At 55.9% G+C, this 57,671-nt stretch carries 44 protein-coding genes and 1 tRNA gene (2 of these 45 running past the window's edge); 16 read left to right on the top strand and 29 right to left on the bottom strand.

The window, feature by feature from the left end; translation table 11 throughout:
• The 4 genes from FO268_RS14015 to FO268_RS14030 all read left to right on the top strand — a co-directional run.
• Positions 1-1,303 carry the 3' portion of an MFS transporter gene (locus FO268_RS14015; RefSeq protein ID WP_150993953.1) on the top strand. It extends 575 nt beyond the left edge of the window, so the window shows 1,303 of its 1,878 coding nt (coding positions 576-1,878); the start codon falls outside the window, past its left edge; the stop codon is at positions 1,301-1,303.
• Positions 1,304-1,392: 89 nt separating this feature from the next.
• On the top strand, positions 1,393-2,238 hold the full coding sequence (locus FO268_RS14020) for a substrate-binding periplasmic protein (RefSeq protein WP_150993954.1): 846 nt from the start codon (positions 1,393-1,395) through the stop codon (positions 2,236-2,238).
• On the top strand, positions 2,226-2,861 hold the full coding sequence (locus tag FO268_RS14025) for an alpha/beta hydrolase (protein WP_150993955.1): 636 nt from the start codon (positions 2,226-2,228) through the stop codon (positions 2,859-2,861). Before FO268_RS14020 ends, FO268_RS14025 begins: the two co-directional genes overlap by 13 nt.
• A gap of 287 nt (positions 2,862-3,148) precedes the next feature.
• Positions 3,149-3,721 (top strand): RNA 2'-phosphotransferase, encoded by a 573-nt coding sequence (locus FO268_RS14030; protein ID WP_225316713.1) that lies wholly within the window; start codon positions 3,149-3,151, stop codon positions 3,719-3,721.
• A gap of 12 nt (positions 3,722-3,733) precedes the next feature.
• On the opposite strand, the gene FO268_RS14035 is transcribed toward FO268_RS14030, so the two are convergent.
• From FO268_RS14035 to FO268_RS14055, 5 genes are read right to left on the bottom strand one after another with little or no spacing between them, the layout of a single operon-like run.
• A complete protein-coding gene (locus FO268_RS14035) occupies positions 3,734-4,102 on the bottom strand; it encodes a hypothetical protein (protein WP_150993956.1) in 369 nt (122 codons plus the stop codon).
• Positions 4,103-4,125: 23 nt separating this feature from the next.
• A complete protein-coding gene (locus tag FO268_RS14040; RefSeq protein ID WP_150993957.1) occupies positions 4,126-4,482 on the bottom strand; it encodes an SMI1/KNR4 family protein in 357 nt (118 codons plus the stop codon).
• Between the two features lie 17 nt (positions 4,483-4,499).
• Positions 4,500-9,347, bottom strand: a complete 4,848-nt coding sequence (locus FO268_RS14045) for an RHS repeat-associated core domain-containing protein (protein ID WP_225316715.1) — start codon at positions 9,345-9,347, stop codon at positions 4,500-4,502.
• A 14-nt stretch (positions 9,348-9,361) separates the two neighbouring features.
• Positions 9,362-10,144 carry a DUF4123 domain-containing protein gene (locus FO268_RS14050; RefSeq protein WP_150993958.1) on the bottom strand — a complete coding sequence of 261 codons (783 nt, stop codon included), beginning with the start codon at positions 10,142-10,144 and terminating at the stop codon, positions 9,362-9,364.
• Complete coding sequence (locus FO268_RS14055) at positions 10,137-12,203, bottom strand: type VI secretion system Vgr family protein (protein ID WP_150993959.1); 2,067 nt, start codon at positions 12,201-12,203, stop codon at positions 10,137-10,139. Before FO268_RS14055 ends, FO268_RS14050 begins: the two co-directional genes overlap by 8 nt.
• 181 nt (positions 12,204-12,384) lie before the next feature.
• Here FO268_RS14055 and FO268_RS14060 point away from each other — a divergent pair, with 181 nt between their 5' ends.
• Positions 12,385-13,410, top strand: coding sequence for an NADP-dependent oxidoreductase (locus tag FO268_RS14060; protein WP_150993960.1), 1,026 nt, complete (start codon positions 12,385-12,387; stop codon positions 13,408-13,410).
• A gap of 31 nt (positions 13,411-13,441) precedes the next feature.
• On the opposite strand, the gene FO268_RS14065 is transcribed toward FO268_RS14060, so the two are convergent.
• The 6 genes from FO268_RS14065 to FO268_RS14090 are packed head-to-tail and all read right to left on the bottom strand — an operon-like array spanning position 13,442 to position 20,333.
• Positions 13,442-14,407 carry an NAD(P)H-quinone oxidoreductase gene (locus FO268_RS14065; RefSeq protein WP_404802927.1) on the bottom strand — a complete coding sequence of 322 codons (966 nt, stop codon included), beginning with the start codon at positions 14,405-14,407 and terminating at the stop codon, positions 13,442-13,444.
• A gap of 32 nt (positions 14,408-14,439) precedes the next feature.
• Positions 14,440-15,561: a tRNA-queuosine alpha-mannosyltransferase domain-containing protein gene (locus FO268_RS14070; protein WP_150993962.1), complete on the bottom strand. Its 1,122-nt coding sequence runs from the start codon at positions 15,559-15,561 to the stop codon at positions 14,440-14,442.
• Positions 15,562-15,576: 15 nt separating this feature from the next.
• Positions 15,577-17,274 (bottom strand): sugar phosphorylase, encoded by a 1,698-nt coding sequence (locus FO268_RS14075; RefSeq protein WP_150994061.1) that lies wholly within the window; start codon positions 17,272-17,274, stop codon positions 15,577-15,579.
• 32 nt (positions 17,275-17,306) lie between these two features.
• Positions 17,307-18,527 carry a glycosyltransferase family protein gene (locus tag FO268_RS14080; RefSeq protein WP_150993963.1) on the bottom strand — a complete coding sequence of 407 codons (1,221 nt, stop codon included), beginning with the start codon at positions 18,525-18,527 and terminating at the stop codon, positions 17,307-17,309.
• Between the two features lie 31 nt (positions 18,528-18,558).
• A complete protein-coding gene (locus tag FO268_RS14085; protein ID WP_150993964.1) occupies positions 18,559-19,374 on the bottom strand; it encodes an HAD-IIB family hydrolase in 816 nt (271 codons plus the stop codon).
• An 11-nt stretch (positions 19,375-19,385) separates the two neighbouring features.
• Positions 19,386-20,333, bottom strand: coding sequence for a hypothetical protein (locus FO268_RS14090; protein WP_225316717.1), 948 nt, complete (start codon positions 20,331-20,333; stop codon positions 19,386-19,388).
• A gap of 148 nt (positions 20,334-20,481) precedes the next feature.
• Between FO268_RS14090 and FO268_RS14095 the strand changes: the two genes are divergently transcribed.
• Positions 20,482-21,936, top strand: a complete 1,455-nt coding sequence (locus tag FO268_RS14095; protein WP_150993965.1) for a protein adenylyltransferase SelO — start codon at positions 20,482-20,484, stop codon at positions 21,934-21,936.
• Positions 21,937-21,951: 15 nt separating this feature from the next.
• On the opposite strand, the gene FO268_RS14100 is transcribed toward FO268_RS14095, so the two are convergent.
• Positions 21,952-23,466: a fumarate hydratase gene (locus FO268_RS14100; protein ID WP_150993966.1), complete on the bottom strand. Its 1,515-nt coding sequence runs from the start codon at positions 23,464-23,466 to the stop codon at positions 21,952-21,954.
• 184 nt (positions 23,467-23,650) lie between these two features.
• Between FO268_RS14100 and FO268_RS14105 the strand changes: the two genes are divergently transcribed.
• Positions 23,651-24,424, top strand: coding sequence for an enoyl-CoA hydratase (locus tag FO268_RS14105; RefSeq protein ID WP_150993967.1), 774 nt, complete (start codon positions 23,651-23,653; stop codon positions 24,422-24,424).
• A 297-nt stretch (positions 24,425-24,721) separates the two neighbouring features.
• Positions 24,722-27,586 carry an MECDP-synthase gene (locus tag FO268_RS14110; RefSeq protein WP_150993968.1) on the top strand — a complete coding sequence of 955 codons (2,865 nt, stop codon included), beginning with the start codon at positions 24,722-24,724 and terminating at the stop codon, positions 27,584-27,586.
• A 188-nt stretch (positions 27,587-27,774) separates the two neighbouring features.
• Here FO268_RS14110 and FO268_RS14115 read toward each other — a convergent pair whose 3' ends face one another.
• Positions 27,775-30,450, bottom strand: coding sequence for a penicillin acylase family protein (locus FO268_RS14115; protein WP_150993969.1), 2,676 nt, complete (start codon positions 30,448-30,450; stop codon positions 27,775-27,777).
• 213 nt (positions 30,451-30,663) lie between these two features.
• On the opposite strand from FO268_RS14115, the gene FO268_RS14120 reads away from it, so the two are divergent.
• Positions 30,664-31,854, top strand: a complete 1,191-nt coding sequence (locus FO268_RS14120; RefSeq protein ID WP_150993970.1) for a GGDEF domain-containing protein — start codon at positions 30,664-30,666, stop codon at positions 31,852-31,854.
• Here FO268_RS14120 and FO268_RS14125 read toward each other — a convergent pair.
• Positions 31,812-32,930, bottom strand: a complete 1,119-nt coding sequence (locus FO268_RS14125) for a CaiB/BaiF CoA transferase family protein (RefSeq protein WP_150993971.1) — start codon at positions 32,928-32,930, stop codon at positions 31,812-31,814. The genes FO268_RS14120 and FO268_RS14125 overlap by 43 nt on opposite strands.
• Positions 32,931-33,110: 180 nt before the next feature.
• Here FO268_RS14125 and FO268_RS14130 point away from each other — a divergent pair, with 180 nt between their 5' ends.
• On the top strand, positions 33,111-34,130 hold the full coding sequence (locus FO268_RS14130) for an AraC family transcriptional regulator (protein WP_150993972.1): 1,020 nt from the start codon (positions 33,111-33,113) through the stop codon (positions 34,128-34,130).
• Here FO268_RS14130 and FO268_RS14135 read toward each other — a convergent pair.
• Both FO268_RS14135 and rmuC read right to left on the bottom strand, forming a co-directional pair.
• Positions 34,115-34,981 (bottom strand): hypothetical protein, encoded by an 867-nt coding sequence (locus FO268_RS14135; protein ID WP_150993973.1) that lies wholly within the window; start codon positions 34,979-34,981, stop codon positions 34,115-34,117. The genes FO268_RS14130 and FO268_RS14135 overlap by 16 nt on opposite strands.
• Before the next feature lie 5 nt (positions 34,982-34,986).
• Positions 34,987-36,402: a DNA recombination protein RmuC gene (gene rmuC, locus FO268_RS14140; protein WP_404802926.1), complete on the bottom strand. Its 1,416-nt coding sequence runs from the start codon at positions 36,400-36,402 to the stop codon at positions 34,987-34,989.
• A gap of 234 nt (positions 36,403-36,636) precedes the next feature.
• Between rmuC and FO268_RS14145 the strand changes: the two genes are divergently transcribed.
• The 4 genes from FO268_RS14145 (at position 36,637) to FO268_RS14160 (ending at position 40,419) form a co-directional block, all read left to right on the top strand.
• Positions 36,637-37,002: a hypothetical protein gene (locus FO268_RS14145; protein ID WP_150993974.1), complete on the top strand. Its 366-nt coding sequence runs from the start codon at positions 36,637-36,639 to the stop codon at positions 37,000-37,002.
• Positions 37,003-37,172: 170 nt separating this feature from the next.
• Positions 37,173-37,955, top strand: a complete 783-nt coding sequence (locus FO268_RS14150) for an ATP-dependent zinc protease family protein (protein ID WP_225316718.1) — start codon at positions 37,173-37,175, stop codon at positions 37,953-37,955.
• Positions 37,952-39,469 (top strand): inactive transglutaminase family protein, encoded by a 1,518-nt coding sequence (locus FO268_RS14155; protein WP_150993975.1) that lies wholly within the window; start codon positions 37,952-37,954, stop codon positions 39,467-39,469. The genes FO268_RS14150 and FO268_RS14155 overlap by 4 nt, the downstream gene beginning before the upstream one ends.
• Positions 39,469-40,419 carry an alpha-L-glutamate ligase-like protein gene (locus tag FO268_RS14160; protein ID WP_150993976.1) on the top strand — a complete coding sequence of 317 codons (951 nt, stop codon included), beginning with the start codon at positions 39,469-39,471 and terminating at the stop codon, positions 40,417-40,419. The genes FO268_RS14155 and FO268_RS14160 overlap by 1 nt, the downstream gene beginning before the upstream one ends.
• A 60-nt stretch (positions 40,420-40,479) precedes the next feature.
• Here FO268_RS14160 and FO268_RS14165 read toward each other — a convergent pair whose 3' ends face one another.
• Positions 40,480-42,069 carry a BCCT family transporter gene (locus FO268_RS14165; RefSeq protein WP_150993977.1) on the bottom strand — a complete coding sequence of 530 codons (1,590 nt, stop codon included), beginning with the start codon at positions 42,067-42,069 and terminating at the stop codon, positions 40,480-40,482.
• Between the two features lie 245 nt (positions 42,070-42,314).
• On the opposite strand from FO268_RS14165, the gene FO268_RS14170 reads away from it, so the two are divergent.
• Both FO268_RS14170 and FO268_RS14175 read left to right on the top strand, forming a co-directional pair.
• Positions 42,315-43,961 carry an FMN-binding glutamate synthase family protein gene (locus FO268_RS14170; protein WP_150993978.1) on the top strand — a complete coding sequence of 549 codons (1,647 nt, stop codon included), beginning with the start codon at positions 42,315-42,317 and terminating at the stop codon, positions 43,959-43,961.
• Positions 43,962-44,074: 113 nt separating this feature from the next.
• Positions 44,075-44,151: transfer RNA gene (locus FO268_RS14175), tRNA-Pro, on the top strand.
• A 7-nt stretch (positions 44,152-44,158) separates the two neighbouring features.
• Here FO268_RS14175 and FO268_RS14180 read toward each other — a convergent pair.
• From FO268_RS14180 to infC, 12 genes are all read right to left on the bottom strand, one after another.
• Positions 44,159-45,355, bottom strand: coding sequence for a sulfotransferase family protein (locus FO268_RS14180; RefSeq protein WP_202336632.1), 1,197 nt, complete (start codon positions 45,353-45,355; stop codon positions 44,159-44,161).
• A complete protein-coding gene (locus tag FO268_RS14185; protein WP_150993979.1) occupies positions 45,352-45,822 on the bottom strand; it encodes a hypothetical protein in 471 nt (156 codons plus the stop codon). Before FO268_RS14185 ends, FO268_RS14180 begins: the two co-directional genes overlap by 4 nt.
• Positions 45,823-45,831: 9 nt before the next feature.
• Positions 45,832-46,173, bottom strand: coding sequence for a hypothetical protein (locus FO268_RS22835; protein ID WP_191966967.1), 342 nt, complete (start codon positions 46,171-46,173; stop codon positions 45,832-45,834).
• A 5-nt stretch (positions 46,174-46,178) separates the two neighbouring features.
• A complete protein-coding gene (locus FO268_RS14195) occupies positions 46,179-47,522 on the bottom strand; it encodes an arylsulfotransferase family protein (RefSeq protein WP_150993980.1) in 1,344 nt (447 codons plus the stop codon).
• Positions 47,523-47,727: 205 nt separating this feature from the next.
• Positions 47,728-52,293: a chemotaxis protein CheB gene (locus FO268_RS14200; RefSeq protein WP_150993981.1), complete on the bottom strand. Its 4,566-nt coding sequence runs from the start codon at positions 52,291-52,293 to the stop codon at positions 47,728-47,730.
• Between the two features lie 240 nt (positions 52,294-52,533).
• Complete coding sequence (locus tag FO268_RS14205; protein ID WP_150993982.1) at positions 52,534-52,899, bottom strand: MerR family transcriptional regulator; 366 nt, start codon at positions 52,897-52,899, stop codon at positions 52,534-52,536.
• The gene (gene ihfA, locus FO268_RS14210) at positions 52,880-53,182 is read right to left on the bottom strand and encodes an integration host factor subunit alpha (protein ID WP_007151838.1); all 303 of its coding nucleotides are present in this window, start codon (positions 53,180-53,182) and stop codon (positions 52,880-52,882) included. Before ihfA ends, FO268_RS14205 begins: the two co-directional genes overlap by 20 nt.
• 3 nt (positions 53,183-53,185) lie before the next feature.
• Complete coding sequence (pheT, locus tag FO268_RS14215; protein WP_150993983.1) at positions 53,186-55,558, bottom strand: phenylalanine--tRNA ligase subunit beta; 2,373 nt, start codon at positions 55,556-55,558, stop codon at positions 53,186-53,188.
• A 59-nt stretch (positions 55,559-55,617) separates the two neighbouring features.
• Positions 55,618-56,616, bottom strand: a complete 999-nt coding sequence (gene pheS, locus FO268_RS14220; protein ID WP_150993984.1) for a phenylalanine--tRNA ligase subunit alpha — start codon at positions 56,614-56,616, stop codon at positions 55,618-55,620.
• Between the two features lie 138 nt (positions 56,617-56,754).
• Positions 56,755-57,108 (bottom strand): 50S ribosomal protein L20, encoded by a 354-nt coding sequence (gene rplT / locus FO268_RS14225; RefSeq protein WP_027831417.1) that lies wholly within the window; start codon positions 57,106-57,108, stop codon positions 56,755-56,757.
• Between the two features lie 50 nt (positions 57,109-57,158).
• A complete protein-coding gene (gene rpmI / locus FO268_RS14230; RefSeq protein ID WP_150993985.1) occupies positions 57,159-57,350 on the bottom strand; it encodes a 50S ribosomal protein L35 in 192 nt (63 codons plus the stop codon).
• A 92-nt stretch (positions 57,351-57,442) separates the two neighbouring features.
• Positions 57,443-57,671, bottom strand: partial view of a translation initiation factor IF-3 gene (gene infC, locus FO268_RS14235; RefSeq protein WP_150993986.1) — the 3' portion only. The gene runs 317 nt beyond the window's last position; only the last 229 of its 546 coding nucleotides appear in the window; its start codon lies off the right edge, out of view; it ends in the stop codon at positions 57,443-57,445.

Consider the following 57,671-nt stretch of genomic DNA (forward strand, 5'->3'; position numbering starts at 1 on the left):
CGCCGCCCGGCAGGTGCCGGTTACCGGCACCACCCGCCCGGAAATGACGGTACGCCTTCGGCCCCTGCAGGAAACCTGGCACCTGATGCGACTGGCAGCGGAGAACCATTCCGTACTGCTGTGCATTATGGCCATTTCCTGGTTCTGGTTCCTGGGTGCCGCCTACCTTACCCAGTTTCCCAGCTTTGCCCAGACCGATCTCATGGGTGACGAAACCGTTGTCACGCTTTTGCTGGCCATTTTCACCATTGGGATTGCACTGGGGTCCGTAGCCTGTGAACGGCTTTCCGGCCACCGGATTGAGCTGGGCATTGTCCCTATTGGCTCGCTGGGAATCAGCGTGTTCGGGCTTGACCTTTACTTCAATATGCCCGCCAACCCCGTACCCACCGACTGGTGGATGATTATCAGCGACAGCCAGCACAGACAGGTAGCCATTGATTTGCTGGGTATCGGCTTCTTCGGCGGCCTGTTCATCGTGCCGCTCTATGCTTTCGTGCAACGGGAAACCCCTGAAGACCGCCGCGCCCGGGTAATCGCCGCACTGAACGTATTCAACGCCCTGTTCATGGTGGTCAGCGCCATTATGGGCATCCTGATGCTGGGCGTCATCGGCCTCACTATTCCCGAATTTTTCCTGGTGCTGTCGATTATGAACCTGGTGGTGGCGGGGTTCGTGTACCAGCAGGTGCCGGAATTCGCCCTCCGGTTTATTGTCTGGGTGCTCTCCCACACCATCTATCGGGTGCGCCACGAGAACCTGCACCGAATACCGGAGGAAGGGCCTGTGCTGCTGGTGTGCAACCATGTCACCTATATGGACGCTCTGGTCATCGCCGGCGCAATCAGGCGCCCCGTGCGATTCGTTATGGACTACCAGATCTTCAAAACACCGGTACTGGGCGCCATATTCCGGCTCGCCAAAACCATTCCCATAGGCTCCCGCAACCGGATGCCGGAGATTTATGAGGCCGCCTTTGAGCGCATTGACGAAGAACTGGCAGCCGGCAATGTGGTGTGCATCTTTCCGGAAGGTCGGCTGACGACCGATGGCGAAGTGGCCACCTTCCGCAGCGGAGTTGAGGTAATCCTGCAGCGCAGGCCCGTGCCCGTGGTTCCCCTGGCGTTGCGAGGGCTGTGGGGCAGCTTTTTCAGCCACTGCGGTGGGCCAGCCCTGAGGCATGTCCCCCGACGGTTCTGGTCGCGGATCGAGTTGCTGGCCGAGCACCCAATGCCTGCGGAAGAGGCAAGTGCCGAAATACTGGAGGAAAAAGTGAAAAAGCTGAGGGGTAACACTCGCTGAAACCCGCGAATGCTTATCAGTGGTAAAGAATGGGGCGCATGCTAATCTTTGAGTAGCAGGATCCTAATTCCCCCGTTCAGGATGGCAAGATGTCTCTCCAAGGGCCGCATGATCACAAACCGTTGCTGAAACAACTCCGCAAGGCGTTACTAGGCATGGTCGTAGCCTGCACTGTCGTCCTGAACGTTGGCGCCGGGGAAAGCGAACCTGTCATACGCCTCACCTCAGGCCACTGGCCTCCGTATATGGAATACAACCCGCCCCACTTCGGGGTCATCTCACACATAGTGACCCTCGCCTTCGCCAAACACGACACTCTTGTCACCTATGGTTTCTTCCCCTGGTCCCGCTCGCTTATGCTGGCCCAGAAGGGCCTCTGGGACGGTTCTGTAGCTTGGACCTGCAGGCCGGAAATGCTCAAACATTTCCATTTCAGTGACCCCATCGTGGCTCACCACTACACCCTGTTCCACCGGGCCAGCATGGACTTCGACTGGGACCAGGTGGAAGACCTGGAAAGCTATCGCGTAGGCCTGACGCAAGACTACAACTACGGGGAAACCTTCGAAGAAGCCGTGGCCGCCGGCACCATCAATGCAGAAAAGACCACCTCCGACATAGCCAACTTCCGCAAGCTGGCCGCAGGCCGCATCGACCTGTTTCCTATGGAGCCAGCGGTTGGTATGAAAATGTTGCAGAAACTGGGTCTCGAAGACACAATCACGTTCCACTCCACCCCGCTGCAATCAGACTATCTTTACCTGATTCTGTCCCGGCGGGTCCCAGACAGCGAGCGGTATTTGAACGAGTTTAATGACGGTTTGAGCAAGCTGCGAAAATCCGGCCGGCTGGAGGAGTTGATTGACTCCTCGCTGCCAGAGTTGCCGGTTCGGTATCTGGTTGTTGATGATGAGGAGTCGCAGTGCCAGGAATAGATAAGGGACCGGACTACCCGGCGCTCCCTCCCGAACATTCAGGCCCGCGCATAGCCGCCATTCATGGCCTGTTCGCCCGGGGGCTGATGGAAAAACATCTGGCGAGGTATCTGCAAGCTTGCGGGTACCACGACACAACGGTTTACGGCCATGTCCATCCTGCCCGCCGGATCGCGAGCGAGCTTGCCAAGGCAGCCAACGCCGGCCGCCCCATTGCGGTAATTGGCTTCAGCCAGGGTGGCTTCCAGGCGGTCAAAGTAGCCAGCGAACTGGCCAGGCAAGGCATCGAGGTTCCACTACTGGTAACAATTGCGGCGGGCGGGCTGGGCCGGCTGGTGCCCACCCGTTGGGGATCGAATCCGCGAAAACTACCTGCCAACGTAAAGCGCTGCCTGAACGTTTATGCCGAGGGAGATCCCCTGGGCTCCGACAGGCAGTCCGACCGCAACAGAGTCTGGTCGAATGACGAAGGGCAATTGATCGAAAACATCGATTTCCTCGCTTCCGAGGCGATCTCTCATATCGAGCTGGTGAGGTGTTACCCCGAGGCAAAAGTGCATCCGGAGGTAAAAGCCCGGTGTCTGGGCCGGTTGTTGTGGCATCTTGATGCTATAACAGCCTGATCCCACTCCCCTTTGCACTTCGGTTTGAATCTCATGGGCCTGTTTTCTGATACCTCTGAGAAACACAAGATCTGAATTTAGGGGTCGGCTCTTGCGCTACCCTGCTATTCATAACCCGCCTCATTTCGGCATCTGGCAACTGATTACAACCTCGCTTCCGGATTTTCCGGCTCGGTAGGTGGTGGTAGATGATGAAGGGAGCAGGGTGCGGTGTGTAGAATGAGAAAATCTACGAGTCAAAGCCGTGTTTCTACCCACGTTTCTTCAACCTGGAGCTGCAGATACATATGAAAAGGGGCACAGAAGAGCCAATGAGGGTTTCCAAGTCCGAGTTAGAAAGAATCAGTAAATTTCTCAGCTATGTTCTTCGCCATTGTCCCGAGGATATCGGAGTTTTCCTAGACCCTGATGGCTGGACATCCATCTCGGAGCTAATTAACAAAGCGAAACCTCAAATTGTCCTTTCCGAGGCACTGATAAAAAAAGTTGTTGAAACTAGTGGCAAACAACGGTTTAAGATTTCAGATGACGGGCAAAAAATAAGAGCTAACCAAGGCCACTCAGTTGAAGTTGATCTAAAGCTGATACAGAGTGAGCCTCCCGCAGAACTGTTTCACGGCACTGCTACACGCTTTTTAAATTCGATCAATCAAGAAGGGTTAAGACCAGGCAAACGGCATCACGTCCATTTGTCTACAGATATCGACACTGCCACATCTGTAGGCCAACGGTATGGCAAGCCTGTTATCTTGAAAATCGATGCTGAAAACATGTTTAAACAAGGCTACAGTTTCTATCTTTCGGATAACCAAGTATGGCTTACTGACCATGTTCCGCCAGAATTTTTTGTGGTTTTATAACAGAGGAGATTTTTAGCTACCTTCGTACTCTATTGTTGCTTCTAAAGCACTCCTTAGCCAATCCCAGAAGCTAGCCAATTCCTGCTTGAGCTCATAACCAGGGCTGGCGAAGTCATGGATAATAACAACACCAGCTGTACCCTTTTCCCAACAAGCGACATCATCGTTGTCCTCGCGACGGGCAAATGGTACCAACTGCCTTTCCGGGTAACGCTCCTTTATACCTCTAAACCGAGTGCGAAGCCTTTCACCTTGTAAAATAATCCAAGGATCAAAGTCCAATAACCCTTGGTCAACTATCCGCAAAAACTCTTCCGGGTAGTGAAACCAACCAGGAGACTCAGACCGAGTAAACAATTGATCAAGACTGCAATTATTCATTAGAGAAATATCTTTAAAACACACTAATTACCAATTGATGACAAAAAATCACTGAAACTATCAATAGAATACCTACTGCCCCAATTAACATGCCGGAGATCACTCTCTCCAGTGTAAAAATAAATCTTTGGATTACCAGTGCTATCATCCCCGTCAAAACAGGCTATATCTCCACTATCATCAGATTTAGCAAAAGGAATTAAAGTTTTTTCACTACTCAAATCTTCATTTAGTATTTTAAAACAACGCATTGTGAAGTTTGGGCGTTTACCAAGCAACCACCACGGACGTTCGAGCTCCCGACATGAGTTAACGAAGCTTACATAGTCATCCGGGTACGAAAAATCCTTACTAACAGCATTTTTTTCAATGAAATACATAACACTAGATCCCATTATCACTTATATGTTAATTCGGGGTCATATAGTGAGCCTCGAGGAAATACTTGCCAGAAACTTCCTCGATAATACTCTCCCTCCTGGCCGTCAATACGATATTGAATCGCCTCTCCCCAAGTTGCTGGCTCAGGACTATTTGTTCTAGTAAACCGCATTACCTCTCCAGGTGTTAGCTCTTCATTAAGTGATCGAACCCTTGCATGTATATCTATACCTGCCCGACGCGCTGCCAAAATTCGTGTATTGTCCATGCTAGTGATACCACCATCGGGCATCCGCACTACATCAACCGGGTCCCCTTGCCAGCCATTTAGCCTCATACTTTCAACCAAATCATCAAAAGTATAAGTTTGACCTGTCTTTCTATCGATTTTATGAAAAGAAACCGTATTCTGCGAGAACGCCACGTCCCTAGGATCAAAAGTTTGTATGGAGTTTCTAATAGATTTATCAGGCCCATTTTTCAGCTCTGACACCAGCCCCAACGGGTCCACCCACCCCGTAGGATTCGGAACATACTGGTAGTTATTCAAACCACCCGCAAGCCCTATCGGGTCGGGGGTCAGGAAGCGCCCGGTATTGGGGTTGTAGTACCGGTGGCGATTGTAATGCAGACCCGTTTCCGGGTCGTGGTACTGGCCCTGAAAGCGGATCGGGTTGTCGATTTCGGTGACCAGGGCGCGGACGACGTTGCCGTAGGCGCGGTAAGTCACTGACCAGACCAGGTCGCCTTGGGCGTTGGTCAGTTCCTGGGGTGTACCCAGGTGGTCCAGGTGGTAATAATAGATGCTTGCCTGCTCTAAACCGTAGCCATCTACCATGGCCAGAGGCTTGAAGGTGTCTGGCTCGTAGATGTAGGTGCGGTAGTGGTCGCCGGTTTCTTCGGCGATCAGGCGGTCGCCCTGCCATAGGAACTCGGTTCTTGTCAGGCCGTTGGTTTTGGCGATGCGGCGGCCGAAGGCGTCGTATTCGTAGTGCCAGGTGCTGCCGTCCGGTTTGGTGACGCTGGTCAGGCGGTGTTCACAGTCGTAGCTGTAGCGGGTGACCAGTTTCTGGTCCTTGCCGCGGCGTTCTTCGGTGAGGTTGCCGAAGTCGTCGTATTCGTAATGGCAATCACCGTGCATGGTGAGGCGGTTGCCCTGCACCTTGGCGTTTTTTCCGCTGGCCGGGCTCTGGCTTTGTTCCAGCAGGTTGCCAGCGGGGTCGTGAATCAGTTGTTCGTAAACATCCCCGCGCACACCAACCACGCGATCCATGGGGTCATAGACGTATTCCCGCAAGCCCTTGCGGCTGTCGCTGATGGCCTTCAGATTGCCATTAGGGTCGTACTGGTAGTCCCGCTGGGCAGCGATGTCCTTGATTCGGCCCTGGTGTATCCGGTGCTGGGTCAGGCGGCCTTCGTCGTCGTAGACATAGGCGCTCAGCAGGTCGCCCTGTTGCCGTTCGATTTCCTCGCCGGTGGCGGCCATACGATGGCGGGTCAGCGGTTCGCCATTGAGATTGATGCCGGAAAGCAGGCCGGTTTTGTCATGCTGGTAGCCCAGTGTCTGCCCGTCGGGCAGAACCATGCCGCTGAGGCGGTCCATATCGTCGTAGCGATATCGCAGGCTGGCCCAGCCCTGGTGTTCGGTTTTCAGTAATCCGAATTCGTCGTATTCGAAAGCCAGCGGCCAGTGCCCGTCGTCCACGGCGGTCAGTTTGCCGTCGGCGTTGTAGCCATACTGGATTTCACGGCCATCCGGCAGGACTTTTTTCAGCAGCCGCCCGAGTTCGTCCCGCTCGTACGCCGTGGTTTGTAGGACCTCGTTGGCAGTTCCGTATTCGGCCTTCTCAATCAGATGACCGTTCAGGTCGTACTGGTAGGCGGTGCGATGGCCGTCGAAGGCGGTTTCCTGCTTGACCAACCCGTTCGGGTAGTAGTCGATGCGGTATTCTTCGCCCCGCTCGTTTTCGATATGGGTGAGCAGGAAGCGGTGATGGTCATAGCGGTAGCGCAGCTCGCTGCCGTCGGGGTTGATGCGCCGGGTCAGCAGGTGGAGGTTGTTGCCGTATTCGTAGCGGGTTTCCCGGCCCTTCTCATCAACAAAGCGCGTCACTTTGTTGTAGTGGTTGTAGTGGTACTGTCGGCGCCGGTTGCCAGAGAGAATTTCGTCCGTCACCCGCCCCAGGCCGTCGTACTGGTACCGGGTAATGGCACCACGGGCATCTTTCTTTGCCAACAGCTGGTCGAACTCGTCGTACCGGTATTGATAGAAAGCGCCGGTCGGCGTGGTTTCCTCGATCAGTTGGCCGTGGCTGTTCCAGCCCCATTTGTGGGTTCGTCCGTCTGGCAGGTGGACCTGGGTGAGTTGGCCCTGGGGGTTGTAGCTGTAGCGGGTTACGCGCCCCTTTGGATCGGTCTCGCGGGAAAGGTCGCCGTGGCGGGTGTAATCGAACGCCCAGGTCTGGCCGTTGCGGTGGATTTCCGCGATGCGTCCCTTGCGGTAGGTGAACAGGATGGGCTGTCCGTCCGGGCCGATTTTACCCTGCAGGCGACCATTCTTGTCGTACTGATATTCCGTGCGCGCACCCATGGGGTCGACGGTGGCTTGCAGGCGGCCTTTCTCGTCGTATTCGCTGATGTGTTTGGCGCCGTCCGGGTCGATTTTTTCCTGCAGTTGGGCGCTACCATCGTAATGCCAGATTTCCTTACTGCCATCCACATAACTGACGGTGCAGGTGTGATTCTCGTCATCCCATTCGAAACGGGTATCAACCTGGGCGCTGTCGCCCCATTGGTGTACACAACGCCCCTTGGGCGATGCTTCGTCCCATTCAAGGTAGAAGCTGTAGCCGCCGGCAAGCTGGCGGCTGGTCAGCATGTGGTTGTCGTAGCCGTAGCGTTCGGTGCCGCCGACCGCATCCTCGGCAGCGATCAGGTCGTCGCTGCTATCGTATTCGTAGCGGCGCTCGGCTCGCAGTGTCTGCCACTGATATCCGGTGTCTGTGAGTTCACGCCGCAAGCGGGCGACGGCCTTGAGATATGGGCCGTCAAATTCGAAGGCCAGGGCATCGCCCGACTCGCTGGTTACTCGTTCGAGCTGGCCGTGGAGATCATAGCCAACCTGCAGTTTGTTGCCATACCGATCTGATATCTGCACCAGCACGCCGCGATCCACTTCACGGCGGAAGTGGTAGCGCGGTGCTTTTTCCCCGGCGCAGGTAACAATCTGCTCACCCTCTTTCCAGGCAGCCATGCCGGTCTGGGAATTCGTGCCGAAGGGGGCACTGTCGAGCTCCGGCAGGCGGGTGTTCTTGCCTTCGTGGTCGTGCCAGGTAACGCCGCTGCCATCAAAACTCAGGCTGTGGTTCAGGCTGTGGCGCCAGCCGTATCCCATATCCAGGCGGCGGTCACTGCTGCCGGAGCGGTACACCCGTTTGAATTCGAAGGGCAACGGGCCACTGAGCCGCGCATCCGTCAGTTCAAGCACCTCTTCACCGGTAACCGTGCTTATCGGGTCTTCCACCTTTGCCGTGGATTCGTTGTCCTGGGTAATCCGGCCCTGGTCGGTTTCAGAGGGCGACGGCTCGTCCCGCACGGGAGCATTGCTGGTCTCGCTGGCTGCGGCATGGTCACGGCCACCAGACTGTAAGTTCACAACCTCATCATCATCAGCAATCTGCTGGTACATTGCGTTGCGGTTGCGAACCTCCGGGCCGCGCTGGGTGCTGGACGGGTTCAGGCGGCTGCCTCCGGCAACCTGTACGGCGCGGTGATTGGTGCCGATCTCCTCCATGAAATCCTGGAATTCTTTGGCGAACTGGCCAAGAAATTCACCGAGGATGTTCTTGCTGGTACGGGCGCTGTCCGCCACGTTCATGGCGCCGGCGGCCGCTTTGCTACCGATGCGCGCGCCATACTTGGCGGCCAAGCCAGCGCCGCCGGTGATGATAAGGCCGACAACCACATCGAACAGGATCTGCCCTACCAGCTCACCGGACACTTCTGCCACCTGGGTTGGTGACAGCAGGCGGAAATACTGGCGAACGGTGTACATCACCAGGAACAGGAAGATCTCGTCGTTGGCGACCAGGCACGCCTTGAGATAGGCGTCGTCGGCCTTTTTCAGAGTCTCCATCTGCTCCTGGAGGTCTTCCGGCAGGTTACTAAAGTCGTAGTCCAGCAAACCACAGATCACGTCATAGATGCGGCGGATATCATCCAGCACCCCTGTAAATCCGTCCGCGATACCTTCCTGGAGGCGCCCGTAGACGGCCAGCGACTGCTCCGTGGAATTCATCGCCAGATAGCTTTCCCATTCCTGGCGGGCGCCGTTATTCCAGGTATTCTCCAGCAGAGCACAACACCGCTCTACAAAGCCTTCGTAGGTATCGTAGAGCGCCTCCATGTCCGCCTGAGAAATATCGGGGGACATCACAACCCGGTATTCCTTGCCCGGTGTCACCGGCACTTCCGCGAGGCCGTTTTCATCAGTGCTACCACTGTGGATGGTGTCCCAGCTATCGAATATCCAGCCGGTATTTTCCTGGATTTGGAAGCGCGTGGAGGGAATCGGGGTCTTTCTTACATTCTCATGGAAGTGGGCAATCTTGATCTTGCGGGTTTCTTCGCAGGGAGCCACTGTCGACGACACCACTTCGTCCTCACTGACATCCTCACGATTGCCCTCGCCGTTTACCTCCAGAACTTGTTCATGGCCCATAAAAACGGAGGAAAACCAGCCGTCACGCCATTCGTCATAGGTTGCCGTAAGGGATTCCCGCAGCTCGCGGGTGATGGCGTTGATATCCGGAAGCGCGTCGGATGTCTGTTCTGAAGCCTGAAGAGCCGTCCGTGACTCGATCATCGATTCATCCTCAATCAGTGTGCGCCCTGGGATGCCTCACGCAACAGGGCATGGTGTATGGTTTGTACGTGCTCCGGAGAGAGTTCGGTAACAACCTCACCGCTGGTCAGGCGGCGCAAATGGCGCTCGACTTTCTGGCGGGCGATGGGCTGCGGATACTGGATCAGGGGGGAGTGCTTCTTCTTGCCGAGGACGGAAATAGTGTTATCCACCAGACGATCCCAACAGAGAACGGCAATCTTCTCGAGAGTTTCAGCAGGCAGCGAAAACCACGGAAACTCAGGCGCTGGTATTGCGTGGTCTGGTGTGCCTGGATGATCTATCACCTCACCGTCCGGCAGAACGATGGATTGCGCTGGTCCCATCAACTTGGCGCGACAGCAATCATCAACACCCGAAAGAATGGCGCCAAGATACTGTGCGTCCCAGTAGCGAAAGAACACCTCCTTCCCGTCCGGCAGCAGAATCTTTGTAAGGCTGCGAACATGCCCAAATACCTCTTCCAGGGAGGCATCGCTGACGAGCCCCCATCCCCAATCCACACTGTCAGTTTCGTCAATCCAGTCGAGGAACCCGCTTGCGTCTGTCACCTGGACGAGGAAAGGCATCACTTCGTGCCAGCCCGCGTATTGGGTGCCCTGGAATAGCGGGACGGCCGTCAGGCCATCGGTTGCGTAGAAGTGTTGTACCGGTTTTGCTGCACTGGTACCGCTCAGGACAAGGTACACAGAACTGCGGTTGCCCGAGGCCTGGCTGGCAACCTGCAACTGTGCCCGGAAATCACACGGCTCAGACATCACAGACCCCGTCACGACACTTCACACACTCTTCGCAGAACGGTGCATCCGACATCAGGTTATTGAACTGTGGCGCGGTGAGTGGTACTTCCGCGAGCCTTGCAGGTTGAATGGCTTCATGTACAAGTCCTTCCAGATCCTGCGGCATTTCCGCCATCACCACACCCTGCCCCGACCCACTGCCAGGCGCCCCACCGGAATTGATCTTGATGCCGGGGCCGGCCAGCGTTACACCGCTGGGGTCCAGTTTCAGCAGGCTGCCGCCAGCGGAAATGGTGAGTTCGGCGCCAGCGTCCAATACCACTTTGGCGCCGGCCTTATGGTGAACTTCGGTGCCCGCTTCGCTCAGGGTGCCCTGGCCAGATTTCTGGTGGAAGGTGCCGCCGATGTTCTGGCTGCAGTCGCCGCCGATGGTTTCCCGCTTTTCTCCGTCTACGGTGCAATGATCGTCGCCCTTGATGTGGCTGAACTCGCTGTTTTCCACCGTTCGATGGCAGTCATTCCGGATGACCTCGGTGCGGTTATTTTCCGTCAGCAGGTCCAGGTCTTTCTGGGCGTGGACATAAATCTGTTCCTTGTCCGCTTCGTCTTCAAACCGCAGTTCGTTACTGCCCTCGCCTTTGTGGGTCTGGGTTTTTAAGATGGTCCGGGTTTTGTGCTCCGGCAGCGCATAGGGCGGTGTGTTGGTGGCGTGGTAGGTTCTGCCGGTGATGATGGGCTGGTCCGGGTCGCCGTCCAGGAAGCTGACGATGACTTCGTGGCCGATTCTGGGCAGGGCCATAAATCCATACTGGCCGCCGGCCCAGCCCTGGCTCACCCTGAGCCAGGCGCTGGAGTGTTCATCATTCTTTGAGTAGCGGTCCCAGGGGAACCTTACTTTTACCCTGCCGTGTTCGTCGCAGTGGATCTCTTCGCCGGCCGGGCCGGTCACGATGGCGATCTGGGGGCCGTCCATCAGGGGGCGGTGTTCCACTTGTGGGCGCCAGCTGCGGTCCGCGGGAATGGCATTGAACGCATTGTGATAGGTGGTGGCACCCCCAGTGCGTTCTTCTTCCAGGGCCTGGGGTTGTTCGCCAGTGTGGGTGATGCTGGTAAACAGCCATTCCCGGTTCAGGCTCTGGTTGTCGTGTTCGGTGAGTTCCACTTTGGCGCCCACGGTGAAATCGGAGCGGTTGCTCTGGCCGTTGGCGGTTGTTGCGTCGTTCCTGAGGGCATCCAGGCGGTGTTCGGTGAAGGGCTGGCCGCTGGCGTCGGCTTTGAAGCGGCCGGGGTAGTCGTAGTGCTGGTAGTCTTCGCGCTGGGCGTCCAGTTTGTCGGCCTGGCTTTCATGCATCAGGGCGTAGGCGGGGTTCTTGAAGGTGTAGTCCTTCATGGCCACGGAGGCGGCCCTGATTCGCTCCCGGTAGCTGAACTGGAAGACCGCACTCTGGCGGCTGCTGCCACCGGCCTTGCCGTTGTATTCCACCGGTTCCAGTCTTGGGGCATCGCCATGGTGGTCGGCGATGATCAGGGCCGGTTGCTCTGGGCCTTCCACATCCCCGTGATGGTAGCGGTAGTGCCAGCCTTCTTCGGCAGACAGCCTCTCCATAAAGGCCAGGTCGCTTTCCCGATGCTGGACGCAGTATTCCCGTTCCTCGGGGGTGCGTTTAAGGTCAAACACGGTGTCGATGATGCCCCGCTCTTCCAGCAGGGTTCGCACGATGGCGTCGGTGCTTTGGGTCTGGAAGATGCGACTGTTGTGCATCAGGCCCAGGCGCCACAGTGGGGGCTGGACGATGACCTCGTAGCGGGTGCGGCGGTGGCCGGAGTCGCCCCGGGCGAATTCGTTGACCACACCGTGGAAACGACGCAGGGGGATGCCGTCCTGCCAGACCACCAGTTCCACGGGCTGTTCCAGGACTTCTTCAGGGGCAATATCCGGCGAAGTACTGGCCAGTTCCAGCTTGCAGTGGCACAGCTTTGAGAGATGTTCGGTCAGTTCAAAGCGGACGACCACGAACAGGTCTTTGGGGAGTTGGCCAAGGGTGGCCGTGAACTGCAGTCCGGTTGCCTGAGGCATGTCTTCGATCCCTGAAGAAGTCTGGAATTTGAGTCAATCAACAAACGGCTCATCCTGAGCTTCGGTGATTATAACGATCGGCCCGGAGAATGTAACCCCGCATTCTTCAGGCCGGGATGTTGACCTCAAAACGATTCTGCTGCACCCTAATCTGGTTTCATTACGCAACCGGAGAAAGTTTGTGAGCAACTATACCAATCGAGCGGTGATTCTTAACAAGCGTCCCCAGGGCGAAATTCAGGACGACGATCTGGTACTGGAAGAACGCCCCGTCCGCGAGCTCAAGGAAGGCGAAGTTCTGGCCAAAATATTGTGGCTGTCTCTGGACCCTTACATGCGCCCACGCATGAACGACGCCAAGGGGTACATGGACCCCATTGGCGTTGGCGAGGTGGTTGTTGGCGAGAGTGTTGCACGGATTGTGGAGTCCCGTTCGGACAACCTGAAAGTGGGCGATCTGGTGACCTGCTATTCCGGTTGGCAGGAATACGTGGTGTTCCCCGGCGACGCGGAGATGGTGTACAAGATTGACCAGAAGGATAACGTCCCCCTGCAGACTTACCTGGGTGTGGCCGGCATGCCGGGCCGTACCGGTTATTGCGGCCTGATGTACGTGGGTAAGCCGAAAGCCGGGGAAACGGTGGTGGTATCCGCAGCGTCCGGCCCTGTAGGGACTGTAGTGGGCCAGACGGCAAAGAAGGAAGGTTGCCGCGCGGTCGGTGTAGCCGGTGGCCCGGAGAAGTGCCGCTATGTGGTGGAGGAACTGGGCTTCGATGCCTGTGTCGACTACAAGGCCGGCAATCTGGAAGCGGACTTGAAAGCAGCCTGCCCCGATGGCATCGACATCTACTTCGAAAACGTTGGCGGCGCCGTCACCAGAGCGGTAGCGCCTCTTCTGAACCCCGGCGCGCGGGTACCCATTTGCGGCTTTGTGTCCGCCTACAACGCGGAAGACATGAACTCGGTGGAAACTCCCTTCCAGGTGCTCAAAGCGCTGGACCCAGTGCCGGAACACCGCTTCTTCCTGGTAACCGAGTGGCAGGACAAGCACCAGGAAATTACCAACATCCTTGCGGACCGCATTGCCTCCGGCGAACTGAAATACCGCGAAACCATCGCAGAAGGCCTGGAGAATGCAACGGAAGCCTTTAAAGGCATGCTGAAAGGCAAGAACTTCGGCAAGCAGTTGGTGCACATCGCCGACTAATCCGGTGCCGGGAACCTCCAGGGAAGGAGGTTTAACCGGCTACCTGCAGCAACACCTTTCCAATATTGCGGTTTTCCGCCACATAGGACATGGCTTCACCGGCCTTTTCGATGGGCCAGGAACTGTCGATCACAGGATCAATCTGTCGGGCGCTGAGCAGCGGCCAGACGTTCTGGTATAAAGCGCTCATAACGTCACCCTTGTCGGCCACTGACCGTGACCGCAGTGTTGAACCGATCAGGCGATGGCGCTTCATCAGCATCAGCCCCAGATCCACTTCGGCCATGCGGCCACCCATCAGGCCAATGAGTATGATCCGGCCATCCATATTCAACACTTTCTGGTCTTCGGCGATGTAGTTGCCGCCTACCGGGTCCAGTACCATGTCGACCCCGCCCCAGGATTTTATAGCATCGACAAACGAGCCGTCCTTGCGATTCCATACGCCACTGGCGCCGAGTCGTTTGCAGATTTCAAGCTTGTCGTTGTCACCGGCGGTGGCAAATACCGGGTTACCCAGTGCAGTTGCCAGCTGAATGACCGCCGTACCCAGGCCACTGGCAGCGGCGTGAACCAACACCTTTTCACCGGGCTTGAGCGCCGCTTCGTGGTACAGGTTCAGCCAGGCGGTGGCAAACACTTCCGGAATCGCCGCAGCCTCTTCCAGGCTGTACCCTTTCGGAATCGGCAATACCTGAACTGCCGGCACCACCACATGAGTGGCGTAACCACCGCCGGTGAGCAGGGCGCAAACCTCATCACCGGGCTTTAGATGACCCACTCCCTCACCTACTTCGGAGATGGTTCCGCTGACTTCCAGGCCCAGGATATCGGAAGCACCGGGTGGTGGCGGATAAACGCCGGCCCGCTGCATCAGGTCCGCACGGTTGATGGCGGTCCACGCAATATCAATAGCCACATGATTCTCAGGCACGTCGGAAGGAATGTCATAGGCCTCCCAGCTTAATGTGTCGCCACTGACCTTGATGGCTCTCATCATCTGTGCTTACTCCATATTTTGAGTCACGCTCAGCATACCGTCAGCTGGCCCAGAGTTGCACTGATCACTTTGTAATATTTCTTGTTCAGCTCACTGAGCCGCCAGGCTTGCGGTACACATGCCTCTGGAGGATGCTGCAACAACTGACGCAGCAAACCGGCGGCGGCATCGGCTTCAACCGCCGGATCATCAGGATAGGTGGGGTAGCGTTGCTGCGCCGGCACATACTCGGGATAAGCCAGCCTGTCCGGCGCCAACGCCACGCAGCCGGACGCCATGGCTTCCAGCACAGACAACCCCTGGAAATCATGAAGGGCGGTAGAGATAACCACATCCGCTTCCGCCAGCAGGCAATCATAGTCCGCCCGACTTTCCAGGAATCCCCAGTGCACAATACGCGCGCGGTATCGCTCATGTATCAGACTCAAAGCTTCAGGCTGACTACGGAATTGTTCACCCACTACGCTTAGCCGAAAATTCTGGCCCGCGGCCGTAAGTGCGTCGAGCAGACGCAGTAGCCGGTCCGGTGCCTTGTCGTACTCCCATCGATGATTCCACAGCAGATGGGGGCACTGTGCATTGAAGGCCATGCTCCTCTTTAAAAACAGCCGGTCCTCAATGGGCACTGGGAGCACACGGGATTTTTCACGGATACCGGGGATCAGCCCGTGAGGAAGCCCATCCGGCATCTTCGCCAGAAAACGATCAGCTCCCTCAAGAAAACTGTCGCGGTTCCAGGCGCTGTTGAACACCACCTGGTCAGCTGCAACCGCACTGTACAGATTGACGATTTTGGGGTCGGCACTGGAATGCTGCTGCCCGGAATCCGGATAGGCAAACTGGTTCTCATGCATGTAGAGAATAGCGGGCGTGCGGGCCAGATGAGGATGAAAGCCTTTTAACGAGGCCAGATCCACCATGGAGGTGACGATCAGCAGGTCATAACTGGCTTTCAGCGCCGGTTCCTGCAGCCAGGTCAGGGCATTCCCGCGAATCCGCCAGCGAAAAAACCGCGGCGGCAACGCCAACACTTCCCAGTGGAATTCAGGCTGGCTGGCCACCAGTTGTTCGCGCCAACGTTTGTGGCTGCCGGCGTCATAGGCGGATAAAAGCAGGATGCGGGGCCGATGGTCTGGAGAGTGCGATGACATCCGCGCATTCTGCCATCATTCCCGGTTGGACAGCCACACACTTTGATAGGGCTTGAGCGTCAGGCTTCCAGCCAGATCATCGATATTCAGGCCAGAGATCAGGTCCTGCCACTGGTCTGTGCCGATTAGATTGATATCCCCCAGTGATACCTGCTGAATCTCGTCAGTGATGTTGTGTATGCAGAAGATGGACTGGTCCCGGAGCATGCTCTGACGCCAGAAACCAAATATTTGCAGCCCGAGGTGCAGCGTGAACTGGGTGGCGTTGGGGTGGAACGCCGGCTGTTTGCGGCGAATGGCTATCAGCCGCTTGAGTTCGCTGAATACCTTGTGGTGATGACTCAAGGGAGCCGCCAGCTCGCTCTCAAGGTGATCCAGGTTCCACTGGCCCCGGTTGATGGAGCGCAAACGACCGGTGTGCTCTACCCGTTCGCGGTCGTTTTCCGTACCCAGCAGGCTGTGGATATAGAACGCGGGGATCCCTTCCAAGGCCAGCATGATGGCGTGGGCGCAGATAAAACGATGCAATTGCCAATGGTCTGCGCCCCGCTGGGCAGTTCCCTTTAACGCATCGAACAGGGCAATATTCATTTCATAGGGTTGATCCTTGCCGTCCGGAGTGCGCCGGTAGGACACCTTGCCCCCAAAGGATTCCATGGTATTGATCAGTCGCTGCTTTTCCTCTTCCGTCAGCAATCCGTCGGTCGGGCGAAGACCTACCCCATCGTGGGAGGCAATAAAGTTGAGGTAGGTGGTGCCCATCTGGGCCGGGGGCATGCTCATCAGCCAGGTTTTCAGGTGGCGGCAGTTGCCGGTGACCAGAGTGTTGATCAGCAGCGGCGGCAGTGAAAAGTTGTAGATAACATGGGCTTCGTTGGCGTTACCGAAGTAGGTCAGGTTCTCCCGGTTGGGGACGTTGGTTTCAGTAATTACCACACCATGAGGGGTGTGATGTTCTATCAGCAGCCGGAGTAGCTTGATCAGTTCGTGGGTTTGCTGCAGATGAATGGAAGGCGTGCCCACTTCTTTCCAGAGGAAGGCCACCGCATCCAGCCGGAAGATAGTGACGCCTCGTTCCAGATAATAACGAATGATGCCCACGAACTCGTTCAGCACCTGGGGATTGGCAAAATTCAGATCGACCTGATCTTCGCTGAAGGTGCACCACACGTAACGCTCGCCGTCGTCAGTCTGAACCGCATTGAGTAGAGGGGAAGTCCGGGGCCGGACCACGGCGCTCAAGTCATCCGTGGGGCGGGCTTCAAAGAAATAATCCTTGCCGGGATCGATCCGTTTTTTGAAATTCTCGAACCAGCGGCTGCGAGCCGACATGTGATTGATCACCAGGTCCGCCATCAGTTTGTATTTGCCGCCTATGCGCTCAATGTCCTCCCAGTCGCCGTGGGATTCGTTGACAGCCAGATAGTCCATCACCGAGAAGCCATCGTCGGAGCTGTAGGGGAAGAACGGCAGGATATGCACCGCGGATACCGTCTCCTTCAGGCAGTCTTCCAGGAACTGGAACAGGGTCTGGAGAGGTTTCTCGTTGCTGCGCTGGACCGTGTCTGCGTAGGTAATCAGCATCACATCGGACTCGTCCCAGTTGTTCTGGTGAGCCGGGGGTGCAGATGTGTCCGGCTCCAGGCCCATGGTCTCCAGCAGTTGATCCGCCAGGGAGCCGGTATCGATAGTGGGATAGACCACATCCAACATGGTGATGAGCTTGTGGTGCAGGGTGTTGCTCACTAGCGATATTCCTCGTTATCCAGTTCCACCGCTTCCAGCAGCTGTTCCTTGATGTCCGGGATGGCACTTGTGACGCGGTTCCAGCTTGGAATAAAGGGGGTATCCATGGGGTTGTCCAGGAAATAGGCCCCTGCCCTCATTACATTCTGGGCAAACAGTTCCACGGCTTTCTCTTCCTTGTGGCGGTCAAAAGTCAGGCCGTTGATCACGGCGTCGCTCTGGTAGGTTTCCACAAAATCCAGGGCGATGCGGAAGTAGGCGGCCTTGATGGTACGGAACTTTTCATTGGAGAAGATTTCGCCGTTGGTGGCCAGTTTTCGGAACAGGGCCTTGCTGATGTCCGTGCTCATCTTGGACAGGCCACGGCTGGCGTCTTCAGGAGACAGCTCCTGGTGCTTGTGGTCGTAGGTGTCGGCAATGTCCACCTGGCACAGGCGGTTGGTGGCGTAGTTACGCTTCATTTCCGAGAGTACGCCCACCTCGAGCCCCCAGTCGCTGGGAATTCGCAGGTCGTTGATCACGTCGGTACGGAAGGAGAATTCCCCGGCCAACGGGTAGCGATAGCTGTCCAGGTAATCCAGGAAATCGCTGGGGCCGCAGACTTTTTTCAGGGCGCGGATTAATGGCGTCACCAGCAGGCGGCTGACCCGGCCATTCATTTTGCTATCCGCCACCCGGGCATAATACCCTTTACAGAACATGTAGTTGAAGTTGGGATTGGCCACCGGATAAATCAGCCGCGCCACCAGATCCCGGGAATACGTCAGTATGTCGCAGTCGTGCAGGGCCACGGATTTACTCATTCCCGAGGCAAGCACATACCCGAAGCAGAACCAGACATTTCGGCCCTTGCCCATTTCCGTGGGCGCCAGGTTCTGTTCCCGGAGTTTGAGGTCCAGCGCCCGGAGCCTGGGGCCATCGTTCCACAGCACCCTCACATGCTGGGGCAACTCGGAGAAGTACTCCAGGGCATGACGGTATTCCTGCTCATTGGCCCGGTCCAGGCCGATGACGATCTGTTCCAGGTAAGGCACCTTCGCCAGTTCCTTCACGATGTTCTTCAGGGCCGGACCTTCCAGCTCTGAATACAGCGATGGCAGGACCAGCGACATGGGGCGGGCCTTGCGAAAGCTCATCAGTTCTCGTTCGAGCTCCTCCACCGGCCTGCGACACAGGTTATGAAGAGTGGTGATGATGCCGTTCTGATAAAAGTCGCCCATGGCGGCTCTCCTGTTATTTCAAGACCCGGTTTCAGTAACCGTACTCAATCAGCAGATTCAGCACGCATTCGTTCCAGCCTGCCGGGCCCCACTTGATGGACCGTATGGCCCGGCTCTGAGACGGCAGGGACACCCTCTCGGACTGCACGCCTCGAATGATGACCGCAATATCTGCCTCTTCCAGCATGTGCTGGTCATTGGGGCTGTCACCCAGCGCGATGGCTATTAGCCTGTCGCCGGTGGGTTGCTCCCTGTATTGCTCTCGATATTTATTTAGCAAGAACCGGACCCCATCGGCCTTATCGAAGGTGCCCATGGCGTGGAGAAAGCGCCCGCCCTGCACCAGGCGGCAGTCATGTTCACCCAGTTTTTGCCGGAATCGCACCAATGATTCCTCATCTCCCTCCCACAAAAGCGGCTCTGTGCCTGCGCGGTCTTTCGCCAGTTTCGCTTCCGATTCTGAAAGGTTGGCATGCCTGGCCAGTTCGTCCGGGCTCATGTCCGAGAAACTGCGAAACTGGAAGCCCTCCTCCCGGCACTCCTTTAACAGCGCCAGTATCTGGTCCCGCGGCGCCCCAAAACTCTGCACCTGTTCCGGGCCCGGTCCAAAACAGTTCGCGGGGAGAATGACTGCAGCACCGTTTTCCACGATAAAAGGGGCGGAATTGCCAAGATGCGCCCTGACAGCCCGGATCTCGCCAGCCGTTTTGCTGGAGTTGAGCACTACCGGGATATCCGCCGCTGCCAGGCGCGCCAGCGCAGGTTTCGCGGGTGCCCAGTCGTAGCTGTGGTGGTCCAGCAGGGTGCCGTCCAGGTCGGAAAACAGAATCAGGCGTGGTTTGGGCATCGCGGTATCCTCTACTGTCGCTGGCGTATCAAGGGTTCACCGAAACTGTGGTCGCCACCCACATTGATCAGACAATCAGCACGGGCCGGCATCTCCGCCAGGCTGGCACGGGTGATGCGCTCGTAATGCATGATGAATCGGACGACCTCTTCGTCACTCATGATGCGCGATGGTTGTGCGGCCTTCCCCGTTACATTGCTCACTTTTGGTGCGCTGCTGGCACGATCACGGAGCTTGTGCTCCTGGAGAGTGCGCCATTGCAGAACGCACTCCATGGAAGGTGCCCGCAGCATGATCAGGCTGTCGACCTGCCTGAAAAATTCCCCGTACTGTCCCTTCAGGCATCGGTTGACGTATTGGCGCCATATGCCTTGTGGGTCCTCGGTCTCTTCCAGTTCATTGAGGGGATCCATCAGTTCTTCCTCACTGTCTGCCGGCACGGCCCCCATACACCAACCCTCGATCAGGATAATGTCCGCCCTGCCCCGGAATGCGGGCCACTGATCCTGCGGATACCGGTCATCGCGGGATTTGTCGAAAGCCGGGATTGGAGTTTCCGTATCCGGGCCCGCGGCTTTCAGTTGGTCGATAACCTGCTGGCCCAGAACCATGTCGTGGGTGCCGGGGACGCCCCGGGTGATGAACAATGGGTGTATGTGCTCTGCCAGCTTTTCCCGTTCGGCGCGGGTGAGGTAGAGGTCGTCCAGAGAGAAGCTCGCAGTGGGTATGCGGTAGTGGGTGGTCAGCAGTTCCCTCAGGAACAGGGTGAGGGTGGATTTTCCGGTGCCCTGGGCGCCGTGGATGCCGATGATGATTGGCTCGCCTCTGGTCTGCCTGAGACTCTGGATATGTTGGGCCAGGGGGAGGATGGTCTTTTTGACGGTGTCGGCATAGGAATCGGGGAGGGATTCCTGGTTGATCAGCGTTTTGATGGTGGTTGTCAGATCGGGTGCGGACACTGTGTTGGTTCCCTGTTGGTTTGTTTTTGGTTTTGCAGGTTTTGTACCAATTGGAGTATAGGTTGTCAGAGTTCGGTTTGTTTGTGGTGGTTGGGAGTTATCTGGGACACTGGTGTTATGGACTTCAGCAAAACAGACATGATCCTTTATGAGCAGCAACGGTTTTAAAGTCGAACATCGCTACCTTGAGCTACCGGACAGTTTCTATACCCGGGTGCAGCCAACGCCCTTAAAGGACGCGCGAATGGTGTGTTTTAACCATGATCTGGCGCGGGAGATGGGTTTCCACTCGGAGAATCCGGAGGAGTGGACCGGCGTCGGGGCCGGGACAGAGCTGCTGGAGGGGATGGATCCGGTGGCGATGAAGTACACGGGGCATCAATTCGGGATGTATAACCCGGAGCTGGGGGATGGCCGTGGGTTGTTGTTGTGGGAGACGGTTGGTCCGGATGGACGGCGCTGGGACTGGCATTTGAAGGGGGCGGGGATGACGCCCTATTCCCGGTTCGGGGATGGCAAGGCGGTGCTTCGGTCGACCATTCGGGAGTATTTGTGCAGTGAGGCGATGGCGGCACTGGGGATTCGTACGACGCGGGCGCTGTTTATGGTGAGTGCGAAGGACCCGGTGCGGCGGGAGTCGATTGAGACGGCGGCGGCGTTGATGCGGGTAGCGGAGACTCACATCCGCTTCGGGCATTTTGAGTTTGCGGCTCACCATGAAGGCGAGGAGGCATTGAAAACCCTGATTGAGCATGTGATTGCCCTGCACTTCCCCCACCTGATTGAACTGCCGGAGGACGAGCGTTACCAGCGCTGGTTTGTGGAGGTGGTTGAGCACACGGCGCGGATGATCGCGGACTGGCAGGCCATCGGGTTCTGCCACGGGGTGATGAACAGCGACAACATGTCGATCATCGGCGATACCTTTGATTACGGCCCCTATGCCTTTCTGGACGATTTTGACGCGGGTTACATCTGTAATCATACCGATCAGGGCGGTCGTTACGCCTACAACCGCCAACCCAACATCGGTTTCGTGAACTGCCAATACCTGGCCAACGCGCTGCTCCCGGTTATGAATGAAGATTATGTACGGCGGGGGCTCCGGCGCTATGAAGTTACCTACAACGAGCGTTTCCTGCAAAACATGCGGGACAAACTGGGCCTGGCTCTTGAGGATGAGGCCGACCTGGCTCTGATCATGGATACCTTCAGCATGCTCCATGAACACCATGTGGACTACACCCTGTTCTTCCGGGGGCTGTCCAACCTGACATCGAAGGGCTCGTCGCCGATCCGTGACCTGTTCGTGGATCGCAGCGTGGCGGATGAGTGGCTGGAGCGCTACGAGCAGCGCCTGCAATCGGAAACCCGTGCCCATGACGAGCGGGAGTTCCAGATGCGAAGTGTGAACCCGAAGTACATCCTGAGAAACTACCTGGCACAGCAGGTGATCCTGGAAGCACAGAACGGCGACTACACGCCGATGAAGGAATTGCTGGAGGTGCTGAAAAAGCCGTTCGATGAACAGCCGGAGTTCGAGGAATACGCGGCGCCTCCCCCGGACTGGGGGAAGCACCTGAACATCAGTTGTTCATCGTAATACCGGCTGAGTGTCTCAGACCGCCTTGGCGGCGATGATCTTCTCATGCCATTCGGCCGGTCCCGTCTGGTGGACGGAGGAGCCTTTGGAATCCACCGCCACGGTAACCGGCATGTCTTCCACTTCAAACTCGTAGATGGCTTCCATACCCAGCTCCGGGAAGGCGACCACTTCCGCGTGCTTGATGGCCTTGGACACCAGGTAGGCTGAACCACCCACAGCCATCAGGTAGACCGCACCGAACTCGCGAATGGCATCGATGGCCACCTGGCCACGCTCGGCCTTGCCGATCATGCCGGTGAGGCCGGTTTTCTCCAGCATGGTACGGGTGAACTTGTCCATGCGGGTGGCAGTGGTGGGGCCGGCTGGGCCAACCACTTCCTCGCGTACCGGGTCCACCGGGCCCACGTAATAGATGAAGCGGCCCTTCAGGTCCACCGGCAGCTCTTCGCCGCGCTCGATCATGTCCACCATTTTCTTGTGGGCAGCGTCGCGGCCGGTCAGCATCTTGCCGGAGAGCAATACGGTTTCACCCGGCTTCCAGTCCTTCACATCTTCAGGCGTCACCGTATCCAGGTTCACACGGCGAACGCTGTCGCCCACTTCCCAGGTAATTTCCGGCCAGTCTTCCAGGCTCGGCGGAGTTTGCAGCGAAGGGCCGGAGCCATCCAGCACAAAGTGTGCGTGGCGAGTGGCGGCACAGTTCGGGATGATTGCCACCGGCTTGTTGGCGGCGTGAGTGGGATAATCCTTCACTTTCACATCCAGAACGGTGGTCAGGCCACCCAGGCCCTGGGCGCCAATGCCCAGGTCGTTCACTTTCTCGAACAGCTCCAGGCGCAGCTCTTCAGCACGATTGGACGCGCCGCGGGCCTGCAGGTCATGGATATCAATCGGGTCCAGAAGGGATTCCTTGGCCAGTTCCATTGCCTTCTCGGCGGTACCACCAATGCCGATGCCCAGCATGCCGGGCGGGCACCAGCCAGCGCCCATCTGCGGAACCATCTTCAGCACCCAGTCCACCACGGAATCGGACGGGTTCAGCATCGCGAACTTGGACTTGGCTTCAGAACCACCGCCCTTGGCAGCCACGTGCACGTCCACGGTGTTGCCCGGCACCACCTTGTAGTGAATCACCGCCGGGGTGTTGTCCTTGGTGTTGGCCCGCTTGCCGTCCGGGTCCGCCAGTACGGAGGCACGCAGCACGTTGTCCGAATGGGTGTAAGCGCGGCGAACGCCTTCATTGATAATATCGTCCAGCGCCATGTCAGCGTCCCACTGCACATCCATGCCTATGGTCACAAAGACGGTCACAATACCGGTGTCCTGACAGATTGGCCGCTTGCCCTGGGCACACATGCGGGAGTTGATCAGGATCTGCGCCATGGCATCCTTCGCCGCCTGGGACTCTTCCTTCTGATAGGCCTCGTACACAGCCTGAATAAAATCCTTCGGGTGGTAGTAGGAAATGAACTGCAGCGCGTCCGCTACGCTCTCAATCAGGTCGTCCTGGCGGATTACGGTGGTCATAGGCGTCTCATCAGGTCTGGTTTATAGATCGGGTTATTAAAATCAGGAGCGCGAAGTTTACCAGAAAATCCGAAAACGAGGGATCAGACAGACGGCGAAGGTATTTCACGTGAACCTTGGCTAAACAGCCACGAAAAAATGTAACATCGTTGCTATCTTCGATTATTTCATCGCAGGAGATCCCGTGACTGACCTCGTCCTCACAGAAAAGAACAATCACATTCTGACAGTCCGTATTAACCGCCTGGACCGCAAGAACGCCCTCACCCATGACATGTACACGGCCCTCGGTGACGCCCTCGAACAGGCCCGGGACGATGACGACATTCGCTGCGTCCTTTATACAGGCAGCGAAGACTGCTTCACTGCCGGCAATGACCTGGGCGATTTTGCCGCCGGCTTGCCGGGTGAATTTCAAGATACGCCGGTAGGCCGCTTCCTGTTGCTGCTGGCCACTACCACCAAACCCATCGTCGCGGCGGTAAATGGCCCGGCCGTGGGCATTGGCACCACCATGTTGCTGCATTGCGACATGGTCTTCGCCGGTGACAACACCCGCTTCCAGATGCCATTCGCCACACTGGGCCTTTGCCCGGAGGGCGGCTCCAGCCTGCTGCTGCCATCCTGGCTTGGCCGGGTCCGCGCCGCAGAGCTACTGATGCTAGGTGACGCCTTCACTGCAGACGACGCCCTGCGCCTGGGCCTGATCAATAGTGTGTGTGAACCTGCAAGAACGGAAGCCGCAGCTCTTGAAGCCTGCGCCCGCCTTGCGGCCCAGCCACCCGCCGCCATACGCGCCACCCGGGAACTGCTGAACAGAGCCTCCGGTGAACAGCTGACAACCACCATGCTGGCCGAGGGCAAGTTATTCGCCGAACGCCTGAAATCCCCCGAGAATGCCGAAGCCATCAAAGCGTTCACGGAAAAAAGAAAGCCGGACTTCTCAAACTTCAACTAGGCTGGTGCCCTGCGCCCCGAAGGACTCGACAAACGTCTCAGGGCCAACTATTTTTCAATGAAGCCGAACTCCGACTGTGCGGGTGGGCTCCCAATGGTCAGAATCACACTTTAGAGCGATCAACTGTCGCCTTACTGTCGCTATAGTCAGAGTTACAGAAATTGGCACAGAGCGCTGGCCAGAAATTCAGACAACAGAATAAGCAGAACAGGCCACTGACAACGGGTTTACCGGACCAGACCGGCCCCGTCAGTTGCCGAAAATAACGACACAACAACAGGAAAAGGTTCCACACCCATGTTCAAGAAAACTCTAATAAGTCTTGCTGTGGCGTCCTCCCTTGGACTGACAGGGTGCTTTGATAGCGCCGGTTCGGGGTCCGGTAATGCGAATCCTGAATATAATATTGAAGATACGACGATCGACAGAAGCCTGGTTCGCCCTCTTTATAACCCGAACCCTCTGGCGGAGGAACCACAGTTCCCGATTAACTCGGACCTGATCCTGTTGCTCGGCGCCACCCAGAGTGCCAACTACGATTTCACTGGCCTCTCAACAGGCGACACACCCGCAGACGACGCTGTTAACAGGCTTTCCGGCTTCTCCACTTCGGGTGCGTTCAGCCTCAAGTTTGATGGGGAGCTAAACCCCGCTTCGGTCATGGCGAATGCCACCGTTTTCCTGGTGCCACTCAAGGTTCCGGCAGCAATCGAGTCCGCGCCTGGAGCGCTGCCAAATACGAATCCGAGCGGAATAGATCCCGCGGACCCGTTCGAAACCGCTCCAGAACTGCAACCTAACTTCCGTGCTGACGTCGTCAGCCTCGACGGTGGCACCAATAACGCGATCCGCGTTGTACCACTTGAACCGCTTCTGGAAGGCCAGAAATATCTGGTCATTGTTAGTGACGACGTCAAAGGCGCAAACGGTAAACCGATCGCCCGAGCAGTGCAGGATGTTGCGTTGGCTGACGGCACCCTGGGTAATCCGGCACTGGGCAATGTAAAAACATTGCTGCAAAGCCTGGATGCTCTGGGCAATGGCTTCCTGAATGTAATGGGAACCGGTTCTGAATCGGCCCTGTCTTATTCGTTTACAACAAACTCCGACATGGATGTGTTGCGGGCCATGATGGCGCCTGCCGCGTTTGGAGAGTCACTGGGCCAGAAGGTGGGCTTTACTGCACAGCTGAAAGCGGTTAGTGATAACTTCCCGACTCTGAATTTTTCGGAGCTAACGACCAAACTCGGTGAGCTGGGCGAAAAAGCAGAGGCTGTTCAGAGTGGAGATTTGGATATCACCACTCTGCCGGCCGCTGAAATTGCTGCTATCACCAGACTCGGCGAACTTCAGGCAATTGCTACTCCAACAAACATTGGAGCGGCTATCACAGCTGAAGTGGGTGACTCATTGCACCTTCCGGTGCCGCGGCCTTCATATTTCACTACGCCAACATCCGCCAGTGATCTGGCTACCATTCAGGGATTGGCTGCCCAAAACCCAAACAATCCTATCGTGCTTGCTGCTAGCCAGGTTCAAGTCTCACAGGGTGCTATCACACTGCCCTATTTCCAATCACTTCCCGGCTCTGACGGCGCTGCTCTCTCAACTGGCAGCTTCGAAGGGAGTACCAGTCTGGAAGATGGCATCAGCGAGTCTCTGGAACCCGGCGTTGAAACCTTCCAGTTTCTTCGGGATATAGATGGCGCGCTCAACGTAAACGGCTACTTTCCGTTTCCAGAACAAAAGGCAACTACTACAGTTCCAGTGGTAGCTTTCCACCCGACTACAGACAATGATAACTGCACCGTGACTGGCGAACCTGACGGTGTGACAATATTCCAACACGGCATTACAGTGGATCGCAGTGTAACAATGCTTCCCGGAATACTTCTCGCCAGTCAATCCTGTCAAGTAGTAATCGCAATTGACCAACCGCTCCACGGTCTTGCAGGCGACACTGCAGGGCGTGTTGCTGGCTTGACGCCACTTTCAGAGTCCAGCGATCTCATCACGGAAGTTAATGCCATTCTTGACAGTGGTGGCACCGGAAACGATGGACTTAACGCTCAGCTCAACGCTCTGGTTAACGCAGACTACATTGGCGAGCGTCACTTCAACTACACGGCCAATGAACAGCAACAGCCTGTCTCTGCTGACCTTACAGACGTCGAATCAGGCAGCCTGTTCATCAACCCTTCCAATATGCTCAACAACCGTGACAACCTTCGTCAAGGTGTTGTCGATCTTCTTAACGTCGCTGCCTCGGTACAAACCATGGGCATCAACGGACTGGGTAGTATTGGCGAACTTGCGCCCCTGGATCTGCACTTTGTGGGCCATTCCCTTGGAGGAATTTCGGGTACCACGTTTGCGTCACTGGCGAACGACCCAACACTGAATGCGACTGTGAACGGAATCTACCAGTCAGCGGGCGCCCCCCTGAGCAGCTATGCATTCCCAGATCTCCATACAGTGGTTCTGCATAATACCGGTGGTCAGGTAACACGGTTGATAGAGAATTCTCCCGCTTTCTCAACCCCAATCATTGGCGGGTTGGCCGCTGCTGGCGTAAACCAGGGCTCTGCAAACTTTGAGAGCTTCATGTATGTGTTCCAGTCAGTTGTAGACGCAACGGATCCGGTTAACTACGCCGAAGCCCTTGGCGGTACCACGAACAACATCCTTATCAGTGAAGTTATTGGCGACTCTACTGTGCCCAATGAAGCAAACGTCAACCCATTGGGGCAAGCGTTCTCTGCTCCTTTAGCATCGACAGAACCGCTGATGGCCCTGATTGATCTTGGCGCTGGCGGAGGCACCCTCGCAGACGGCGCTGGCCTCAGCCTCGTGCAAACAGGCTCAGCAGCAGGCGAAGGTGCATTGCCAGCTGCATCGTTCTTCGCAGGCGCAAACCCATGCGCAGACGCCAACCACGGTACCTTCGTTGGTCCGGCCACACCGGCCGACCCAGATGACCTGCAGTGCCCGGGCGGCTCTAATACTATCCCGGCATTCTCCGAGATGGTGCGTCAGACCATACTGGCCATTGCTGGAGCACCCGTCCTGATGACGACCGGCCCGAACCCGGAAGACGCTGCGAACCTTTCAGTACTGGGTGAGAGCGATACCCTGGAGAGCGCACTGGATCAAGATCAATAACTTGACCTGAAACATGAAAGCCCCGGACTTCCGGGGCTTTTTTTTATGGGCTAACCATTGATTCGCCCCACCCATTCTCGACTTCCCAACGCCTCGCCACCTACAAACAGATACAAAAAGGCCGGCGATTCAGCATCGCCGGCCTTACTGCACCAATAGTTAGCAGATTTTCGATATCAGCCTATCAACTACTGAGATATCACCGTCTCACCCTGAGGAAGCAGGTTAGCTTCGATCTCCTCCTCAGTGAACAGAAGCTTCCGGTGCTTCTTATTGGAATAGTCCTCACTCTGGTCACTGAAGTAGGGCGACATGGTATCGGTCGACTGAGAATAACTGACAAGGCCATAGGCCTCGGGGCCGTTGTCAGTGAATTCCAAGCCAAAGTGCCAGCTCGTACCCCTTGCCATTAACCAACCGTCTATACCGTTACTTCCGTCAGAAAGGCCGGCTGTATTGGGGATAGTAGACGGGGCAATCCGGGGGAAGCGGGTATCCTCCGCAAATTGGTCACTCACGACACCAATCGCGTTAAATGCACCATCAATATTGCCATCGCCCCCATGCCAGGGGATTTCACTGGTCTGGAAGACCGGCGTGCCACCAGAGCCCGGCACCACACCGCCCGATGCGCGATAGAACTGCAGGTCACCCAATGCGTCTGTGGGCGCAATACCCTGTGACACCAGCGCATCAACACCTGCCGACAGTGCCAGAAGCATGGTATCGCTTGGAGTGCCTGCGTTGTCTTCGGACGGAGTGGCGGGAGTGCCAACCGGATCGGTAGGGTTGAACGGTTGTGTCAGATCACTATCCACGTCTTCAAGATAGTTTGCCATGAAAACCCTGAAGATATGGGCACCAACGCTATCGCGGTTGTAGAGACCATCCCAGTTTTCCAGCGACTGACACCAGGATGAAAGATCCTGTCCATTCACAGTAGTAGCGCCGATGGCATCACAACGCTCCCGCAGCTCAGGAAGGAACTGTTCTGCGTACCACGACCTGTTGTTCCAGATGACTTCCAAAAGTTCCTCTGCATTGAACTTGCCATCCTGCCCAGCAGGGTTCGGAGCTGAGGGAACGCCAGGCTCGAGCGGGTTCTGAAGCATCTTGATCCCCAGCCGGGTACGAGCATTGATCGGAGCTCTTTCTTCCCCGAACAGCGGTGAGTAGCCCGTCAGAAACTCATCAGGATTTGTCGCCCAATGACTGCTGTTCGAATTCTGAACCCAGTCGGTACGGACGAGTTTAGGCTTATCCTCATACGGCGTAAGGCCACCACACGAGGTTTCAACCCAGTCTTCAATAGACTTGCTACCGTCAAGAAGTGTTACTCCCTGATCAAATAGCCCGGCGTACGCCGCACTTCCGAATCGTCGGAAATTTACAAGAGCAATAGCCTTGTCTGAGAGATTGGGTACCGAGCTGCTATCAATATAGAAGGCATTGCCCTGATCGTCAGCATAAGTAGTATTCGTCCAAAGCGTAGAGCCGCAGTTTCTGAAAACATCCTTAAATTCGGAAAGGTTTGTCGCCAGACTCATTTGTAGCCAGGTATCCAACAAGCCGCCGGAATTGGCATTGGCATCACGGTAAGTCATTGCCACTGTTCCGCCGGGATTCAATGCCCCACTGCCGCCCCAAGCGGGCAACTCATCGTCAACTGCATTAGCCGCAATCATCGGCCCATATTCGGAAAAATAGAAGTCCCGCTCAAGGACCAGCGGCTCAGACATGCCAGGCATTGCTACCTCTATCTGGTATGTCTCTGTTTCAATCGGTCTCTCTTTACCATCTTTAAGATAGGTAAGGTCTTCCCCGGTTTTCAGGGTTAACTCATACCAGGTAAATCTCCGGCTCGTGGTTACCGTGTGCGACCAAGCGAGGTTTTTGTTGAAGTTTATGAGTGGTATTGCAGTACCCAGTAATCCCGCTCCATGAACATTCAGGTAGCCCGGTACTGTCATCTGCACCTCATATAGGCGTCGGTGACCAGTGTAAGGGAAATGCGGGTTTGCCAAAAGCGCACCTCGTCCCTGTTCGGTCATTGTCTTCCCGAGTCCCCAAGCGTTACTCGCAAGTCCTGTGTCGCTAAAATCCTGAACTGATTTTGCGCCAGACTTTGCCGTTGCAACAACGTCATTACGCAATTGCTCGAACTTTTCAGTATCTGTAATAGTAGATACTGCCTCCGGTGCCGGGCTTTTCCCGGGAGGTACGGCCAGGAACACAGCTCCCGTTGCAAATTGTGCCCCACTGGCAAACTGGCCAACGACCCGGTAGTGGGCCAACAGATCAACGGGCGTTATAGACCTCACCCAATCCTGGTCCCGGCACTCCGCTGGAAGATCGCTGGGGTCTGTTTCAGTCACGTAACGGTTATAACCCTCAGTGAAGCCCTCAATCAGTGCACGACTTTCATCTGTCAGCGCTGGAAACTCGAGTTCGGCACCGCTGTAGATCTTCTGAGCCTTATAGCTAAAGTCATTAACGATATTGAGCCCCACACCAAACGGCGTATCCGGGCCTGGGCCGAAGTACTTGGCCCGCTCGCTTCTAGCCTTAACAATGGCTTCCGCCAGATAACACACATTATCCTGCGCCTGCGCATACCCATGCCCAAAGGCCGCAGAGGCAAGATTGTCCGCCTTGATATGCGGAACTCCGTTTGTCGTTCTCCTTATGGTTGCCTCAAATTTTCCATCCGCCGGGAAAAGCTGTTCGTTCACTGTGCTGCCGGAACCTGAAGAGCTGCTACCGTCGGAACATCCTGTAATCAGAAAGCTGCTGGCCAGCGCTACTCCAGCAGCTTTCAATGCGCCTCTATCAGCGCTCCTGAAAAGTTTGCGAAGCAATGTCATAGTTGGTTTGTCCATTGTGGTTGTTATGAGCGAGCCAAAAGTGACTCACTATCACAAATTAGCAGACAAACTCCGCCACTGCTAAGGTCTGATTTGGGATTCACTTCTTGTTATCATGGCACTATGATTTGTTTCACATATCCTTGTTAAACAGCATGTCACTATTTGATCAGTACTCATTAAGCCGACTACCAATATAAAAACAAGCAGCCTATGAACCAAACGTCCGCCACGAATGCCACCCACTCCCCGGCAGAGGTCGCAGAACGCGACCAAAAACTCCGCATGCGGCGCCTGGGAATGTCTTTCGGGTCCTACATGGTCACTTTCAGTATCGTAGTGTACTGCTGGGTGCAAGGCATGATTTCTTTGGGCGTTGCCGCAGGATTTCTGGTGTTCGCCTCACTGATCAACGCTACCTTCTGGTGGCTGATTCGTACCGGACAAAACCTTAAGTTCCAGGACCCGAGCATGACATCCGCACAGATGATTGTGTCGCTGCTTCCCCCTATCTGGGTGATGGCGTTTCTGGATGCGGGCCAGGCCCGGGCTATTTTCCTGCTGATTGCCGTCGTACCCATGCTGTTTGGCATTCTGGCACTTACTACGCGCCAGTTCATTGTGGTGGGGGTGTGGTTTTTTGCGCTTTACGGCTTGCTCCACCTGGGCTTGTGGGCCTATCGGCCAGAGGTTCTCAATAGCGAACTGGATATTCTGCAGACAGTAGCCTTTGCGCTTGTGATGGCGGAGATCACCATCATTGGCGGTTTTATCAGCGGGCTTCGTGGCAAGCTTCGTCAGCGCAATCTGGAACTGGGGGAGGCCATGGAGCAGATCCAGGAGCTGGTGAATGTAGACGCTCTGACGGGCGTCTATAATCGTCGCCGGCTGTTCGAGGTGATTACTGAGGAGTGTAATCGCTACAGCCGCATACCGGGCTCGTTCTCCTTATGCCTGATGGATATTGATCACTTCAAGGAGGTGAACGATACGTACGGACATCAGGTCGGTGATGCCATCCTGCAGGCCGTTGCTCGTTCGGTTGCTGACGGACTGAGGGCGATCGACTGCTTTGGTCGGTATGGAGGAGAGGAGTTTTTGTTGGTGCTGCCCCAGACACCACTGGAGGGTGCCCGCATCAAGGCTGAACGGGTGCGAGAAGCTATTGAAGCACTGACGTTTCCCGCCATCGCGGAAGATTTCCGGGTAACGGTATCTATTGGTGTCGCAGAATACCATCGCGAAGAAAGCACGGATGACACCCTGCTTCGGGCAGATCAGGCGTTATACGCAGCCAAAGACGATGGCCGCAACAACGTGAAACTGGCCCCTGCACCTGCAGGAGCCAGTGATGAGGACCCTCAGAACTCGTCGTTGTCCGCGCCCAGGGTGCGCCCAATGTAGCGGGAGTTACAGGGCGTCGCACTGAACTTGATGGGGTGGCCGATCTGCTTCTGGGTTCCACCATTCTCTTTTGCCACTTCGATAACCATGTTGCGGGCTTTCATCTGGGGATGATCGGCAGCCTCGGTAATCGTCAGTACCGGCTCTACACAGGCATCCTGGCCAGCAAATACCTCTTCCCACTCTGCCAGGGTTTTCTGGGCGAAGGCAGTTTTCAAAGCCTCACGAATTGTCTGCTGATGCTCCGGGTTCTGGCTAAGCGCAAAGCTTTTCATCTCGGGGATATCCAGAGCATCGCACAGCCGGGCGGAGAACTGGGGTTCCAGGCTGCCAACGGATATCCAGCGGCCATCACTGGTCTGGTAGTAGTCGTAAAAGGTGCCGCCGTTAAGCAATGTGCTCTCCGGGTACTGTTCCTGGCCTCCTGCCAGGGCGGCTGCCCCTGCCATACCATTCATGGCGAACGCGGCGTCGGTCATGCTGATATCAATGTACTGCCCTTCGCCAGTTTGCTGCCGGTGAACCACCGCCGCCAGGATACCCATTACCGCGTGGTGTGAGCCCCCTGCCACATCGGCTATCTGGATGCCCATCGGTGGCGGACCACTCTCCTTGCGGCCGCAGTGGCTGGACACCCCAGCAAGGGACAGGTAATTGATGTCGTGTCCGGCACGGTCTTTATACGGGCCAGTCTGGCCATAGCCGGTGATAGCACAGTAGATAAGGTCAGGGTTGATGGTTTTCAGGGAGTCGTAACCAATGCCGAGCCTGTCCATCACGCCCGGCCGAAACTGTTCGATCACAACGTCGTAATCCTTTACCAGCCGTTTGACGACATCCGCACTGCCCGCTTTTTTGAGATCCAGGCCCAGGGAGCGTTTGCCCCGGTTCAGAAAGGTATGGGCTGTGCTCACGCCGTCCTCCAGCGGAGGCATAACCCGGGTCAGGTCGAGCCTGCCCGGTGCCTCCACGCGCAACACATCAGCACCCATATCCGCCAGCAACATGGTGGCGTAGGGTCCGGGCAGCAGTGTGCTGAAATCCAGTACCTTGAGTTGGCTTAACGGGCCGGGCATGTGCAACTCCTTTATCGGTTATTGAGGCTGTTCTGATGCTGCCCTGTTTTCCCCACCGGGCCAACTGCCGGTTCCGCCATTCCTGTTGACCATTTCTTCCAGTTCCGGCAAGGCGCAATGGTTGCATTGTAACCGGGGGGTTTTATGATGGGCTTCATTCAAATAAGGATAAAGGATGACATGTCGGAACTCACTGTTTCCAGACACTTCGTAGAGGCAGCTCTGATTGGCGCCGAGCAGGCCGGCCTGGACACCCGCACAATCCTCAGAGATGCCGGGATTTCACCAGACTTGCTGAAGATTGAGATGGCACGGGTAAGCAGCACCCAGTACAGCAAGTTGATGCAGGCTACCTGGAATGTCATGGAAGATGAATTCATGGGGCTGGGCCCCAGGCGCTGCCGGACCGGCACCTTTGCCACCATGTGCGCACTGGTTATCGACTGCCCCAACCTGGAAGCGGTTTACCGGCAGGCATTCGATTTCTGCCGCCTGTTCGAACCCATGGTCGCCATGGAACTGGAAACAGATGAAAAATCCGCTCGGCTGGTAACGGTGATTGAAGGCGACATCCACGACCCGATGCACTTCTTCCGGGAAAGCATTCTGGTCATCTGGCATCGGCTTGGCAGTTGGCTGATCGGCCAACCAGTAGATTTGCTCAAAGCGGAGTTCAGCTACCCCCGCCCTCCCCATGGCGACGAGTACCGGCACATTTTTCATTGCCCGCTGGCGTTTGAAGCCGGTGAGACAGCCCTGATGTTCGACAAACGATTTTTGCAGGCACCGGTGATTCGCGACAAATCCGAAATGCGCCAGTTCCTGAAAACGTCACCGGCGGACCTGTTGTCGCGCCCGGATGAAAGCAACACCTTCACCGGTCGAATCCGCGCACTGATCGGAAGGGACTTTACCCGTTCGCTGCCTGATTTCGAGTGGATTGCCGCAGAACTCCACACCAGTCCCCAGACTCTGCGGCGGCGCCTGAAGCAGGAGAATACATCGTTTCAGGAGATCAAGGATCTGCTCAGGCGCGACATGGCTATCTATTACCTGTCGCGACCGGATCTGCCCATCAACGACATTGCCTTCCGGGTAGGGTTTACTGAGCCTTCCACCTTCCACAGGGCCTTCAAGAAATGGACAGGCGTCACCCCCGGAGCGTACCGCGAGGGTGAACGGGGTCAGCTGCGGGGCTGACCGACACCCTGCATGGTCTTTATCAGGCGCCCCAGTGTGCGGGCGATTTCTTCAGCCTTTTCGCGATCCTGGCTCAGCTTCATCAACCGGGAACCATCCCTCGGGTCGTAGATCCAGCAACTGGCCGTGGCGCTCTCGCAATTCCACTCGATCTGCGGATTAACCCCGAAAACACCCAGCGACTCGGTGGTTTTCACCACCCGGCTGTCTTCCTCACGCCGGGATTCCTGGATACTGATGACATCGTTGCGTCTGTCGAGCTTGTAGGTAATGTCAGCGGGTCGATCGAGCCTTACGATTCGCTGGTCTGATCTCCATCCAACCCCTTCGAGCAGGGTGTTGGCGTGAATAACCAGAGCCTCGGCATCCGACTCTGCCAGGTAGAGTTGCTTCAGCTTGGTCAGCGACTCATCGCCCGCCGGTTCGATAATCGCAACGGGCTCGCTCTTGTTCTGACTGTTCTGGCTGGCCCGCGCGCCCTCCTTCTTGCGGGCTTTTTCGACATTGGTGATCAGTTTGAGGGCGTCATTGTAATGCTTGCCTTCGGCACCGGCCTGGCTGACGTATTTTTCCAGCGCCGCCCGCGACTCGTTGAAATGGCCGGCTTCCAGCATCACCCGGCCACGAAAGTAGAAATAATCCGCCGGCTTCTCCCCTTCGAGTTGCTGCAGACGGTTCAGGTATTCGCCAGCTTCGCCCCAGTTTTCTCCGGTAACGGCCTCTTCGGTGGCCAACATCAGGCGGCGAATTTCATGCTCAGGCTCCAGTGCAGCAACCTGACCGGTCATCAGTAGCGATGCCAACACAATGCCACAAACTGAACTGCGCCCGACTCGGGTTCTCTTCACCATTTCATCTACTCCTGCTGGTTATCTCGGGCCGTATCTTCATCGGCATCCACTTCCGCCTGATCCATAATCGCTTTCGGGAGTTCTTTTTTAACACGAACGCCCAGCTCCACAAAGCGATTGGCCTGGGAGATCAGGTTCCCGCGGCCCCGGGTCAGGGTGTTCATTGCCGAATCATAGGTGCCCTGGGCCGTATGCAACTGACTGCCAAGCTTTTCCATGGCTTCAACAAATATCCGTAGCTTGTCGTAAACCGCGCTGGCCCTGTCTGCAATCCGCCGTGCATTCTGGCTCTGACGCTCATATCGCCAGATATTCTCGATAGTGCGTAATGTGGCCAGCAGCGTGGTGGGTGTAACCACAATAATCTTTCGCTCAAAGGCTTCTGCGAATAGGTTCTCGTCCTGCTGAAAAGCAGCCACAAATGCTGGCTCTATGGGCATGAACAGAAACACGAAATCTGGCGAATGTAAGCCGTGCAGCTGGCTATAGTCCTTCTCGCTCAGGGTGCGAATGTGATTGCGTACAGCTTCAACGTGCTGCTTCAGCGCTTCTTCCCTGGCGGCGTCATCTTCTTCCGTTGCCCATTGTTGGTAGGCCAGCAGTGACACCTTGGAGTCCACCACCAGATTACGGCTGTCGGGCAGGTGAACAATCACGTCCGGTCGTAGCAGCTGGTTGTCGTCGCCACGGTAACTGCCCTGGGTTTCATACTCGACGCCCTTACGCAAGCCGGAGCGCTCCAGCACCCGTTCAAGAATGAGTTCGCCCCAGTTGCCCTGGATCTTCTTGTCCCCTTTGAGCGCCCGGGTGAGATTCGAGGCCTCTTCGGTGATCTGGCGATTAAGTTCCTGAAGGGATTTGATCTCGCTTCTCAATGCCTGGCGATCACGGGTCTCGCTGGTGTAGACATCTTCCACCCGCTTGCGGAAATCCTGCAGTTGGTCCCGGAACGGATTCAGCAGAGTATCAATACTGGTGCGGGTCTGCTGGCTGAAGCGCTCACTTTTCTGTTCGAAGATGCGATTGGCAAGGTTCTCAAACTCCTGCTTCAGCGAATCGCGATTGCGCTCCAGCAGTTCCAGCTTTTCCGTGGTGGCACGGCGTTCTTTATCAAGGGTGACTTCCTGCTCTCTCAGGGCAACCTTTGCGTCACTGAGCTCTCTTGACAGCTCATCCGCCCGCTGTTGCTGTGAGGTGCGCTCCGCTTCCAGCTGCTCAATACGCGCCAATCTCGCCCGGCTTTCGGACTCCAGCCCGGCTACCTGACTGTCGAGCAAGGCAGCGCGTTGACGCCAGCTTTCAGCAGCACGATTCCCCCTCACCAACAGGAACACCAACAGAGAAAGGACAAGGCCCAGGATGCCCGCAAATACAACAGTTTCCGGCTGGTTTTCCATAGCAGCAACAACGGCCTCGGGCACCCTGATCTCCTTGACTGATTACTGGAAAATGAAAATGCAGCAACAGTTTACCGTAATCGCGGAACCTTTTGATGCCTCGCCCCGTCGGATACTTGGCGTTACTCAGTCATCCATCGACTGATTGGCAAATATTTCAACCTGATGCATCCGCCTATGGACTCGGTGCGTAATATCATCTAAAACGGAAGTCAGGGCACCGAAATCCCTGGGCAGTATAAAGGACAGGAATTCAACATGCTTAAAGAGCTCTGGAGAAAACTGGGATCGGAATTGGCTCCAGCCAGTTGGCCGGAAGCGCAAAACGGCTGTCGGTCGCAAGGCGGTCGGGATGAGTTCCGCATACTGCCTCACATGACACACACCGGGGAATTTCATCTGGAACGACTGACCGGCATCCTCAAGGGGCGCTACGGCAAGACATTCCAGAACCAAGGGGACGAGTCGATACGCGACCTTATCCACTTCGCCTCGCGCATTCAGGACCAAGACGTTCAGAGAGAACTGCTGCTTTTCTACCTCAACTGCTCCCCGATTGTTCAGGAATATCTGCGCTCGGAGGAAGTGCTCGCTGAGAACCACTTCCTGTCCAGGACACTCTGAAACAGATAATTCCGCCGTTAATGAACTGTAAACCCTCACAACTGTCATGTTGTTGTATACTTCCGTCCTGTGAATAAGACAGCTTGCCCCCAAAAGGGCAACGACTTCCATTGCGGCATTCCGGAATTATAGAATTCACGCCGCGGATTCAGAGGCTTCGGATGTTTCTTATGCGTTCAGATTTCGGAAAACTGGCGGCGGCTGCCGTTTTTCTTTTTTTAGTTTCCGGTTGTACCGCAGATCGCTACTTGATGGTGGAAAGGGAAGATCTCGGCGCGTTGAACTCGTCGATTGTCAACCAGAGTGATCACATCATCAGCCTTGAAGACCGCACCAGCGACCGGTTTCAGGAGCTGACTCGCCTTAACGAAGAATCCACCCAGACCATTCTCAAAACGATCACAGAGCAGGTGGAAAAGCCCGCATGCCCGCCCCAGCCAAAAGCCCCGGTATGCACCACCAATGATGACGATGGCCGCGCCGACAGACTCAAGGGCAAGGTGATCGTTGGCGAAGTGGAGAAGTTTTATCTCGCCGGCCCCGGCCTGGTTTACGATGCGCGCATCGACAGCGGGGCAGAAACCTCTTCAATTGACGCCAGGAACATTACCCGTTTCGAAAGGGATGGCAATAACTGGGTTCGGTTCGACGTGCCAACGCCCGGTACTGACGATGAGTTTGTCACCGTCGAGCGGGAAATTTCCCGCCGAGTCAAAATCATCCAGTCCAGTACAGACGAATCAGAAAGGCGCGTGGTGGTGGAACTGCAGTTCATGATCGGCAATCACCGACAACAGGCGGAATTCACCCTGACAAACCGCGAGCATCTTAGCCATAGCGTGCTGGTCGGGCGCAACATACTGAGAGACGTTATGCTGATTGATGTTGGCAAGGAGTTCGCCACGGAACTGCCCGAATCCGTACCTGCAGAAGATAATGGGGATGAGTCGTGACGTCCCGATCCCGTATACCGTTTTTCTTTGCCATACTCCTGCTGATTGTTGCAGGAATCTCTATCGCCGTCTGGCGCCATGTAGAGCTAGGCATTCCCTGGTTTACCGGCGAGCAGAAGCCGGTGTGGATGGTAGAGGCGAGAATTGATTTTACGGGTACCGGTGAGCCGGTGCTTGCCAGCATGAATATTCCGGATCAGCCCCCCGGCTTTCGGATTATTTCCGAACAGGCCGCCTCCCCAGGCTATGGCTTTTCCATTGTCGAGGATACCGGTGAACGTCGCGCTGAATGGTCCAAGCGCGATATCAACGGCCCTCAGACCCTGTATTTCAAGGTTCAACTGGTGCCTGACGAGCGGATGCAACCAGGCGAGCCCAGGCGCCGCCCCAAACCCGAACCGGTTTTCTGGGAGGAACCCCAGGCAACCGCAGTGGAGGAGTTGCTGCAACAGGCCGCAGCCCGGTCAAGCACCCCGGAGAGCATGACCCGGGAACTGATCAAGCTGCTTCAGCCAGATAGCAACACGCAGAATACAACCCTGCTGGTTGCAGACGACAACTACATTGATCTGCTTAACCGGATGCTCAACCACGCCGGCATTCCCGCTCGCACTGCGGATGGACTGGCCCTTGAAGACGCACGGCGACGGCAACAGCTGCGGCCGTTCCTTCAGATCTACGACGGCGACAGGTGGCTCACCTTTAATCCCCGTACCGCCGAACAGGGGCTTCCGGAAAACGTGTTGCTCTGGCGCCAGGCGGCCACTTCCCTGCTGGATCTGGTAGGCGGGGATGACTCGGAAGTGAGCTTTTCCATGCTGCGGCAAACCATACCGGCCTTGCAACTGGCCCAGTCCCAGTCCGCCGAAAATGGTCTCGGCTTCCTCAGCCTCTACCAGTTGCCGATAGAAGAACAGGGCATGTTCAGAATGCTTCTGTTGCTCCCACTTGGGGCTCTTGTGGTTGCCTTTATGCGCATCGTAGTGGGCATAAAAACTTCAGGCACTTTCATGCCGATCCTGATCGCCGTGGCTTTTGTGCAGACGACACTGATTCCGGGACTTATTGCCTTTGTCTCCGTAGTAGCCATCGGCCTGCTGATGCGTGGCTATCTTTCCAGCCTTAACCTGCTACTGGTGTCCCGAATATCAGCACTCATTATCCTGGTGATCTTCATCACCGCCGGGCTGAGTATTGTCGGTTATCAGATGGGCTTTAATACCGGCATGACGGTGACTTTCTTTCCCATGGTGATCATTGCCTGGACCATCGAACGCATGTCTATTCTCTGGGAGGAAGAAGGCGCCCGTGAGGTCTTTGTGCAAGGTGCAGGAAGTCTGTTTGTGGCAGTGTGCGCGTTCCTCCTGATGAGTGCTCCCCTGGCAGAACATCTGACGTTTAATTTCCCCGAGTTGCACTTTGTTGTGTTGGGACTGATCCTGTTGATGGGGCAATACACGGGCTACAAGTTATCTGAGCTGCGCCGGTTTCACCCCATGAAGGCTTACGACTGATGGACTGGATTTCGCCCTTCAAGCTCAATCAGCTGGGGATGCTGAACATGAATCGGCGCAATGTAGACTACATTGCCCGGTACAACAGTCGCGTGTCCTACCCGCTGGTGGATAACAAGCTCAAAACCAAACTGGTGGTGGCCGAATACGGTGTTCGCACTCCCCGGCTACTCCAGGTTGTACGCCAGCAACATGAGATTTCCCATTTCCGGCAGATGGCCGAAGACCTGAAAGGTTTTGCCATCAAGCCTGCCAAGGGGTCCGGCGGCAAGGGTATTACCGTGATAACCGGGCGGGACGGAGACGAATACATCAAGGCCTCCGGCGCCCGGGTACCTGCCTCCTATCTTGAACGGCACCTGTCCAATATCCTTGCCGGCCTCTATTCACTGGCAGGATCACCAGACGTTGCCATCGTGGAAGATCTGGTGGAGTCCATTCCGGAGCTTGCCAGATACTCTTTCCAGGGTGTACCTGACATTCGCATTGTGGTTTTTCAGGGTTACCCGGTAATGGCGATGCTGAGACTGGCCACAAAGGCTTCCGATGGCAAAGCCAACCTGCATCAGGGCGCTGTAGGAGTAGGCTTGAACATCGCTAATGGGCACAGCCTGAATGCGGTGCAATTCAACCGCCCTATCACATTACACCCTGATACGGGGCTGGCACTTGAAAACATTGCTATTGCAGACTGGCGGGAAATGCTGGTGATGGCTTCCCGATGCTACGAGGCCACGGGGCTCGGATACATGGGCGTTGACCTGGTGGTCGATGTTAATCAGGGCCCACTGCTCCTGGAATTGAATGCGCGCCCCGGCCTGGCGATTCAGATGGCTAATGGCCGTGGTCTTTTGCCTCGCCTCAGGGAAATTGAAGCCCTTCGCAAGCCGCATTTTACGCCGGAAGACAGGGCTGCCTTCGCCATGGAAACCTTCACTTCCAAAATCTGAAGGCGGGTTTTCAGACAAAAAAACGGGGCCCCACGGGCCCCGTTTTTTTGTGCGCTCGGATCAGAGCTTGCCCTCGGCAAGCAGTAACCTGCGCTCATGGTTAAGCCCCTTCAACAGCCCCCATGTCATTACCAGCAATATCGCTGTAAACGGTAGACCCGCGGTTATTGCCACCGCCTGGATCGCACCCAGTGCATCGTCGCCACCGCCGAAGATCAGTGCTGCGGCAATGGCACCTTCCATGACTACCCAGAATACACGCTGAGCGGTCGGAGCATCGGTTTTACCACCAGCCGTGATGCTGTCGATCACCAGCGAGCCTGAGTCAGAAGAGGTCACGAAGAATACCAGTACCAGCACAATACCAACGAAGGAGGTAATCGCAACGAACGGCAGGTTGGCGAACATCTGGAACATGGCCAGGGGAACTTCGGTCAGGCCGTCGGCAGCAAGAGCACCAATGCCTTCCTGTATCTGCTCCAGTGCAGAGCCACCAAAAGAGCTCATCCAGACCACGGTGATCACCGTAGGAACAATCAGCACTGCGGTTACAAACTCACGAACCGTCCGGCCTCTGGAGACCCTCGCGATAAACATGCCCACGAACGGTGACCAGGAGATCCACCACGCCCAATAGAATACGGTCCAACCATGGAACCACGCCTCGTCATCGCGGCCAAACGGGTTGCTCAATTGCAGGACATTGCCCACATAACTGGAGGAAGTTACCCAGAGCGTCTCGAATATCGTCATTGTGGGGCCGGCAAAGATAATGAAAAACAGCAGGATTGCCGCCAGCGACATGTTGAAGTTACTAAGGAGTTTTACCCCTCCATCAAGGCCGCGCAAAACCGATACCAGTGCTACTGCCGTTACACCGGTGATAATCGCCATCTGTACGTTAATACCGGACGAAATCCCGAACAGGTAGTCGAGGCCGGACGCCGCCTGCTGGGCGCCGAAACCAAGGGAGGTAGCCAGGCCGAAAATGGTGGCAACCACCGCCAGGATATCGATGATGTGTCCCGGCCAACCCCAGACGCGGTCTTTAAGCAGCGGGAAAAAGGCGGACCGGATGGTCAGAGGCATATTCTTGTTGTAAGCAAAGAATGCCAGTGAGAGCGCCACAATCGCGTAGATGGCCCAGGGGTGAAGCCCCCAGTGATACATAGTGGCACCCATCGCCATTTTGGCAGCCTCTGGCGTGTTGGCTTCCACACCCAATGGCGTCTCATACCAGCCGGTATAATAGGCGACCGGCTCTGCTACTGCCCAGAACATGAGGCCGATACCCATGCCTGCCGCGAAGAGCATCGCAAACCAGGACATCGTTGAGAAGTCCGGTTTGGCATCCATACCGCCAATACGGATCTTGCCAACAGGCAGGAAAATCAGCGCAAGGGAGACAACCACAAAGATGTTGGCGCTAAGCAGGAAAAACCAGTCAAATTGTGCGATTGTCCACCATTTCGCACCGTCAAGAAGCTCTTTTGCTTCTGCCGGGAAGATCAGCGTGCCTATAACAAACGCTACCACCAGTATTGCTGTGATCGGGAATACTGGCGCGTGCAGATCGAGGCCAAAAGGATTTATATTATCCTGGCCCGCGACGTAATCCGTTGAGTATTCGTCTTTAACAACGTCGCCCACGTTTTGAGCCTCCTGTTTGAGTAAATCTTTTGAATTATCGGATGCAAACGTTACAAGGCCGGCATCTTATTGCTTTGAGTTCAAAACATCAAAGAGCGCGTATTTACGCCCTAAATCCAAGCTTAGACCAATATTTATAAGGCCGGGGGAAATCAACTGAACCAATGTTACCGGGAGGCACGTACCTTCAGGATGAAGCCTGATATCATCCGGCAAACCTGACGCATATCCATTCAGAGGATCCAATGGCAAAAACCCGAACCATCCCCTTCCGCTACACTGCCTATATACTGAGCCTGGCGGGCTTTCTGATTTCCCTGCTGGCTGGTGTCCTGCTAGAGGGTTGGTTCATAGTGCTTCCGCTTGTTTTCGGCGCCCTGACCGTACTTGGCACCTGGGACCTGCTACAGCGCAAGCGCACAATCAGTCGCAATTACCCGATCCTTGCTCATATTCGGTATTTCCTCGAATCCATTGGCCCCGAAATACGTCAGTACTTTATACAGTCGGACACCGAGGAGCGCCCTTTTTCCCGGGAACAGCGCACCATCGTCTACCAACGGGCCAAGGACATTCTCGACAAGCGCCCTCTTGGCTCGCAGCTAAGTATGTATAACGAGGGTTTCGAGTGGATCAATCATTCGTTGCGGCCAGCACAACTTTCAAGTTCCGATTTTCGTATTGTGATCGGCAAACACTGCGACAAGCCCTACAACGCCAGCGTGTTCAACATCTCGGCCATGAGCTTCGGCTCCCTATCTGCCAACGCCATTCTGAGCCTTAATACCGGCGCGAAAATGGGCGGTTTCTATCACGATACAGGGGAAGGCTCAATCTCCCGTTATCATCGCGAACCCGGAGGGGATCTGGTATGGGAGATCGGGTCCGGCTATTTCGGGTGTCGCCACGAGGATGGAACGTTCAATGAAGAAATGTTTGTCCGTAATGCCACAACGGACCAGGTGAAAATGATAGAGGTGAAACTATCTCAAGGTGCGAAGCCCGGGCACGGCGGCATTCTTCCCGGCGAAAAAGTCACCCCGGAAATAGCCGAGGCACGGGGTGTCAAACCCGGTGAAGAGGTGATCTCCCCCGCCAGTCATTCAGCATTCTCGACCCCTATTGAACTACTGGAGTTTCTGGAACGACTGCGTGAGCTGTCAGGCGGCAAGCCAGTGGGTTTCAAACTGGCTATAGGCCATCCCTGGGAATGGTTTGCCATCGTCAAGGCAATGCTTGAAACAGGTAAGAAGCCGGACTTTATTGTTGTCGATGGGGGCGAAGGAGGCACGGGAGCAGCTCCTCTGGAGTTTATCAACCGATTGGGAACCCCCATGAAAGAGGCCTTGCTGCTGGTTCATAACACGCTGGTTGGCACCCACCTGCGGGAAGACATTGCCATAGGCGCTGCCGGCAAGATCACCTCGGCCTTCAACATCGCCAGAACCCTGGCGCTGGGTGCAGACTGGTGCAACGCGGCGCGCGGCTATATGTTTTCATTGGGGTGCATTCAGGCTCTGAACTGTCACACCGGAAAGTGCCCCAGCGGCGTGGCCACCCAGGACCCCAGACGCAGTAAAAAACTCGACGTGCGGGACAAAAGTCAGCGGGTATACAACTACCACAGAAATACCCTGGAAGCGTTAAAGAACCTGCTCGCAGCGTCCGGCCTCAGGCACCCTTCGGAGCTGGGCCCGGAGCACATCATTCGCCGCACTTCCAGAACAGACATTCACTCCTATATGGAGATCTATCCGTTTCTGGAATCGGGCGCCCTTCTCAAAGGCAAGACCGGTGAGAGGGTCTTCGATATATACTGGCCGGAAGCCTCCGCCCACAGTTTTAGCCCACCGCAATTTATCCGTGAGCTCAGGGAAACCAAGCTGCAATAGAAATACCCTGGTAAATGCCGAAAGGATGTTTATTTTTTGCAGAGGCTGGTGTAGACTTCGCTCCCGCTAAGCCACTGAGATTTATCTCAAGTTTCTTTGGCCAATGGCAGTTTCGGGGCGTAGCGCAGCTTGGTAGCGCACTTGCATGGGGTGCAAGGGGTCGTAGGTTCAAATCCTACCGTCCCGACCAGATTTCCCTACACAAAGCCCGGGCCGAAAGGCCCGGGCTTTGCTGTTTCTGCACCTGTCCGGTTAGCAGGACGGCCAAAACGCGCTGCAACGGGATAAGTAATCTCCCGGATAAGAGAGAGTTCCCCCTCGTTGAACTTTGGGCGGTAGTATGTGGGGGCTCGGAGCCCTTTGGCCGCTTCCTTGATGGCCTCGGGCCTTATGGGCAGCTCGCAGTGCTCATGCAACCGAATCAACATCTCCTCGGGCCGATTGCACAGATCCTCGTAGTGCACCACCAGACAGGCCTCACCCAGCGCCGGGTCGGTATCAAGCACATCTGCCACGTGGCGATAGAGGTCGGCCCAGTAAAGCGCCCAGCCCTCAACTTCCTGTCCGGTATTCCATAAGCTGGTAATCCTGGCCGTCATGGCATCATCACCGACATTGATAGCTCGCCGGTCAAGACCGAATTCGAAGTGGCCAACCCTGCGCATGTGTTCAAGCGCACGAGGCTGTTTGGCCTCACCGGTGGCGAAGAGTCTTTGCTGTTTCATCAACGATGCGATGTGCCAGACCGGATCACGTATCGCCACCACGAATCGGGCGTCGGGGTATAGTTTGTGCAGATAGCCCAGGCGTACAAGGTTGTAGTTGCCCTTGGCAACGTAACGCTGACGCCGGCGTATGGCCAGCAGCTTGCGTATGTGCTCGTCATAGAAGCCTTCGAACGCCGGATGCGATGCCTGGCGGTCAAAAACTTCGCACCGGGCAGGGTCGTGAATGTCAGCAAAAAACGCCATCCACAGCATTTCTTCGAAGGCCTCGGGGCTTTGCGAGGTAATGGCAATACCATCCTTATGGGCACGCTCCTGCGCCGTCTCCCGGGAATGCGGTACCAGCGACAGCCAGCGGTTCCACCAGTATGGCGTCAGCAATGGCGGAAAATCCGCATAGCGGTGCGTAGCCACTTGCGGATGCTCGGCCAGCCGCTCCAGCAGAACTGTGGTCCCTGAGCGGGCCAGCCCCGCGACATAGACCGGCTTCTCAACCTTGATATCGGCGATGGCCTCCTGCAAGACACGGGTTTCAAGATTACCGAGCCTGATCCAGGCGTCGGGGTGGCGGTGTATCCACCCGCCCAGGACATGCATCCACGTTGGTACGGTAAATCCGGGGTCGGATCCTGCCTCGCTACGGGAATCCTGTGCTGAAGAAGCTTTCATTCTATGCGCGCCCATCGATAGATGAGTAAAGAAACGAGCATCATCACAGGGAAAAACACCATCATCCATGAGCGCGCCCACTCCGGCCCGACCGGCAGGTAGGACGCACTCCCCTGACCATAAGTGGCGTCAAGCCACACCAGCAATGCGAGCAGGGGGAACATGGCAAGCAATGTGGCGGGCACCACCAGGGCAATATGCTTGAACGCTGCAACAAACTGGTCACGAAGCAGGGGGCCAGCGTCGGCGAACTCCCCGTCGAACTCATACAGGCGCCGCCGTGCAGCCCTGGCAGCACGTTTGGCGCGGCCTATCTTCGCCTGCGGCGAAAACAGTCTGTATAGCCCCATCGTCACTACCCCGCCAATCACGCCCCAGATGACCAGGCGAACAGTGGCAAGTAGTCCGATGGCCATGAACTGATCCAGCGACGCAAACAAAGGAGCAGGCAGGTCAAGGATCCCCATGCCGTACGATCAGCTCCCCGGTGGTGGGGACTTGCTCTCATCGGCTGGCGCCATCCCGGCGTCGGTAGTCTGCTCGACCGGCGACGGGGCAGCATCGTGAGCCTGCTCGGACGAGGCCTGGGACGCAGCGGCCTGCTCCGCAGCTTTACGCCGCCGCATACGTTTTATGGGCCACATTATGAAGAAGATGACCGCAACTCCGATGGCGACAACGAGCCCCCAGAGCGCCGCCAGAAGACTCAGGCCTGCCCCTGGGCCGACATAGGCCTGGGCGACAACGGGAAGGGTGAGTGCGGTAATAACTATCACCGTGGAGAAAGGAAGACCGTAGCGATCAACTTGGCGCCTCATGGCAATTACCTCCTGGTCGTATCGAGACTTTCACGAAAGTCTTCGTCGATATCTCCCAGAGCGATGCGTTGTCCTGCCGAGACGACGGGAATGAACTGCTCCCCTTCCCCTCCGCGGACCGGATTGATGAACTCCCAAACGATTTCACCAGCCCGGTTGACTTCGAACAACCGCCCGCCATCCGATTCGGTGATCAGGCGGTTGCCATTGGGGAGCGCTTCCGCAGAACTGCGTAAACCACTCTTGAACGGATGATCGTTGTCCCCTGTATAACTCCAGACAATAGCATTACTCCGAGGGTCTACCTCCAGCACCCGGCTATCATTCTTTTCTTTGAAATTACCATAGTTGTCAAAGAGCATAAAGTTGCCATTCTGTAGGGCGCGGCCGTAGTGCTGGCCCAACCAGGGCCCGTGCTGCGCCCATGTCATCTCACCGCTCTGTAGATCGATCAGTCCGATTGCACCGGGGTGGCGAAATGTCACCATCACCTGTTCAGGGTTATCACGAGCAGGCTCGAACGCCCTGGCCGTACGCTCATCGATAAACTGTACACTGTTGGCGTGCAACGGATCAGCGAGAGCAAAGCGGGGTATCGCATAGACCAATTCGCGATACGGTGAATTCAAAAACGCTTCCAGCAGCGAGATTTTGCTCACCTCCTCGCCGCTCTCGCCATCGAGTTCAACCACAAAATCGTCCAGCCAGGGGAGCTCCAGGTCGGGGAAGGCCTCAACAGGCTCGTCGATATACGCGTTTGTCAGGGTGATGACTCGCCCATCCGGGGTGATATCCAGGTCATGATGGGTATGGGCGTGGTAGCCCCATAGCAATTGCGAGTCACGGTTAATCTTGACCATGCCGTAACCCCAGGGCGAGTCATTGGCGGCGTTGTAGATGGCAAGCAGATCACCGTTGGGCAGCATCCGCACCTTGTCCCAGAACATCAGGTCGTCCGAACGGGGTTCTGCACCGCGAGGCGATTTGTCCCAGACCTTGCTGTACGGCAGCGACCAGCGATGAACGATATTACCGTCCATGTCGATCAGATTGGCGTAAGCGCCATCCCCGGAAGTGTAGAGGGTCAGCCCCTCGTATACGGCATCGGTCTTTTTGATCGTGACGCCACGCTCGTCGGTGCGGGCATCGCGCCAGAGATCGGTCTGGGTATAGGGGTCATCTACCGAACTCTGCTGCCTCAACGCCAAGGCTGCCTTGTAGGCATCATCAAAATACTGGTAAGGGAAGACCTCGGACAGAACAACAACTGCCCCACCCACAAAGGCAAGAAAGGCAGTCGCCAGAAAAAATAAAACAAAACCTGCGCGTTCCGTATTCTGAGATTTCACGAGTCCCTACGCTGTTGATCCCCGCCTGGTGTCAGTGAATAAGCCTCAGGCGGATTTTCAACTCCTCAGGTAATGGTCGGTTAAATCATCAAGTGCCTTTTCGGGATAGCAATGTGAAAAGATTAATCGGTACGTTTCCGATTTCAAGAACTGAACGCTTACGATATATTCACTCACCTACCGAGAAGCCCGGGCTTTATTCTTTTCAGGCCGGCAAATCCGAGTAGCTTGAGGCTGTCATTTCCCGGATTGCCGCTTCTTGCACCGGCCTGCCCAGATAGTAGCCCTGCAGAGTACTACAGGACATCTGATTGAGAACCCTGTGCGCTTCCTCGGTTTCGATACCTTCCGCAACCGTTTCAAAGCCCATGGATTTCAGCATATGGATCAGCGCTGACATTTTTTCCTGTTTATCGGAATTGCACTCCACTTCCTTGAAGAGCTTCCCATCCAGCTTTACTTTCGAGACGTAGCAAATTTCGGTCAGGTAACTGAAATTGGAATAACCCGCACCGAAGTCATCTATCGCCAGCTGGACGGATTTGGATGTAAGGTACGCGAGTGATTCATCAAGCTCCTCGGTACGCACGAGCAGGGCTTCCTCCGTCACTTCCACAGTCAACCAGCTGATATCGTCGAACTCGTTCAGAATTCTATGTATCCCATACTGGGGGTCGTGGAGCTTTGAGAGGTTTTGGGGATGGATGTTTATGGAGATTTGCACATTTTTCATCCGCTCGTCCACACTGACCCAGGCGTTTCGTTGTTCAATGGCCCGGGTCAGTACCCAGCAATCCAGGCTCTCCTGCAGATGAGCAATTTCAGCCGCCTTGAGGATAGGTCCCGGTCCCAATTCACCAAGTTCCGGGTGATTCCAACGAATCAACGCCTCAACACCCAACAACTGCCCAGGATCCCCATTCCGGAAATATGGCTGGAAAACGAGATGAAGCCCATTGTCGATTCCATTTTGAAGCGTGGTTTTCAGCTCATACTCAAGCCGAAGCTGTTCCAGCATTTCATCACTACGCCCCGGATCAACAAAACTGAACTTCGCCCGCCCAGTCTGCTTCGCCCGGTACATTGCAATGTCTGCATTACGGAGCAGAATGTCCTGTTGCTCCCCGTCCTCCGGATATATCGCGATACCAATGCTTGAGGAGATGAATAGCTTCTCGCCGGCAATCTCGATCGGATTCTTCAGGCTCTCCAGGATACGGGTAGCAAACGCCTGGGCACCCTCTGTCTCCTCCAGCTCTTCCATGATCACCACAAACTCATCCCCGCTCATCCGCGCAAAGAAGTCACAATCACGAATCAGCAGCTGCAGGGTGCTAGCAAAATGTTTGAGGATGGAGTCTCCTACCGCGTGGCCCAGAGAATCATTGATCCGCTTGAACTTATCGATATCCAGAAACAGCAAGGCGAAGCGAGTGCCAGCACGAGCATGCCGCAGCACCGTATCGGTCAAGTGGTCGTTGAAATGCAAGCGATTAGGCAGCCCTGTCAGTTCGTCGAACATCGCCATCTCGTGGAGCTCTTCCTCCCGCACCTTGAGTTCGGCTATGTCGTTGCATACGAAAACCCAGCGCACCGATCCGTCCAGATCATCATAGAGCGGGCTTACCGACACATAGTGTGGTTCGATGGAGCCGGCGTTCACGAACAGAAGCTCCCCGCGCCATTTACCATCGCGCTCTGCCATTTGCCAGATTGTATCCAGCGAAAGATCCTTGTCGGTGGGGCGGAAAAAGCTATCGATGTCAAAGAGGGCGGATTCAGACGCCGGCATCAGTGAATCCGACAATGCCCGGTTGAGGAACACCAGTTGCTTTTTATCATCAAACACCGCGATTTTCTCGTGGGTATTGTTGAAAACCGCTTCGGCCAGGGCCATCTGTTTCTGCCGATACACCATATCAGAGACATCGCTCTGGATACCGAGGTAGTGGGTCAGCTGGCCCTCGCTAGTCACCGGCGCCACGCTAAGCCGATTCCAGAACGGCGTACCGTCCTTTCTGTAATTGAGGATCAACTCCTTGCAGGCTCCCTGGGCTTTGATGGAGGATCTGATTGAATCGACGGTTCCGGGATCGGTGTCAGGCCCCTGCAGAAACCGGCAGTTCCGCCCCAGCGCCTCTTCGCGGGCATAGCCCGTCATTTCTGTAAACGCCCGGTTGACGTACATGATGGGCATGTCTCCGGACTGGGCATCGACGATGATAATGCCCTGATCAGCAGCCTCCATGGCGCGGGCCTGTAGGGAGTTGTCGCGCAGCGCCTGCTGTAGAGAATCATAAATTCTCAACAATTCAGTGTTGTCCCAGAACAGCAGAATGACGCCGCCTAGCTCGCCGTTCACGTCACGATAGCTGTTCACGGAAAGCTCGAAGCTGCGGGCAATTCCCTTGATCTGCACAAACTCCGCTCGCTGACTTTTAAAAGCCCGCTCGATCAACAGTTTCAGGTTTGGCAACTCCAGCTTGGGCTCCAACTGCTCCACCGGTTGTCCAGCGCTTTCCTCGCCAATCGCAAAAATCTCCTTCGCCGCCGGGTTGAAATGCGCAACTTTGAGTTCGGCGTCCAACGCCAGCAGCGGATGTGGCAAGCTTCGCTGCAGATTGCTCAGATCCGCGTTCAGCGCGGCAATTTCGCTCGCCTTGACCTGGATTTCCTGATTGACCGTGGTCAGTTCCTGATTGGTCGACTGCAGTTCCTCGTTGGAGGTTTCCAGCTCCTCATTGGTAGAGTGCAGCTCCTCGTTGGCGGACTGCAGCTCTTCATTCACCGCCTGCAGCTCCTCGTTGGAGGTTTCCAGCTCCTCGATCACCGTCTGCAGGTGCTCTCTCATGCCGGTCAGCTCAAACTGCAGCTGCTCCACCTGATCATCGGCCTGCTCCACCGGAATCGGCGGGGTATCGCCTTTAATGGTCGTGATGTCATAGCGAACCAGATACAGGAATTCCTGCTCACCCTGCTCCGATAGCGGGATCGCTTCAAAGTGGAAAAGATGCCCCTCGTGGGCGATCGGCCGGGATTTCTGCACCGAACCGTCTTTACGCGCCTTGAATAGCAGGCTCTTCAGCTCCAATTGAAGATTGCCGTGGACAATATTCTGCAGGTTCAGGCTTGCCTTGCCCTTGCTTATCTTGGTGATTTCTCGAAGATCACCGTAGATAAACTTGATATCCATGGCGTCGTCGACCACGAACGCATTTTTCAAAACGTGCCTCGAGATGGCCCGGTTCACCTTGTCGCCCAGGGTCTCATAGCTGTTGCCCGAGTTTTCCTCCGCAATAGGAGGGCGTGTGTGCACGGCCCGGTTACTTAGCTTGTAACGGCGGTAGATCTCGCTGCCAACGGCATCGTTACGAATCAGTACCCGGCTATCGATTGAGGAATTTTCGAACAGCTCACTGCCCGGCAGGGATTCTGATTTGCCCAGAAACAGATAACCTCCGGGGCGCAGAGCGTAATGGAACGTAGCCTGGATCTGCTTCTGGAGTTCCGCCTTCATATAAATAAGAACGTTTCTGCAACTCACCAGATCCATACGCAGAAACGCGGGATCGCCGACCAGATTCTGACGCGCGAAAGTCACCATCTCACGAACGTGCTTCTTGACCTGGCAGCCATCACTGGCGGGGGTAAAGTACTTCTTGAGCCGGTCTTCGGACAGGTACTTGACCGACACTGTCTCGTAGCGCCCGCGCCGGGCTATGGTGAGTGCCGGTATATCGATATCGGTAGCGAAAATCTGAACGTTGTAATCAAAAATATCCGTTCCCAGGGTCTCGTGCAGAAGCATTGCAATCGAGTACGCCTCTTCCCCGGTCGCACAGCCTGCCACCCAGATGCGGATTTCATCACCTGGCCGTTTTTGCTCAACAATGTTCTTGAGAGTCTGCCCCAGTTTCTCGAACGCTTCACCATCTCGAAAGAAAGCCGTGACGGAAATCAGCAGATCCTGATAGAGGTGTTGCAACTCAGCCGGGTGCGCCCTGACGAACGTCTCGTACTCCAGCCAGCTTGACGTATCGGTAGCGACCATACGACGCTGTATTCGGCGCTGCAAAGTGTTTTCCTTGTACTCGGTAAAATCAACGCCGGTTTCTTTGGAGAGCATATCCAGAATGCCCGCCAGTGCCTCGTTTTTGCCGCCCCGTTCCAACTGTTCTGCAGGTAACCCCGTTTGTGTGGCCAATCTCACCACTTGCCTGGCGATATCGTTTACCGTCAGCACTCTATCGACACAGGCGGTCTCAATGGCTGCTCTCGGCATGCCATCATATTTCGCTTCCGCCGGGTCCTGTGCAAAAGTGAACCCTTCATACGCTTTTATGACCCGACACCCCTGCGCGCCATCACTGCCGGTACCCGAAAGCACAACGCCAACCGCGCGGGTGGCATAGGCTTCAGCCAGCGATACAAACAACTCGTTTGCCGACGGCTTGGGCACGCCGTGTTGCTCGGTGACAGTCAGTCTGACCCGGTGGTTCTGAACCGTGGCATTATGGCCAGGAGGGATCACGTACGCAGTGCCAACCTCAACCGGCGCACCGTCCGTCGCGCTCCGCACCTTGAGCTTTGTCTCCCGCGACAAAAGCTTGGTCAGCATGCTCTCATGATCCGGCGACAGGTGTTGGGCGATGATGAGAGACAGCGCTGCTGAGGCATCCAGTTGTTTGAGCAGTTGTTTGAGCGCATCAAGGCCGCCGGCCGACGCGGCAATACCGACAATCAGTGGAGCAGGGGTAATCTCGGCGGTCATAGTTCCAGTCCGTGTTGGTTTGCTAGTGAGATTTCCAGCCAAACAAGCAATCGCTCTCAGGCAACTAGCTACAACAGTGATCGCTAACAAGCCAGAGAACTGCGTCTTTCAACCTCAGTCCCATATAGCAAGCTACTTTCATCCAATCCGTTAATGGGAACAAGGCCTATTACTGAATATTCACAAGACATAAAAAAACCGAAGGCGTACCTTCGGTTTAATCTCAGCCACTGTTTTGAGTCAGCGCATCGGCGCGTTCAGCACGTCCAGAACTTCTTCGAGTTCGGTAATCATTTGACGAATCAACTGCTTGTACTGAGAGGTATCGTCTTTAACCTCATGGCTGCTGAGCTTCTGCTTCGCACCGCCGATGGTATAACCCTGGTCGTAAAGCAGGCTCCGAATTTGACGAATGGTAATAACGTCGGCACGCTGATAATAGCGGCGATTACCACGGCGCTTGACCGGCGACAGTTGTGGAAACTCCTGTTCCCAATACCTGAGAACGTGCGCCTTTACCGCGCAGAGTTCGGCAACCTCACCAATGGTAAAGTATCGCTTACCCGGTATCGTGGGTAATTCGTTGTTATGACTGGGTTCCAGCATACGCTTCTACTTTCTGTTTTAGTTTTTGTCCCGGGCGAAACGTAACAACACGCCGTGCACTGATTGGGATTTCCTCACCAGTCTTCGGGTTCCGTCCCGGCCGCTGCTTCTTGTCGCGCAGGTCAAAGTTGCCGAATCCGGACAGTTTGACCTGTTCATTATGGCTGAGAGCGCCCCTGATTTCGTCGAAAAAAGCTTCTACCATTTCCTTGGCTTCGCGTTTGTTGAGCCCCAATTCTTCGTACAAGCGCTCCGCCATTTCCGCTTTCGTCAAAGCCGCCATCTGTTAACTCCTCAGTGTTGCCCCCAACTCTTCCTGCAATGCCTCAATGACACCGTTGAAGAGTGAATGCACCTCTTCTTCATTTAGTGTGCGCTCAGGATGCTGCCAGAACAGGCTGAGGGCAAGGCTGCGATTACCTTCGCCCAGGCTTTCACCTTCATAGACATCAAACGCACGCAACGCTGTGAGGTGCTCGCCCGCGTGCTTTTTAGCCACACGCTCAACGTCTGCAAACCCCACATCGCTTCCGATAATGATAGCCAAATCTCGCCGAACTTCAGGGAATTTTGAAATATCTTTGAAATTAGGTACATATCCCGAAACGATCGAATTCAAGAATAGCTCAAACATCAGAATCGTGCCATTAAGTTCCAGTTTTTTCTGAACTTGTGGGTGCAACGTGCCCAGCCAGCCTACATGTTCGCCGTCCCGCAGCAATTCCGCTGTCTGGCCTGGATGCAAGGCCGGGTGCTGGCTGGCAAGAAACTGCACTTCGATTCCAAGAAGTCGGAAAAGGCTCTCCATTTCTCCTTTTACATCAAAGAAATCGGCATTTCTGCGACCGTTGGCCCAGTTCTCGGGAAACTGGTTGCCAACGACCACACCTGCGAGCATGGGCTGCTGATCGATCCGGTCGCCCTCTTTTACAAACCTGAGGCCGGTTTCGAACAGCCGGATGCGAGGTTGCTGCCGATTCTGGTTGTGTACCACTGTTTTCAGCAATCCGCTCCACAGGGTTGTGCGCATAACCGACAGATCAGCGGAAATCGGGTTCGCCAGAGCGATGCCGTCCCGCTCCGGATCAACCAGGTTCTGGACCTTCGGGTCCACAAAGCTGTAGGTGATCGCCTCCTGATACCCGCAGGAGACAAAGTAATCCTGGATAGCAGACACCGGCCGAACCGCTTCTTTCTGGGGCCGCAGACCGAGAGACCCGGTCGGCTCTGTCACGGGCAGATTGTTGTACCCGAAAATTCGACCAATTTCTTCAATCAGGTCTTCTTCGATACTGATATCCGGGCGGAAGCTGGGAACGTGCACCCGCCAACCATTTTTCAGGAGCTTATCGATATGAAGCCCAAGCCGCGTCAGGATTTCCTCAACCGTGGTCCGGTCGATTTCCAGCCCCAATACATCGGTAACACGTTGCTCGCGAAGGTCTACCGTTCGATCTTCCGGAAGGTCCTGCTTACTTGCCACTTCGATAATTTCGCCGGGCTCACCGCCGACGATCGACATCAACAATGCTGTGGCACGCTCCATGGCGTCACGGGCAAGCTCATAGTCCACACCCCGCTCAAAGCGGTGTGAGGCGTCAGTATGAAGGCCATAATGGCGAGCCTTGCCGGCCAGGGTAATGGGATCGAAGTACGCGGCTTCCAGGATCAGGTCCCGGGTGTTTTCGCTGACGCCCGAATGCTCTCCCCCCATCACCCCGGCAATGGCAATGGGTTTGGCGTGATCGGCAATAACCAGCGTATCGACGGTTAACTCCACTTCCTGTCCATCAAGCAGTACCAGTTTTTCGCCCGGTTTTGCCATGCGGACAACAATACCACCTTCGATTTCGTTACGATCAAACGCATGCAGAGGCTGACCCAGCTCAAGCATTACATAATTGGTCACATCCACGGCGGCATCGATGGAGCGAATGCCGGACCGACGCAGCTTCTCCTGCATCCACAGCGGAGATTCCACACTCAGGTCCACGTTACGCAGAATCCGCCCCAGGTACCTGGGGCAGCCCTCGGGCGCCCTTACAACAATCTCAGGCACCTCCGGGTGCACCGCTTCAACAGGTGCGATCTCCGGTCCTTCAACCACCAGGCTGTTCAATACACCGACTTCGCGTGCGATGCCTTTGATGGAAAGGCAGTCACTGCGGTTAGGTGTCAGGTCGACATCAATCGTAACGTCGTTCAGCCTGAGATAATCAGCAAGCTCCCGACCTACCGGGGCATCTTCCGGCAACTCCATCAAACCATCATGGTTTTCCGACAGGCCCAGTTCGGCTTCCGAACACAACATGCCTTCGGATGGCTGGCCACGAAGCTTTGCTTTCTTTATCTTGAAGTCACCCGGCAACACTGCGCCTACTACGGCGAAGGGCACTTTGAGGCCATTCCGGACATTAGGAGCACCACAAACCACCTGTACCGTCTGGTTCCCATCATTAACCTGACAGACCCTGAGCTTGTCCGCATCCGGATGGGGCGATACGGAGACGACTTCACCCACCACAATGCCACTGAACTTGCCGGCTACCGGCTCGAATCCGTCAACTTCCAGACCTGCCATGGTGATCTGGTCCATCAATGCCTGGGTGTCATTCGCCGGATTGACCCATTCCCGTAGCCACTGCTCACTGAATTTCATGGTATCTGCCTTGTCCTGGTGCGGTTTTGCCTGTTAATTCGATTGCCCTGATGATGCGCTCAACGGAACTGCCGCAAAAAGCGGAGGTCGTTCTCGAAGAACATACGCAGGTCACTCACGCCATAGCGAAGCATGGCAAGACGCTCGACGCCGAGCCCGAACGCAAAGCCACGGTACTCCTCGGCGTCGATACCGCAATGCTCGAATACTTTAGGATGAACCATGCCGCAGCCCATCACTTCCAGCCACTTGATGCTACCGTCCTCTTCACGGCCCCACTCGATATCCACTTCCGCGGACGGCTCGGTAAACGGGAAGTAAGAGGGGCGGAAACGCACTTCCAGATCCCGCTCGAAGAACACCCGCAGGAATTCCTCAACGGTGCTCTTCAGATCGGCGAAGCTGACATCTTTCTCAACCAGCAGCCCTTCCACCTGATGGAACATCGGGGTGTGGGTCATGTCGGAGTCGCAGCGGTAAACCCGCCCGGGGCAAATCATACGGAACGGCGGTTTGCCATCCTCCATGGTGCGAATCTGTACCGGAGAGGTGTGAGTACGCAGCAAGGTGCCCGGATTAAAATAGAAGGTGTCGTGCATGGCACGAGCGGGATGGTGCCCCGGAATATTCAGAGCTTCGAAGTTGTGATAATCGTCTTCGATTTCCGGCCCCTGCTCAACGGTATAGCCGGCGCGGGAGAAGAACTGTTCGATACGCTGCAAGGTTCTGGTAACCGGATGCAATCCACCAAGGTCCTGGCCGCGGCCGGGCAGTGTTACGTCAATGGATTCACTCGCCAGTTTCTGCTCAATGGCGGCTCGCTCGAGGTCCGTCCGGCGGGCGTTGATGGCCTGCTCCACCTGGCCCTTGGCTTCGTTGATCTTCTGGCCGGCAGCGGGGCGTTCCTCTGCGGAGAGCTTGCCCAGCGTCTTTGCCTGTTGGGTGATGACACCCTTCTTGCCAAGGTATTCAACACGAATCTGGTCCAGCGCCTGCAAGCTGTCTGCGCTGTCGACTGCCGCCAGACCGTCCTGAACGAGTTGATCCAGGTTTTCCATTGACCCTGCTCCAATCCAGAAATGGAATCGCTTTAAACAAAAATAGGGGAAGAGCGCGCCCTTCCCCTATCAGAAGGCGTCTTCATGAACCCATGGAGACGCCTGAATCGATCGGTAACCGATGAAAGAGCTAAGCGATCACAGAGACGCTTTTGCCTTCTCAACTACAGCAGTAAACGCCTGCTGCTCATTCATGGCCAGGTCGGCCAGAACTTTGCGATCGATCTCAACATTAGCCTTTTTCAGGCCTGCAATCAGACGGCTGTAGGACAGACCGTTGGCACGGGCGCCAGCATTGATACGGGCGATCCACAGTGCACGGAATGAACGCTTGCGATTGCGGCGGTCACGGTAAGCATATTGACCGGCCTTGATCACCGCCTGCTTGGCTACACGATAGACGCGACTACGCGCTCCGTAGTAACCCTTGGCCTGATTCATGATCTTCTTGTGACGACGACGTGCTACCACGCCACGTTTTACACGAGCCATACTTTAATCCTTCTACCTTTAAACCTTTGCAGGAATGGTTAGCGGCTGAATCAGCACGCCGTCATACGCTTGATGGAAGCCACATCGGCCTTGGCAATCAGCTTGGTACCGCGGAGCTGACGCTTACGCTTGGGGCTCTTCTTGGTCAAGATATGACTGGTGAAGGACTGCTTGTGCTTGAAGCCAGTGGCGGTTTTCTTGAACCGCTTGGTGGCCCCGCTTTTGGTTTTCATCTTGGGCATTTTTAAAACTCCGCATTCTGTTTTTAAGTGATATCAATGTGCCCCTGAACGACAAATCCCCCGCGACCGCGGGGGATCTCACCGGATCAGGTTCACTTCTTCTTGCGGGGAGCCACAACCATGGTCATCTGGCGGCCTTCCATTTTCGGCCGCTGTTCTACCTGGGCAATCTCTTCAATATCCGCTTCTATCCTGTTCATGAGCTTCATACCGATTTCCTGGTGTGCCATCTCACGCCCACGGAAGCGAATAGTGAGTTTGCCGCGGTCCCCGTTTTCAAGGAAACGTACCAGGTTGCGTAGTTTGACCTGATAATCCCCT

Origin of the sequence: Marinobacter denitrificans, assembly GCF_008795955.1 — a bacterium.
GTDB lineage: Bacteria > Pseudomonadota > Gammaproteobacteria > Pseudomonadales > Oleiphilaceae > Marinobacter > Marinobacter denitrificans.

What these genes read in the sequence shown, in the direction of transcription:
- FO268_RS14020 (WP_150993954.1), top strand. Translation starts at nt 1,393, where the DNA reads ATGTCTCTCCAAGGGCCGCATGATCACAAACCGTTGCTGAAACAACTC.
- FO268_RS14030 (WP_225316713.1), top strand. Translation starts at nt 3,149, where the DNA reads ATGAAAAGGGGCACAGAAGAGCCAATGAGGGTTTCCAAGTCCGAGTTA.
- FO268_RS14035 (WP_150993956.1), bottom strand. Translation starts at nt 4,102, where the DNA reads ATGAATAATTGCAGTCTTGATCAATTGTTTACTCGGTCTGAGTCTCCT.
- FO268_RS14040 (WP_150993957.1), bottom strand. Translation starts at nt 4,482, where the DNA reads ATGTATTTCATTGAAAAAAATGCTGTTAGTAAGGATTTTTCGTACCCG.
- FO268_RS14045 (WP_225316715.1), bottom strand. Translation starts at nt 9,347, where the DNA reads ATGATCGAGTCACGGACGGCTCTTCAGGCTTCAGAACAGACATCCGAC.
- FO268_RS14050 (WP_150993958.1), bottom strand. Translation starts at nt 10,144, where the DNA reads ATGTCTGAGCCGTGTGATTTCCGGGCACAGTTGCAGGTTGCCAGCCAG.
- FO268_RS14055 (WP_150993959.1), bottom strand. Translation starts at nt 12,203, where the DNA reads ATGCCTCAGGCAACCGGACTGCAGTTCACGGCCACCCTTGGCCAACTC.
- FO268_RS14065 (WP_404802927.1), bottom strand. Translation starts at nt 14,407, where the DNA reads ATGAGAGCCATCAAGGTCAGTGGCGACACATTAAGCTGGGAGGCCTAT.
- FO268_RS14070 (WP_150993962.1), bottom strand. Translation starts at nt 15,561, where the DNA reads ATGTCATCGCACTCTCCAGACCATCGGCCCCGCATCCTGCTTTTATCC.
- FO268_RS14075 (WP_150994061.1), bottom strand. Translation starts at nt 17,274, where the DNA reads ATGTTGGATGTGGTCTATCCCACTATCGATACCGGCTCCCTGGCGGAT.
- FO268_RS14080 (WP_150993963.1), bottom strand. Translation starts at nt 18,527, where the DNA reads ATGGGCGACTTTTATCAGAACGGCATCATCACCACTCTTCATAACCTG.
- FO268_RS14085 (WP_150993964.1), bottom strand. Translation starts at nt 19,374, where the DNA reads ATGCCCAAACCACGCCTGATTCTGTTTTCCGACCTGGACGGCACCCTG.
- FO268_RS14095 (WP_150993965.1), top strand. Translation starts at nt 20,482, where the DNA reads ATGAGCAGCAACGGTTTTAAAGTCGAACATCGCTACCTTGAGCTACCG.
- FO268_RS14100 (WP_150993966.1), bottom strand. Translation starts at nt 23,466, where the DNA reads ATGACCACCGTAATCCGCCAGGACGACCTGATTGAGAGCGTAGCGGAC.
- FO268_RS14110 (WP_150993968.1), top strand. Translation starts at nt 24,722, where the DNA reads ATGTTCAAGAAAACTCTAATAAGTCTTGCTGTGGCGTCCTCCCTTGGA.
- FO268_RS14115 (WP_150993969.1), bottom strand. Translation starts at nt 30,450, where the DNA reads ATGACATTGCTTCGCAAACTTTTCAGGAGCGCTGATAGAGGCGCATTG.
- FO268_RS14120 (WP_150993970.1), top strand. Translation starts at nt 30,664, where the DNA reads ATGAACCAAACGTCCGCCACGAATGCCACCCACTCCCCGGCAGAGGTC.
- FO268_RS14125 (WP_150993971.1), bottom strand. Translation starts at nt 32,930, where the DNA reads ATGCCCGGCCCGTTAAGCCAACTCAAGGTACTGGATTTCAGCACACTG.
- FO268_RS14130 (WP_150993972.1), top strand. Translation starts at nt 33,111, where the DNA reads ATGTCGGAACTCACTGTTTCCAGACACTTCGTAGAGGCAGCTCTGATT.
- FO268_RS14135 (WP_150993973.1), bottom strand. Translation starts at nt 34,981, where the DNA reads ATGGTGAAGAGAACCCGAGTCGGGCGCAGTTCAGTTTGTGGCATTGTG.
- FO268_RS14145 (WP_150993974.1), top strand. Translation starts at nt 36,637, where the DNA reads ATGCTTAAAGAGCTCTGGAGAAAACTGGGATCGGAATTGGCTCCAGCC.
- FO268_RS14150 (WP_225316718.1), top strand. Translation starts at nt 37,173, where the DNA reads ATGCGTTCAGATTTCGGAAAACTGGCGGCGGCTGCCGTTTTTCTTTTT.
- FO268_RS14160 (WP_150993976.1), top strand. Translation starts at nt 39,469, where the DNA reads ATGGACTGGATTTCGCCCTTCAAGCTCAATCAGCTGGGGATGCTGAAC.
- FO268_RS14170 (WP_150993978.1), top strand. Translation starts at nt 42,315, where the DNA reads ATGGCAAAAACCCGAACCATCCCCTTCCGCTACACTGCCTATATACTG.
- FO268_RS14180 (WP_202336632.1), bottom strand. Translation starts at nt 45,355, where the DNA reads ATGAAAGCTTCTTCAGCACAGGATTCCCGTAGCGAGGCAGGATCCGAC.
- FO268_RS14185 (WP_150993979.1), bottom strand. Translation starts at nt 45,822, where the DNA reads ATGGGGATCCTTGACCTGCCTGCTCCTTTGTTTGCGTCGCTGGATCAG.
- FO268_RS22835 (WP_191966967.1), bottom strand. Translation starts at nt 46,173, where the DNA reads ATGAGGCGCCAAGTTGATCGCTACGGTCTTCCTTTCTCCACGGTGATA.
- FO268_RS14200 (WP_150993981.1), bottom strand. Translation starts at nt 52,293, where the DNA reads ATGACCGCCGAGATTACCCCTGCTCCACTGATTGTCGGTATTGCCGCG.
- FO268_RS14205 (WP_150993982.1), bottom strand. Translation starts at nt 52,899, where the DNA reads ATGCTGGAACCCAGTCATAACAACGAATTACCCACGATACCGGGTAAG.
- ihfA (WP_007151838.1), bottom strand. Translation starts at nt 53,182, where the DNA reads ATGGCGGCTTTGACGAAAGCGGAAATGGCGGAGCGCTTGTACGAAGAA.
- pheT (WP_150993983.1), bottom strand. Translation starts at nt 55,558, where the DNA reads ATGAAATTCAGTGAGCAGTGGCTACGGGAATGGGTCAATCCGGCGAAT.
- pheS (WP_150993984.1), bottom strand. Translation starts at nt 56,616, where the DNA reads ATGGAAAACCTGGATCAACTCGTTCAGGACGGTCTGGCGGCAGTCGAC.
- rplT (WP_027831417.1), bottom strand. Translation starts at nt 57,108, where the DNA reads ATGGCTCGTGTAAAACGTGGCGTGGTAGCACGTCGTCGTCACAAGAAG.
- rpmI (WP_150993985.1), bottom strand. Translation starts at nt 57,350, where the DNA reads ATGCCCAAGATGAAAACCAAAAGCGGGGCCACCAAGCGGTTCAAGAAA.